50 protein-coding genes and 5 pseudogenes (1 of these 55 only partly in view) are annotated in these 57,339 nt (G+C 57.6%); 26 read left to right on the plus strand and 29 right to left on the minus strand.

Going from position 1 to position 57,339, the window contains the following annotated elements; translation table 11 throughout:
* From FHT29_RS31785 to FHT29_RS31795, 3 genes are all read right to left on the minus strand, one after another.
* On the minus strand, window positions 1–179 hold a 179-nt coding region (locus FHT29_RS31785), incomplete at its 3' end, for an ATP-binding cassette domain-containing protein (protein ID WP_168600967.1).
* 246 nt (window positions 180–425) lie between these two features.
* Window positions 426–1,952 carry a SulP family inorganic anion transporter gene (locus FHT29_RS31790; protein ID WP_047562122.1) on the minus strand — a complete coding sequence of 509 codons (1,527 nt, stop codon included), beginning with the start codon at window positions 1,950–1,952 and terminating at the stop codon, window positions 426–428.
* Between the two features lie 4 nt (window positions 1,953–1,956).
* Window positions 1,957–2,646, minus strand: a complete 690-nt coding sequence (locus FHT29_RS31795; RefSeq protein ID WP_037201150.1) for a carbonic anhydrase — start codon at window positions 2,644–2,646, stop codon at window positions 1,957–1,959.
* 431 nt (window positions 2,647–3,077) lie between these two features.
* On the opposite strand from FHT29_RS31795, the gene FHT29_RS31800 reads away from it, so the two are divergent.
* Entirely contained in the window at window positions 3,078–3,686 is a 609-nt protein-coding gene (locus FHT29_RS31800; protein ID WP_047562124.1) for a J domain-containing protein, read from the plus strand.
* A 70-nt stretch (window positions 3,687–3,756) separates the two neighbouring features.
* On the opposite strand, the gene FHT29_RS31805 is transcribed toward FHT29_RS31800, so the two are convergent.
* Window positions 3,757–4,104 carry a TraR/DksA C4-type zinc finger protein gene (locus tag FHT29_RS31805; protein ID WP_080760674.1) on the minus strand — a complete coding sequence of 116 codons (348 nt, stop codon included), beginning with the start codon at window positions 4,102–4,104 and terminating at the stop codon, window positions 3,757–3,759.
* A 360-nt stretch (window positions 4,105–4,464) separates the two neighbouring features.
* Between FHT29_RS31805 and FHT29_RS31810 the strand changes: the two genes are divergently transcribed.
* From FHT29_RS31810 to FHT29_RS31825, 4 genes are all read left to right on the plus strand, one after another.
* On the plus strand, window positions 4,465–4,638 hold the full coding sequence (locus FHT29_RS31810) for a hypothetical protein (protein WP_168600968.1): 174 nt from the start codon (window positions 4,465–4,467) through the stop codon (window positions 4,636–4,638).
* A gap of 141 nt (window positions 4,639–4,779) precedes the next feature.
* On the plus strand, window positions 4,780–5,298 hold the full coding sequence (locus FHT29_RS31815; RefSeq protein WP_037201117.1) for a DUF4142 domain-containing protein: 519 nt from the start codon (window positions 4,780–4,782) through the stop codon (window positions 5,296–5,298).
* Between the two features lie 7 nt (window positions 5,299–5,305).
* Complete coding sequence (locus FHT29_RS31820; RefSeq protein ID WP_047562128.1) at window positions 5,306–5,629, plus strand: amicyanin; 324 nt, start codon at window positions 5,306–5,308, stop codon at window positions 5,627–5,629.
* A gap of 38 nt (window positions 5,630–5,667) precedes the next feature.
* Window positions 5,668–6,378 carry an RNA polymerase sigma factor gene (locus tag FHT29_RS31825; RefSeq protein ID WP_047562129.1) on the plus strand — a complete coding sequence of 237 codons (711 nt, stop codon included), beginning with the start codon at window positions 5,668–5,670 and terminating at the stop codon, window positions 6,376–6,378.
* A 275-nt stretch (window positions 6,379–6,653) separates the two neighbouring features.
* Here the strand turns inward: FHT29_RS31825 and FHT29_RS31830 are convergent, their stop codons facing one another.
* Window positions 6,654–6,929: a metal-sensing transcriptional repressor gene (locus FHT29_RS31830; protein ID WP_037201112.1), complete on the minus strand. Its 276-nt coding sequence runs from the start codon at window positions 6,927–6,929 to the stop codon at window positions 6,654–6,656.
* Between the two features lie 99 nt (window positions 6,930–7,028).
* On the minus strand, window positions 7,029–8,384 hold the full coding sequence (locus tag FHT29_RS31835; RefSeq protein ID WP_168600969.1) for a cation diffusion facilitator family transporter: 1,356 nt from the start codon (window positions 8,382–8,384) through the stop codon (window positions 7,029–7,031).
* A gap of 314 nt (window positions 8,385–8,698) precedes the next feature.
* On the opposite strand from FHT29_RS31835, the pseudogene FHT29_RS31840 reads away from it, so the two are divergent.
* From FHT29_RS31840 to FHT29_RS31850, 3 genes and pseudogenes are all read left to right on the plus strand, one after another.
* Window positions 8,699–9,004, plus strand: a pseudogene (locus FHT29_RS31840) (phosphatase PAP2 family protein); the annotation flags it as partial.
* Between the two features lie 2 nt (window positions 9,005–9,006).
* A pseudogene (locus tag FHT29_RS31845) lies at window positions 9,007–9,231 on the plus strand (DDE-type integrase/transposase/recombinase); the annotation flags it as partial.
* A 246-nt stretch (window positions 9,232–9,477) separates the two neighbouring features.
* Window positions 9,478–9,780 carry an alkylphosphonate utilization protein gene (locus tag FHT29_RS31850; protein WP_037201108.1) on the plus strand — a complete coding sequence of 101 codons (303 nt, stop codon included), beginning with the start codon at window positions 9,478–9,480 and terminating at the stop codon, window positions 9,778–9,780.
* Window positions 9,781–9,874: 94 nt separating this feature from the next.
* On the opposite strand, the gene FHT29_RS31855 is transcribed toward FHT29_RS31850, so the two are convergent.
* The 6 genes from FHT29_RS31855 to FHT29_RS31880 form a co-directional block, all read right to left on the minus strand.
* On the minus strand, window positions 9,875–10,804 hold the full coding sequence (locus tag FHT29_RS31855; protein ID WP_047562131.1) for a ribokinase: 930 nt from the start codon (window positions 10,802–10,804) through the stop codon (window positions 9,875–9,877).
* Entirely contained in the window at window positions 10,801–11,262 is a 462-nt protein-coding gene (locus FHT29_RS31860; RefSeq protein ID WP_037201106.1) for an RbsD/FucU domain-containing protein, read from the minus strand. The genes FHT29_RS31855 and FHT29_RS31860 overlap by 4 nt, the downstream gene beginning before the upstream one ends.
* Before the next feature lie 7 nt (window positions 11,263–11,269).
* Window positions 11,270–12,310: a LacI family DNA-binding transcriptional regulator gene (locus tag FHT29_RS31865; protein ID WP_051964308.1), complete on the minus strand. Its 1,041-nt coding sequence runs from the start codon at window positions 12,308–12,310 to the stop codon at window positions 11,270–11,272.
* An 18-nt stretch (window positions 12,311–12,328) separates the two neighbouring features.
* Window positions 12,329–13,240, minus strand: a complete 912-nt coding sequence (locus FHT29_RS31870) for a carbohydrate ABC transporter permease (protein ID WP_047562132.1) — start codon at window positions 13,238–13,240, stop codon at window positions 12,329–12,331.
* Window positions 13,240–14,358, minus strand: a complete 1,119-nt coding sequence (locus tag FHT29_RS31875; protein WP_047562133.1) for a sugar ABC transporter permease — start codon at window positions 14,356–14,358, stop codon at window positions 13,240–13,242. Before FHT29_RS31875 ends, FHT29_RS31870 begins: the two co-directional genes overlap by 1 nt.
* 71 nt (window positions 14,359–14,429) lie before the next feature.
* The gene (locus FHT29_RS31880; protein ID WP_168600970.1) at window positions 14,430–16,100 is read right to left on the minus strand and encodes an extracellular solute-binding protein; all 1,671 of its coding nucleotides are present in this window, start codon (window positions 16,098–16,100) and stop codon (window positions 14,430–14,432) included.
* Between the two features lie 348 nt (window positions 16,101–16,448).
* Between FHT29_RS31880 and ugpC the strand changes: the two genes are divergently transcribed.
* Complete coding sequence (gene ugpC, locus FHT29_RS31885) at window positions 16,449–17,513, plus strand: sn-glycerol-3-phosphate ABC transporter ATP-binding protein UgpC (protein WP_047562137.1); 1,065 nt, start codon at window positions 16,449–16,451, stop codon at window positions 17,511–17,513.
* A 78-nt stretch (window positions 17,514–17,591) separates the two neighbouring features.
* Here the strand turns inward: ugpC and FHT29_RS31890 are convergent, their stop codons facing one another.
* A complete protein-coding gene (locus FHT29_RS31890) occupies window positions 17,592–17,786 on the minus strand; it encodes a hypothetical protein (RefSeq protein ID WP_047562139.1) in 195 nt (64 codons plus the stop codon).
* Between the two features lie 186 nt (window positions 17,787–17,972).
* Between FHT29_RS31890 and FHT29_RS31895 the strand changes: the two genes are divergently transcribed.
* On the plus strand, window positions 17,973–19,925 hold the full coding sequence (locus FHT29_RS31895; protein WP_047562140.1) for an EAL domain-containing protein: 1,953 nt from the start codon (window positions 17,973–17,975) through the stop codon (window positions 19,923–19,925).
* A gap of 141 nt (window positions 19,926–20,066) precedes the next feature.
* A pseudogene (locus FHT29_RS31900) lies at window positions 20,067–20,339 on the plus strand (type II toxin-antitoxin system HipA family toxin); the annotation flags it as partial.
* A 579-nt stretch (window positions 20,340–20,918) separates the two neighbouring features.
* On the opposite strand, the gene FHT29_RS31905 reads toward FHT29_RS31900, so the two are convergent.
* Entirely contained in the window at window positions 20,919–23,258 is a 2,340-nt protein-coding gene (locus FHT29_RS31905) for a methyl-accepting chemotaxis protein (protein WP_047562144.1), read from the minus strand.
* 1,326 nt (window positions 23,259–24,584) lie between these two features.
* Here FHT29_RS31905 and FHT29_RS31910 point away from each other — a divergent pair.
* Window positions 24,585–25,145, plus strand: a complete 561-nt coding sequence (locus FHT29_RS31910; protein ID WP_246703193.1) for a response regulator transcription factor — start codon at window positions 24,585–24,587, stop codon at window positions 25,143–25,145.
* A 754-nt stretch (window positions 25,146–25,899) separates the two neighbouring features.
* Here FHT29_RS31910 and FHT29_RS31915 read toward each other — a convergent pair.
* Window positions 25,900–26,913: an ABC transporter substrate-binding protein gene (locus FHT29_RS31915; RefSeq protein WP_037200160.1), complete on the minus strand. Its 1,014-nt coding sequence runs from the start codon at window positions 26,911–26,913 to the stop codon at window positions 25,900–25,902.
* A 413-nt stretch (window positions 26,914–27,326) separates the two neighbouring features.
* Here FHT29_RS31915 and FHT29_RS31920 point away from each other — a divergent pair, with 413 nt between their 5' ends.
* From FHT29_RS31920 to FHT29_RS31950, 7 genes are all read left to right on the plus strand, one after another.
* Window positions 27,327–28,154: a phosphogluconate dehydrogenase C-terminal domain-containing protein gene (locus FHT29_RS31920; RefSeq protein ID WP_168599921.1), complete on the plus strand. Its 828-nt coding sequence runs from the start codon at window positions 27,327–27,329 to the stop codon at window positions 28,152–28,154.
* A 79-nt stretch (window positions 28,155–28,233) separates the two neighbouring features.
* Window positions 28,234–29,175, plus strand: coding sequence for a D-ribose ABC transporter substrate-binding protein (locus FHT29_RS31925; protein ID WP_047562261.1), 942 nt, complete (start codon window positions 28,234–28,236; stop codon window positions 29,173–29,175).
* 78 nt (window positions 29,176–29,253) lie between these two features.
* On the plus strand, window positions 29,254–29,898 hold the full coding sequence (locus FHT29_RS31930; RefSeq protein ID WP_168600972.1) for a DUF2291 domain-containing protein: 645 nt from the start codon (window positions 29,254–29,256) through the stop codon (window positions 29,896–29,898).
* Window positions 29,895–31,445 (plus strand): sugar ABC transporter ATP-binding protein, encoded by a 1,551-nt coding sequence (locus FHT29_RS31935; protein WP_168600973.1) that lies wholly within the window; start codon window positions 29,895–29,897, stop codon window positions 31,443–31,445. The genes FHT29_RS31930 and FHT29_RS31935 overlap by 4 nt, the downstream gene beginning before the upstream one ends.
* Entirely contained in the window at window positions 31,442–32,506 is a 1,065-nt protein-coding gene (locus FHT29_RS31940; protein WP_168600974.1) for an ABC transporter permease, read from the plus strand. Before FHT29_RS31935 ends, FHT29_RS31940 begins: the two co-directional genes overlap by 4 nt.
* Before the next feature lie 761 nt (window positions 32,507–33,267).
* A complete protein-coding gene (locus tag FHT29_RS31945; RefSeq protein ID WP_246703194.1) occupies window positions 33,268–33,828 on the plus strand; it encodes a response regulator transcription factor in 561 nt (186 codons plus the stop codon).
* 83 nt (window positions 33,829–33,911) lie between these two features.
* Window positions 33,912–34,133 (plus strand): hypothetical protein, encoded by a 222-nt coding sequence (locus FHT29_RS31950; RefSeq protein WP_037200152.1) that lies wholly within the window; start codon window positions 33,912–33,914, stop codon window positions 34,131–34,133.
* 393 nt (window positions 34,134–34,526) lie between these two features.
* Here the strand turns inward: FHT29_RS31950 and repC are convergent, their stop codons facing one another.
* The 3 genes from repC to repA all read right to left on the minus strand — a co-directional run bounded on the left by repC (window position 34,527) and on the right by repA (window position 38,187).
* Window positions 34,527–35,780, minus strand: a complete 1,254-nt coding sequence (gene repC / locus FHT29_RS31955) for a plasmid replication protein RepC (protein ID WP_168600990.1) — start codon at window positions 35,778–35,780, stop codon at window positions 34,527–34,529.
* Between the two features lie 194 nt (window positions 35,781–35,974).
* A complete protein-coding gene (repB, locus tag FHT29_RS31960) occupies window positions 35,975–36,976 on the minus strand; it encodes a plasmid partitioning protein RepB (protein ID WP_168600976.1) in 1,002 nt (333 codons plus the stop codon).
* Window positions 36,973–38,187 carry a plasmid partitioning protein RepA gene (gene repA / locus FHT29_RS31965; RefSeq protein ID WP_037200148.1) on the minus strand — a complete coding sequence of 405 codons (1,215 nt, stop codon included), beginning with the start codon at window positions 38,185–38,187 and terminating at the stop codon, window positions 36,973–36,975. The genes repB and repA overlap by 4 nt, the downstream gene beginning before the upstream one ends.
* A 249-nt stretch (window positions 38,188–38,436) precedes the next feature.
* Here repA and FHT29_RS31970 point away from each other — a divergent pair, with 249 nt between their 5' ends.
* Window positions 38,437–38,586, plus strand: coding sequence for a TniB family NTP-binding protein (locus FHT29_RS31970; protein WP_281408412.1), 150 nt, complete (start codon window positions 38,437–38,439; stop codon window positions 38,584–38,586).
* Between the two features lie 1,164 nt (window positions 38,587–39,750).
* A pseudogene (locus FHT29_RS34810) lies at window positions 39,751–40,232 on the plus strand (cation transporter); the annotation flags it as partial.
* Between the two features lie 109 nt (window positions 40,233–40,341).
* On the opposite strand, the gene FHT29_RS31975 reads toward FHT29_RS34810, so the two are convergent.
* Window positions 40,342–41,259 carry a recombinase family protein gene (locus tag FHT29_RS31975; protein WP_047562994.1) on the minus strand — a complete coding sequence of 306 codons (918 nt, stop codon included), beginning with the start codon at window positions 41,257–41,259 and terminating at the stop codon, window positions 40,342–40,344.
* Between the two features lie 790 nt (window positions 41,260–42,049).
* Here FHT29_RS31975 and FHT29_RS31980 point away from each other — a divergent pair.
* Window positions 42,050–42,517: a hypothetical protein gene (locus tag FHT29_RS31980; RefSeq protein WP_037200146.1), complete on the plus strand. Its 468-nt coding sequence runs from the start codon at window positions 42,050–42,052 to the stop codon at window positions 42,515–42,517.
* Between the two features lie 848 nt (window positions 42,518–43,365).
* Here FHT29_RS31980 and FHT29_RS31985 read toward each other — a convergent pair.
* The gene (locus FHT29_RS31985) at window positions 43,366–43,668 is read right to left on the minus strand and encodes a hypothetical protein (protein ID WP_131512317.1); all 303 of its coding nucleotides are present in this window, start codon (window positions 43,666–43,668) and stop codon (window positions 43,366–43,368) included.
* A 156-nt stretch (window positions 43,669–43,824) separates the two neighbouring features.
* Between FHT29_RS31985 and FHT29_RS31990 the strand changes: the two genes are divergently transcribed.
* The 3 genes from FHT29_RS31990 (at window position 43,825) to FHT29_RS32000 (ending at window position 46,855) form a co-directional block, all read left to right on the plus strand.
* Window positions 43,825–44,046 (plus strand): LuxR C-terminal-related transcriptional regulator, encoded by a 222-nt coding sequence (locus tag FHT29_RS31990; protein ID WP_047562998.1) that lies wholly within the window; start codon window positions 43,825–43,827, stop codon window positions 44,044–44,046.
* A gap of 401 nt (window positions 44,047–44,447) precedes the next feature.
* Complete coding sequence (locus FHT29_RS31995; RefSeq protein WP_168600977.1) at window positions 44,448–46,379, plus strand: methyl-accepting chemotaxis protein; 1,932 nt, start codon at window positions 44,448–44,450, stop codon at window positions 46,377–46,379.
* On the plus strand, window positions 46,379–46,855 hold the full coding sequence (locus FHT29_RS32000; RefSeq protein WP_047641425.1) for a chemotaxis protein CheW: 477 nt from the start codon (window positions 46,379–46,381) through the stop codon (window positions 46,853–46,855). Before FHT29_RS31995 ends, FHT29_RS32000 begins: the two co-directional genes overlap by 1 nt.
* Window positions 46,856–46,953: 98 nt before the next feature.
* On the opposite strand, the gene FHT29_RS32005 is transcribed toward FHT29_RS32000, so the two are convergent.
* The 5 genes from FHT29_RS32005 to FHT29_RS32025 form a co-directional block, all read right to left on the minus strand.
* Window positions 46,954–47,397, minus strand: coding sequence for a hypothetical protein (locus FHT29_RS32005; RefSeq protein WP_168600978.1), 444 nt, complete (start codon window positions 47,395–47,397; stop codon window positions 46,954–46,956).
* Between the two features lie 202 nt (window positions 47,398–47,599).
* Window positions 47,600–48,376 (minus strand): ABC transporter ATP-binding protein, encoded by a 777-nt coding sequence (locus FHT29_RS32010; protein WP_168600979.1) that lies wholly within the window; start codon window positions 48,374–48,376, stop codon window positions 47,600–47,602.
* Window positions 48,373–49,455 (minus strand): iron ABC transporter permease, encoded by a 1,083-nt coding sequence (locus FHT29_RS32015; RefSeq protein WP_168600980.1) that lies wholly within the window; start codon window positions 49,453–49,455, stop codon window positions 48,373–48,375. The genes FHT29_RS32010 and FHT29_RS32015 overlap by 4 nt, the downstream gene beginning before the upstream one ends.
* A 5-nt stretch (window positions 49,456–49,460) precedes the next feature.
* Window positions 49,461–50,414: an extracellular solute-binding protein gene (locus tag FHT29_RS32020; protein WP_348644914.1), complete on the minus strand. Its 954-nt coding sequence runs from the start codon at window positions 50,412–50,414 to the stop codon at window positions 49,461–49,463.
* 18 nt (window positions 50,415–50,432) lie between these two features.
* Window positions 50,433–51,539 (minus strand): ABC transporter substrate-binding protein, encoded by a 1,107-nt coding sequence (locus tag FHT29_RS32025; protein ID WP_168600982.1) that lies wholly within the window; start codon window positions 51,537–51,539, stop codon window positions 50,433–50,435.
* A 173-nt stretch (window positions 51,540–51,712) separates the two neighbouring features.
* On the opposite strand from FHT29_RS32025, the gene FHT29_RS32030 reads away from it, so the two are divergent.
* Entirely contained in the window at window positions 51,713–53,851 is a 2,139-nt protein-coding gene (locus FHT29_RS32030; RefSeq protein WP_168600983.1) for a TonB-dependent siderophore receptor, read from the plus strand.
* Between the two features lie 421 nt (window positions 53,852–54,272).
* Here FHT29_RS32030 and FHT29_RS34815 read toward each other — a convergent pair.
* From FHT29_RS34815 to FHT29_RS32055, 4 genes and pseudogenes are all read right to left on the minus strand, one after another.
* Window positions 54,273–54,482, minus strand: a pseudogene (locus FHT29_RS34815) (ISL3 family transposase); the annotation flags it as partial.
* An 83-nt stretch (window positions 54,483–54,565) separates the two neighbouring features.
* The gene (locus FHT29_RS32040; RefSeq protein WP_047563009.1) at window positions 54,566–56,026 is read right to left on the minus strand and encodes a YncE family protein; all 1,461 of its coding nucleotides are present in this window, start codon (window positions 56,024–56,026) and stop codon (window positions 54,566–54,568) included.
* 16 nt (window positions 56,027–56,042) lie between these two features.
* The gene (locus FHT29_RS32045; RefSeq protein WP_047563013.1) at window positions 56,043–56,519 is read right to left on the minus strand and encodes a DUF305 domain-containing protein; all 477 of its coding nucleotides are present in this window, start codon (window positions 56,517–56,519) and stop codon (window positions 56,043–56,045) included.
* 476 nt (window positions 56,520–56,995) lie between these two features.
* On the minus strand, window positions 56,996–57,339 hold the 3' portion of the coding sequence (locus FHT29_RS32055; RefSeq protein ID WP_052212729.1) for a copper resistance protein CopC. It continues 22 nt past the right edge of the window; only the last 344 of its 366 coding nucleotides appear in the window; its start codon lies off the right edge, out of view — the gene reads right to left on this strand; its stop codon occupies window positions 56,996–56,998.

Consider the following 57,339-nt stretch of genomic DNA (forward strand, 5'->3'; position numbering starts at 1 on the left):
AGCGTGCCGGCGGTCGGGGTCTCGAAGCCGGCAATCATGCGCAGCACGGTCGTCTTGCCGCAGCCTGATGGTCCGAGGAAGGAGATGAATTCTCCTTTCTCGATTTGGACTGTGAATTCCTCGACAACGGGCAGGCTTCCAAATGACTTGCTAACGTTGATCAGATCAAGAAATGCCATTTGCCAAATGCGCCAGATGTTTTGCTGCTATGCCCAGCAATTGCTTGTCATAAAACTGTCATGAATTGAACTCTTCCGTCAAGCCGAGTGCCTCCCCGGGCAGGTGTCCGCGCTTGTAACGTCGCATCTCGTATGGCCGCGGCCATGGAAATGACGGAATGTTTCGCGGTTCGCTTATGTGCGTGCCTCGCCCCGGCAAGCGGGGCAAGAACGTTGTCGCTAGGTAGCTGGTGCGCTCTCCGCCGATCAGGCAACTTCCTCTGACAGCCGTTCAAAGATCGGTTTCAGCCGCCGATGGCGTCCGACCGGCGGATGCTCAATTTCGACGACGCGCCCTGATTTCTTCTGTCGTTTCAGCCATTCACGCAGGGTCTCTGCGCTCGTATGGTCAAGATAATGCAGGCGGGCGCCCGCGATCCTGATCTTGCGACCCTCGGGAAGCGTTTCCAGCGTGTTGAGCAGGGCAGGAACGTCCTTGCATGTCGCCACGCCCACGAGGTCGAGATGGATGCCTTCCTCATCCTCCAACCGGTCGATGGCAAGTTTGCGACGCAGGTGCGGAAGGATTTCCAATATGGACAGTGCAAGGCCGAGCGCCACGCCGACGAGCAGGTCCTGAAGTACCACCATCGCCACCGTCGCGGTCCAGATCCCAACGGGAACCCAGCCGTGATGATCGAACAGGTGCCGGACGTGGTGGAGACTGATCAGCCGCCATCCTGTCACCAGCAGCACCGCGGCAAGTGCAGTCAGCGGCACCATCGCGAGCAACTGCGGCAGAAATGCCACCAGTCCAAGGATCCAAACACCATGCAGCACGGCCGATGCCCGGCTGCGTGCGCCTGCTTGAATATTGGCGGACGATCTGACGATGACACCCGTGATCGGCAGCGCACCAAGCAGACCGCAAAGCGCATTGCCGATGCCCTGCGCGAACAACTCCTTGTTGAAGCGGGTTCGCACGCCATCATGCATGCGATCGACGGCCGCGGACGACAGTAGCGTTTCCGCACTGGCGATCACCGCGATAACCAGCGTCGTCATAATGATACCGGGCTCGACCATCCTGGCAAAACCATCGAGTGTCGGCAGCGAAATGCTGTCGATGAGAGAGGACGGCACCTCCACTCTGGTGATCGGCAGCTGCATCCCGACCGTCAATATCGTGCCAGCCGCGACCCCCACCAGAGCCCCGGGCACCAGCATGAGTGGCTTCGGCCTGAACTTCTCCCATGCGATCATGGCCAGCAGGGAGATCAAGCCCACGAGTAGGGCAACCGATTCCCGGGTCAGTCCGGAGCCCCACACGCGACCGAGGGTCTGCTCCATGGCGGTGACGTTCTCGATGCCTCCGGCAGCAGGTCTTGCCCCCATCAGCACATGGACTTGGCCAAGAATGATGAGGATGCCGATCCCGGCGAGCATGCCGTGGACCACCGCAGGCGAAATTGCGCGAAACCACGATCCAATCTTCAGGAATCCGGCAAGGACCTGCAGCAATCCCGCCACGATGAGCACCGGCCCGAGCATGGCGGCGCCGTATTGCTCGACGAAGCCGAAGACGATCACGGCTAATCCCGCCGCCGGCCCCGACACCTGAAGTGGGGATCCGGCCAAAAGGCCGACGACAATGCCGCCGACAATGCCTGAAATGAGACCCATGGCCACCGGAACGCCTGAAGCCACAGCAATCCCGAGGCAAAGCGGTATAGCAACGAGAAACACGACAAGCGACGATGCGAAGTCTCGCGAAAGAACAGAGCTTGACATCATCGGCCTACTCCGCAGCTTGTGGCATCACATGTGGACGACCACGACCGGTGACTGCGACGGGCAAAGGCCTGTCCTCAATGATATCCGTGAACCGCGCGGCCGCACCGTCATAGACCAGCACTTCCCCGGTCTCGATATCAAAAAACCAGCCATGCAGGGTAATGTCATTGGTCGCCAGCTTGGCCGCGACCGAAGGATGCGTGCGCAGATGGTCAAGCTGGACAACGACGTTTTCCATGGCGATGGCGCGAACCCTTTGGCGCTCGGGCAGATCGGCAGGATAGGCTTCGCAAACGATCGAATGGGCCGCATGGCTGTGTTTCAGCCACGCAGCGACATTCGGCATCGGCTTCAGGAGATCGGGGTGGCAAAGCCCTTTCATGGCGCCGCAATCGGAATGCCCGCACACGATGATATCACGAACGCCAAGTGCGACGACGGCATATTCTATCGCCGATGATACGCCACCATTGGCCGTCGAAAACGGGGGAACGATATTTCCGGCATTCCGGCAGACGAAGAGTTCGCCGGGGCCGGACTGCGTGATCGTTTCGGGCATCACCCGGCTGTCGGCGCAGGAAATCATCAGCGCTTGCGGCTGCTGTCCCTCCTCCGCCAGCTTGCGATAAAGTGCCTGATGGTCTGGAAAGACGGCACCGCGAAAGCTGGAGATCCCTTTGAGCAAATCACCCATTGTCGAGTCCTTGTAATGGGCCGGACGGCAGGCAGGGGGCGTACCCATGCCCGGCGGGTTGGAATGCGCGATCATTTCGCAAGTGCGAGATAGGTGAAGTCGCCGGGAAGAAAATAGCCGACCCGGAATTAGTGTAATCTAATTTATAAAAATCTTGTGAGTGGATTGTGAAATGATTTTAGTCGACGCCCGTTTGTCGTGATGGACGTTGAAATCTCAAATTCGTTTCGGTGAAAGTGTCTCTGTGTGAGATCAAGAGAAGCAGGCAATTGTCCGCTCCCGATGAGAATCGAACCATCAACCCGTGAGAGCTTTATTCACAATTCAGGTGGTTGGTGAATTGGCTGGGCCATCCACAGATTGACTGGAATCCGCCAACAGCCAGTTCGCTATTCCTTGCCGAGATGAAGCGTTGCCGCCATATAAGTGCCATGACGCTTGATTCGAAAATATTTGTTGGCCTTAAATCGACTCGTAAGAGGTCCGTCCCGCAGAGTGAACCCAGCGGTCCCAGATGCCAATGGGACGGCTGCGAAAAGAATGGTACGCACCGCGCCCCGGTGGGTCGGGATGCAGAAGGCCTGTATCTGTTCTTCTGTCTTGAGCACGTGAAGGAGTACAACAAGGGCTACAATTTCGCGACCGGTCTATCTGACAAGGACATTGCCCGCTATCAGAAGGAAGCGGCCACTGGCGGCCGTCCGACCTGGGGGACCAGCGTCAGTCAGGCGTCCGAAACTCCGCTCCCGGGCAACGTCCGTTCCGGTTCTGCAAAGGCATTGAATGCCCGCAAAACTGCCGCGCAGCGCAAGGCGCAAAAGGCGGATCTCCTGATACGCAAACTCAAGGTGCTGGAAGCAAAGGCATTTGAGACTCTCGGTCTGTCGCCAGCTGCAACGCCGGAGGAAATCAAAAGCCGCTATAAGGAAAGGCTCAAAATGCACCATCCGGATGCCAACCAAGGCGACCGCACTTCCGAGGACGAGCTTCGAGCATCGATCGAAGCGCATAAGATCCTTAAACTGAACGGATTTTGCTGAAAGATCTTCCATCCGCTCTTCTCTATTCGGCGTGTTGAGGTCAGGCGCTTTTGAGCGTGCAAGCGAGGCGTTAAATCGAATGAGCGCAAGATTGGCAGAAAGGCGTGTGTGGGACAGCCTCTAGCCTCTGCTCACCGATTGGTGTGCCGCACTTCACACAGGTGCCAAAAGTGCCAGCCTCAATCCGGTCCAAAGCCGCTTGGATAGCTACGAGCTCCTTCTGTCCGGCCTCGCCGAGTTCTTCCAGGACTTCGTCATTATTTCGCTCTATCGCACGATCGTCATCAGAATTGCGAGGCTCCTCGAAATCATGCTCAATCGCTCGCAGCCGGGTTTGTAGCTCGCGCCGGCGTTGATCGAGGACCGCCCTGTACTTTTCGATATATTGCCTCGACGATGAGGGGAACTGCTTTTGCATGGTCATTCTCCAGTCGGCCTCATATTCGTTACCGACCCTTGTTGTTTCCCGGCTCTAGCCGCTGATCCTGAGCAAGCCAACGATCCGACAGTGAAATACCTATCTTCGCTTTCTTTGTTTATTTGGCCACGAGCTGCAACGCAGGTGCCGTAAACCACCAGCTTGGAAAAAACTAGCGTATCGCGGGTCCATTGCATTGATCGGAATCAAGGTTACCTGCGGTCAGCTTGGGGCCAAGCACCGTTGGTGCGAGCCAACTTGCGCGGTACTATTTATTTAGGCTTGGTGCGCGATGCGCCGGAGTTGGAGCGGATCCAAGCTGAGTTGGGTTCCCGTCAGTCCTTTCGAGAGGGTGCTCGTGTGCTTGATACCTTTGTGCCGGCCGAAAGTGCAGCCAAGAGCCTTGTCAATGCCCGAATGAACAAGAAGCGTCAGATGCGCTGGTCGCCGATTGGCGCTCATCTGGTTCTACAGGTCCGAGCCGCCGGCGCCGATGGTCGTCTCAAGCAGGCAAAGCTCAGTCTTGCAGAGTAACCCCCATCTTTTTCCACTCCGTACACCGCGCCAGGCCAGCGTAGAAAGAAATTCGGGAACCTTTTGCCGGAAGCAGCATCTAATGGCTGTTTCAGATGCCGGAGGCGTCTGGAGTTTTCCCACGGTGGATAGGAGACCAACATGTTCAAGCGACTTCTCACGGCAACTGCGATGGCTGCGGCACTTGCAACTGCGGCGCTTGCAGCCGACAAGCCGACGGATCCGCAGATCGCGCATATCGCCTACACGGCTGGCGAGATCGACATCGCCGCCGCCAAGCAAGCTCTCAAGATGAGCAAGAACGCCGAGGTCCGGCAATTCGCCGAGACAATGGAGCGCGACCATACGGCCGTGAACCAAGAGGCGCTTGCCCTTCTCAAGAAATTGAAAGTCAAGCCCGAAGACAACGACACCAGCAAGTCGCTGTCGTCTGCCGCCAAGACGGAACTGGAAAAGCTCTCCAAGCTTCATGGCGCAGCCTTCGACAAGGCCTATGTCGATAACGAGGTGGCCTATCACAAGCAGGTCAACGGCGCGCTTGAGACACTGCTGATCCCGTCGGCTCAGAATGGCGAACTGAAATCGCTGCTGGAGACGGGTCTGAAGCTCTTCAAGGAGCACCAGACGCACGCCGAGCATCTTTCATCGATGGTCAAGTAGGCTCGCCATGCGCCCCCTGCTTCACATCCTTACCGCGTTGGTATTCGCAGGGCTCGTGCTTGGAGGCCCCGCGAGCGCGGTGGCCGCCAATCACGACATCATCATCGCGCAGATGCAATTCGGCGCGGTACCGCCGTTGCATGTCGGCGACGTGATCACCTGGCGTAATGATGATATATTCCGCCATAGCGTGACCGCACGCGACAAGAGCTTCGACATTGATCTGCCGCCGAAGGCGCAAAAAAGCATGACGGTCAAACAAGCAGGAAAAGTTGATTTCTATTGCCGCTTTCACCCGATGATGACCGGCACGCTTGATGTCCTGCCATAGGTTTGGCGGTGGATGCATGGAATTATGCTGGAGTGATCATGGTTAGCATTCCCACTGCGGCACCGAGGTACGTGCCAGATATGGCAAGGCTACCCGATGCCGATCTCGTCGTTCATGCCAGGATGGGCGACGAGAAGGCCATACGTGTCCTTGTGCAGCGACACAACCGCCGCCTGTTTCGATCGGCACGTGCCATCGTCCGGGACGACACAGAAGCGGAGGACATTGTTCAGGCGACCTATGTGCACGCCTTCACCCATCTCAATGCATTTCGCGACGAGGCCCAGCTTTCCACCTGGCTTACCCGGATCGCGCTCAACGAGGCGCTCGGGCGCATACGACGCCGGCAGCGCAACGTCGGTTTGGAGGAGGTCGACATGACTGCAGAGTCAGGACGGGGCGCGCTGCTACAATTTCCGACCCCGTTCTCGGTCGATGACCCCGAGGCCGAGTTCTCCCGCGCAGAAGCGCGCCGTCTACTCGAACGGGCGGTCGACAGGTTACCCGATGAATTCCGCGTGATCTTCGTGCTGCGGGACGTAGAGGGAATGAGCACGGAGGAGGCAGCGTCGTATCTCGACATCAAGCCTGCAACGGCCAAGACGCGGTTACACCGCGCACGCAAGATGATGCGGATTGCTATCGAAAAGCAGTTAGTGGGGGCATTCTCTTCGCTGTTTCCGTTCGACGGAGCGCGATGCGTAGCGATGGCCGACCGTGTCGTCGAACGACTACGGATTACTCGATAGCTGATCGTCGCAAGATGACGGCAGAACGTTATCGCGCGCGGAAAACGGAGAGGCGCATGTCCTTGCCGCACCGACCGGGCGTGGCTCGCTGCCGACAATAATGGCCGGGCGGCCATAGTTCGCCCGATCATTTCCGCGATCGACAACAGGGGAGCGATTAGTTTTCCGTTAGAAGCAGCCCTGCAAGGATCGCCTCCGACTGCATGGGCGGGATCGTCGTCGCGTCCAATGCGGCCACAAGGGGCGCGAGATAGGCCAGCAGGCCAGCCGTGGCCCTAAAGAAACTTTGTGATCGACTTGAATTCGTCGATGGATTGCCGCTTGTCCCGCGGCAGTGCACCGACCGCTTCCTCAAGGCAGTGATCGAGGTGATCCTGAATGAGCGTCCGCTTGGCGTTAACGATTGCCTTCTCGACAGCGGAGAGCTGCTGGGCGATATCAATGCATGGCTTGCCACCCTCGATCATGGCGATGACGCTCTTCAGATGCCCTTCGGCCCGCTTCAGGCGCTTGATAATCTCTGGATGGGTAGCGTGGGTGTGCTCGGTCATATCGTCCTGTATCCCCCTAGTGGGGATGAGTGTCAATGTTGGCCCGGAAGCGCCCTTGACTGGGGGTCAAGGGGTCGCAACCCGCAATCTCGAACGATTTCAATGATGATGCTCTTCCGGCTCGTCCATCCGGAACGGAAGGACTTCGACTTTGTCACCTGCCTTCAGAACGAGTTCGGCATCGAACTCATGCGGTTCGGCGGGAGCTTCCGCGCTCTGCATTGCATGATGGTCGATCGCGGATGGCAACAGCGGCAACGTTTCGATGACACCGCCTGGCCGTTGGATGTTCACCACCGCCTGGAGATCGCGATCGTGGCTGGCGATCGACAGCCGCATCCGCTCGCCGTCGGGGATATCAACGATCTCGAGAAGCCCGGTCGCCAGCGAGGAGTTGACGGTGAACGGGTCGGGAGCATGGTGATGCCCCTGATCGCCGTGATTGGCGGCCACGGCTGAGGCACCCGCAGTATCGAACTGGATCGTCGCGCTGCCTAGCGGCGCAAGATGAGCATGCAATTCCTCGCGAAGGGCAAGTGCGATGCCATTCGCCTCGGCGAGCGTCTTACCGTTCTCGACCGCGATCGTGACGTCGGCGTGCAGCTTGTGGCCAAGCCATCGAGCTTTGACATCGGTGATCTTGGCGACGCCCGGTACGTGTACGGCCGCATGGTGGACTTCATCTGCAATGCCCAGCTCGACACCGTCAAGGCTCCGGGTAATGACGGCACGGGCCGACTGCCAGACGATGCCGAAGATTGCGATCGTAATCAGAAGCCCGACGATCGGGTCGGCAAGCGGGAAACCCAGGTAGACGCCGATCGCGCCCAGAACGACGGCCAGGCTCGTGAGGCCATCGGTTCTGGCGTGATAACCATCGGCGATCAGGGCGGCACTGTTCATCGCACGGCCGATCTTGATGCGGAAGATCGCAACGATTTCATTTCCAAGGAAACCGATGATGCCTGCAGCGGTGACCCAGCCAAGTTGTGTGATCGGCTGTGGGTGGATCAGACGATTGACTGCCTCATAGCCGGCCACGATAGCACTGAATAGGATGATGAGGACGATGAGCATCCCCGCCAGATCCTCGACGCGGCCAAGCCCGTAGTTGAACCGGGCTGTCGCCGGTCGCCGCACAAGCACGAAGGCAATCCAAAGCGGAATGGCGGTTGTCGCGTCGCCGACATTGTGGATGGTGTCGGCAAGCAAGGCCACCGAACCGGAAATGAAGACGACGATCAACTGTAGGATCGCGGTGATCGCGAGGATCACGAAAGACCACTTGATTGCCCAGATGCCGCGTTCGGATGTCGCGATGCTTGGGTCGACCACCCCGTGGGTATGGCCGTGCCCCCCACCCTCCCCATGCGAGTGGCCATGGGCGCCGTGTCCATGCCCTTGGAGCACATCAGCGCCTCCGAAAGCGAGCCATTCCTTGATAGTCGTGAACATGAAAGCCTCGTCGTCAGATCCAATCCATACGGGATAGCCCCGCAGCGTATTCGGCTTCTTCCTATCCCCCTGGATAGGATCAGGCAAGTGAACTGCATCCGCCTGCAGTTAACCGCCGTGCTGGGAATAAGATCGGGCCAAACAGCACCGTTGTCGTTGGTGCCGCTTTTGCATCCACGACCGGCGTGACTTTGCTTGCCTTCAGAGCGCGTCTCAAAAGAGCTTGAGCTGCCAGCGTTCGACCATGGCACCTCTCGACTTCAGGTAGGTGTCAGCCGACTGAGGCATCCCATCGCGAAACGACAGGAGCCCGAATGTACAAACTCGACGCCGCCACTACCGAATGGATTAACTGGTTGGCGGGGAACCGCCTTCTGGCTGTCGCTACCCAATGGTGGAGCAGCTCTGAGCGGATAAAAACGCGCCACGTCCTGATCGCTACCGGCCTGACCTTCCTTGTCGGGCTTGGAATCAATCAGATCATTTTGCTTTTCGATCAACGCGTCCGGCCCTATGACGCTGGGATTACACGACTTCTGATCGAACGTAGCAGCGATCCCTCGTTTCCATCCGATCATGCAACGGCAAGCTTTGCGATTGCCGCTGCTTTCCTGATCCATAATGGCATCTCGATGAGCGTGTGGTTTCCACCAATGGAGCGAAGCAATGGCTATGGCGCGCCGTGGATGAAAACGGCTTTGTTCTGGACGTACTCGCTCAATCGCGCCGCGATAAAAAGGCCGCAAAACGCTTGATGATCAAGCTTCTGAAGGCACAAGGTATCAAGCCGGGCGTCATGATCACGGACAAGCTTCGCTACTATGATGCGGCAAAGCGAGAGATCATACCTTCCAGACCTGGCATGAAATCGCTCGTCTCAATGTCGCGTAAAAAATGAGCGCCAACACCTATGCTCGGCTTGCCGGCGATAACTTTGCGATCCCGTCTACTGTGTTCAGTCACCAATGGTGCGATTTGCATTGCCACGCCATTCGCGATAGAGGCTCACATTCGCCCGAAGCCGCTTCAGCCATCGCCGCGTTGTGAAGCACGGGCACCAACATCGCGACGCGAACATCAGACAGGGGACCCCATGAGCGACCAGAACGACGATTATGTGTACGATGAGGCCACCGGTGAATGGCGGCCAGCCTCCGAGATTGCCGCAGAGGCTGCAAAGGCATCAATGGTTCGCGATGCCGCCGGCAATGTTCTTGTCGATGGAGACAGTGTTGTGCTGGTCAAGGACCTGAAGGTCAAGGGAGCCGGCCAGACGTTGAAGCAGGGCACTGTCATCAAGTCGATCCGCCTCACCGAAAATCCGGAGGAGATCGACTGCCGGCACGACGCCATCAAGGGCTTGGTCCTGCGCACGGAATTCGTACGAAAGCGCTGATGATCGCGCCCGCTTGTCGGCGGCATCTCGTTTAGCTACCGCGTGGGTGCAATGACAGAGTGGACATCCTCCCCCTGCCGTACGGTTCATTCCGTCATGCAGAACGGAGGAGTGCCTCGATTTCGGCTCGCGCGGGCATGGCGGGCGCTGTGCCGGGGCGCGTCACTGCAATGCCGGCCGTCACTGACGCAAAGCGCACGGCGTCAATCGGCGCGCGGCCTTCGGCAAGGGCTGCCGCAAAGCCGCCGAGAAAGGCGTCCCCCGCCCCGGTCGTGTCGATCACCTTGCCCGCGGCAACAGCCGGAATGAATTCGCTATGGCCTGCTGTTCGATAGAGCGAGCCTCGCGCGCCGAGCGTGATAATTGCCGTCTTCGCGCCGCGCTGGAGAAGCGTTTCGGCCGCCCTCACCGCCTGCTCCTCGGTGTCGACCGGATGGCCGACGATACCTGCGGCCTCGACCTCGTTCGGGACGATGAAGTCACATAACGGATAGATATTATCGGGGATCACCTGTGCCGGCGCAGGATTGAAGATCGTCGTAACGCCAGCCTTCTTCGCGATCGTGAGACCGTGGATGGCGGCTTCGATCGGCTGTTCGAGCTGGGTCATGAATATAGCGGCGGCTTCGATCTCCGCCCGGTTGGCGTCGACGTCTTCAATGCCGATCAGGCCGGCCGCGCCGGGTGCTACGATAATGGCGTTATCGCCATTGTCCTCGTTGACGAAGATGAAGGCGGCACCGGTCGACACGCCGTCCATGCGCATCACATTGGCCTTCACGCCCACCGCCGCGTAGGCCGCAAGTGCCATGTCGCCGAAGGGATCGTTGCCGACGCGCGAGATGAAGACGACCTCGCCGCCTGCTTTCGCCGCAGCAATTGCCTGGTTCGAGCCTTTGCCACCGGGGCCGAGAGAAAAGCCGGAACCGATCAGAGTTTCGGCGATATGCGGCAGGCGCTTGGCCTTATAGGCGGTATCGGCGGCGAAGATGCCTAAAATAACAATGGTCTTTCTGTCACTCATCGCGCCACCTCGTTAGCTGGAATGACACCCTTGGTGAGAATGAAGCAGCCGTAGAATCGCATCTCTCCAGTTGCGATAACGCAATAGGCCTTGCGGGCAATGTCGTAGAAAGCCATCCGCTCAATCGGATACATGGGCGCCGCCTTGTTCTCTACACGATCGACCACGGCCTGCACCTCCTGTTGCACGTCCGGAATTTCGTCCGGTTTGCCGATGACTTCCATGCGGCCAACCGATGGCTGCAGCGGCGTGTCGAGCGGGAAGACCGAGAGGATCGCCTCGATCGCCTTTGGTGCGGGCGTGTTCTCCATTGTCAGAAGGTGACCGAGTAGCGAGTGCCGTGCGACGGAATCCGAGGGGAAATTCGTGTCGGAAACGACGAGGTAATCACCATGGCCCATGTTGGACAGCGCCTGGAGAATATCGCCATTGAGTTCTGGCCTGATACCTTTGAGCATTGATTGTTTACTCCTGTTGGGGGCTCTTCGGGCCTTCTGTCGGTTGATCGCCGGCTTGGTCGGGCGGCGGAGGCGCTGTCGACCCGCGGATGACAAGCGAGGCGCTCAAGGCTTCATCGCCGGGTTCTAGTGCCTTTTCGAGCAACAATTCGACGGCGCGCCTTGCCAGCTGGTCCGTCGGCTGGCGCACGGTCGTCAGGCGTGGCACGACAAGATTGGCGAGATGGATATCATCGAAACCAGCAATGGAGAGGGCGCCCGGCACATCGAGGCCAAGGTCGCGCGCTGCACGAAGCACTCCGATCGCCTGCTGGTCGCTCGCGGCGGCGATAGCTGTTGGCCGCATGTTGGGCGGCTGGGCAAGAAGCCGGCGCGCGATGACCTCGCCAGATTCGTAGTCGAACCGACCGGAAAATATTTCCAGCTCGGCCTTGGCATCCAACGCGCGGATGCGGTCCACAAAACCCTCCCGGCGCGCGCGCCCGGCCTCTGTATCGGCCGGACCCGCAATATAGGCGATGCGGCGATGACCGAGTTCGTAAAAATGATCGGCAACGAGCGCGGCCGCCTCGGCGTGATTGATGGAGATCAGCGGAAAATCGGCAAAGCGGCGATCGAGCGACACGATCGGCACCTTGGTTTTCACATGCGCGGAGTGGCTAACATTCGCCGCGACAATAATGATGCCCCGCACAGAACGATCTAGAAAGGCCGAAATGTGGCTCTGCTCGGCCTCGCGGTCGTTGTGTGAACTCGCCAGCATCAGCGAATGGCGGTACTCAAAGGCCGCGCGTTCTGCACTGGCCGCCATTTGCGAGAAGAACGGGTTGGTAATATCGGGAACGATCAGCCCGATCACATCCGTCGTGCTGGTGCGCAGCGCCCGGGCCATGACATTCGGTCTATAGCTGAGCGCATCGATCGCATCTTGGACCCTGTCGCGCAGCGCTGTCTTGACGGAAAGCTCGCCGGCAAGCACCCGCGACACCGTACCCACCGAGACACCCGCCCGCATGGCGACATCCTTGACTGTGGGTATCTTGTCCATGTGCAAACACTACCGCCGCTATTTCACTGCGCCGGCTGTCATGCCCGCGATGATGTGCTTTTCGAGCAGGATGCCGACGAATACAAGTGGCAAGATCCCAGCCGTAGAAAGCGCCGCCATGGACCACCAGTTAATCCCCTGACTGCCTGTCTGGCTGGCGATCATGACCGGCAGCGTATTCGTGTTTGTCGACGTCAGTAGGGCCGCGAAGAAATATTCGTTCCAGCACAGGATCAGGGCGAGGATGAAGGCCGCGACCATACCCGGCGCCACCAGCGGCACGATGATGCGGCTGAACGCGCCCCAGATTGATAGGCCGTCGACGAGTGCCGCTTCCTCGAGTTCCACAGGAATAGTCGCGAACTGGTCACGCATGATCCAGATGACGATCGGCAGAACCATCAACGTGTAGACCGCAATCAGTCCGCCAAAGGTGTCAAGAAGCGCAAGCTGCTTGTAGAGGACCAGAAATGGCAAGGCCAGAACGACCGGCGGCATGATGAGCTGCGACAGGAAGAAAAAAGATATGTCGGAATTGCGCATATGCCCGAATTTGTAGGAGAAGCGGCTGAGCCCATAGGCGGCAAGCGATCCAAGGAAGACGGCAAGCGCCGAGGCGGCCCCCGAAATCAGGGCGCTGTTCCACAGCCGGTGCATGAACTCGTCGCGAACGGTCGAAGTCTGGCTGAGCGCGTCGGGCGAAAGCCCGAGAGAGCGCCAGCCGAGCCAGCTCGGCGTGAAGTCGTACCAGGGCACGATATTGCCCTTCATCACATCGGGCGCAGTCTTGAACGAGGTCGAAATCGTCCAGAAAAGCGGAAAAAGGCTAACGATCGCCCAGGTCACCAGAAGGCCATAAACCACAAAGCGCATTGCCCACCAGCGAGCGCGCTGGCGGCGGGCGAATTTGTCGAAGTCGATTGCAGCCATCAGATTCTCCCCGTCATGCGCTTGACGATGCGGTCGGAAATATTGATCAGCGTTGTCATGCCAATGACGATTATTACCAGGTAGACGAGCGCCAGAAGCGTTCCATAACCCACGTTCGAACGGTCGCGATACTCGCGATAGATGAAGCTGGTAACGGAATCCGTGGCGCCGCCCGGGCCGCCGGCCGTGACCGTGATGATGATGTCGGCGAGCTTGAGCTTGAATATGATGCGGATCATGACCGCCGTCACCGAAACCGGCAGCATCAGCGGGAAGATGACTTGCCAGAAGCGCTGCCATTTCGTTGCGCCATCGACTTCTGCAGCCTCCAGTACTTCGCGCGACAACGACTGCAGGCCGGCAAGAAGCATGATCATCATGAAAGGAATGAACGTCCAGGCATCCATGACCATGATCGAAAGCTTGGCGGTCAGCGGATCGCCGAAGAAGGACGGATTTTCCCAGCCGAGCCACCGGGCAAGCCGAGCAATTGGCCCGAAGCGTGTCTCCAGCATCGATTTTCCGACCATCCAGCCTACCGCAACGGGTGACAACATGAGCGGGAGGAGAAAGGTCACACGCCAGAATTTGCGAGCAACGATCTCCTGGCTCAGCAGCAGTGCCAAACCAAACGCGATCGCATATTCAACCACGATCGCAAGAGCATAATAGACCATGTTGATAAGCGCGTTGAGATAAAACGCATCCCCCAACATTTGACGCAGATTATCCAGCCCGTTGAATTGCCGTCCTGTCGGCGAAGCCAGGTTCCAGTCGGAAAATCCGACCCAAAGCGCAAAGAGAAGCGGGAAGACCACCATGGACACGACAAAAAGGGCGGCCGGCAGCACGAACAGCGCCTTCTTTCCCGCCTCGCCGTGAATGACGACACGCGTCGCGCAAAGGACCGCTGCCCAGATAAAGTAGGCGTAGAGCACAGGCCGCCAGTTTTCGAAGCCCAATTGCGTCCAGCCGAGGTCATGGGATGACTGAAGCATAAACGAGGCGGCAAACCAGGCCGCGCTCACCCACAGGGCTGCATAACCCCAAAAACGCCGGCTCGCCGAAATCGAGCCGGTTTCGACCGTATGCAACAGGTCGCCTTCCATTGTCGACATGATAGTCCCCGTCAAGCCATTCGAAGGCCGACGGAACGCGATGTCCCGCCGGCACAATCACTTCTACGAGATCAGAGCCCGAGGCTCGCGCGATACAGTTTCAGCTGCTTGTCGCGGCCGATCTGATCGGTGATCTTTTCCCAGGCGGCGGCAATGGCGTCCGCCGTTTCCTGGGCCGACTTGTACTTGCCGCCATAGCCTTTCGCCAATTCGTCTTCCGCAACGGAATAGTATTGGAAAATGCCCGGGATACGCGGCTCAACAGCACGGTTCGGGTGGTTATAGGAGCCGAATTGCGACTTTAGATAGTTCGAAATGTAGTCGCCCTTGTAGCCCGCGGCCACCCATTCCTCGATCTTGGACTGGCTGTTGCGGTGCACCTGGAAGCCGGACGGATACATGGCCGTCCAGATCGCCAGGTCCTTGCCGCCCAGATGGGCGGCGGCGCTCCAAGCAGCGCGGTGTTTCAGCTTGTCGCTTTCCACGCGGGCCATAACATAAATGCCCCATCCGAGATAAGCACAGTTCGGCGCGTAGTTCACGCCATCCTTTGCCTTCACCCATTTGCCCGCCTTACGGTCGTACACGTCCTCGGAGCCGGGCAGAATGTCGAAAGCAGCAACCTCGCCGACTACCGATGTGTCGGATGTGTTTGCCTGCTGGCCGATATCGCCCCACCAGGTGACCATGGAACCCGTGCCGGCGAGGAACTGCTGGAACCCGGTCGTGCCCGGATCGGCGTTGATCTGGTCGGTGGGTTCGTAAGATAGGAGGTCCATCGCTTCCTGAATAGCGCGGACCCAGCCAGGACTGTTGACGAGCGGCTTCATGTTTTCCGGGTCGAACAGCCAAGCCGGATCGCCCGGCATCTTCACATAGGCGGTTGCCCGGTCTTCCAGGAAGTAGAAACCAAACCCACCCCATCCTTTGTACGGGTCGAGGTAACCATATGCCGGGCCGGCCGACAGCGGATCCTTCTTGCCTTTCAGAAATTTGGAGACTTCTTGAACCTGGGCCCAAGTCTTCGGAACGCTCCACTCACCAGAATGGCCTTCGTCCTTCCAAGCCTTCGCAAGGGTCTCGTCTTTGAAATAGTCAGCGCGGTAGTTGAAGTTATGACAATCGCCGTCAATCGTCACGCGATAGGTCTTACCGTCCCAAGTTCCGACAGGAGGCTTCAGATAATCGACGTAGTCGTCAATATCGATCTGCTTCTTTACCCAATCGGGCATCTCGGACAGCAGGCCCTTGCCGGCCGTATCCCCCTCGAAGGGCGCCCCCATTTCAAGAATGTCGAAATCGACGGTGCCGGTGGCGATCGACTGCTGCAGGCGGGCATTATAGTCGGCTTGGGCGAGGTCGATCCAGTTGATCTTGGCGCCGGTATATGCCTCCCATGGCTTCAGGAAGCCGCGGAACAGGAAATTGTGGAGGTTCTGGTTGTTGAGCCCCATGAAGGTCAGCTCAACGCCGGCAAACTCGCCCTGCTTGACATTGGCCTTGGTTGGCCCAAGACAAAGCTCACCTACCTTCTGCCAGTCCGCATCCGTAGGTGCGCCCTTGCCTACGCCTGGAATCTTTAGAATTTGAGAGCGGACGTCATCGGCGGCAAACGCCGGAGCCGGCAATCCGCCCATGACGCTGGAAACACCCATCAGCGCGGCAGCGCTCGCCGTGCCGCGCAGGACATCACGACGGCTTGCCTGACGGCGCATTAATGCATCGTATACTTCGAGTTTCATGTGTTCTCCTCCATTTTATCCCCGGTGATCTGCCCGCCGGATGAGGCGGAACCAGTCGCGAAATTTACACTGGTCTCCTGCAGAACTATCTGTTAAGCAAAGAAATGAAACGTTTCATCGTTTGCGTGTGACACCGCTCCTCTCGGTCTCGATGGTAAGAATTAGACAGTGGCGGTAAAATGTCAATCGAAAATGAAACGTTTCATGGAGGGGAAATTCCGCGAGATTTCGGAAACGCGGTGCGGGCGGAGTCTGTCTGGCCGCGGATGAAAAAAGCGTCGAAAGAATGGGAGAATGCCTCGGTATCAGCCTTCGAGAACAGGCTTTGATGGGGCAGAAGGGAGCGAGATGGCTGAAGTTAAGGTATCTGGGGCGCAAAAAACCTATGGCGCCATGAAAGTCCTTCACGGGATCGACATCGAAATCGATGATGGCGAATTTGTCGTGCTCGTCGGCCCGTCTGGCTGCGGCAAGTCGACGTTGCTGCGGATGGTGGCGGGACTGGAAAGCATTACGGGCGGCACGATTTCAATCGGCGGCCGCGTCGTTAACAACATGCCCCCTAAGGATCGCGACATCGCGATGGTATTCCAGAGCTATGCGCTCTATCCGCACAAGACAGTGGCGGAAAACATGGTCTTTGCACTACGCCTGCAGAAGCAGCCGGCAGACCTCATCAAGCAGCGCCTCCAAGCCGCTGCCGAAACGCTCGATCTCGTGCCTTATCTCGACCGCTATCCGCGTCAGCTTTCCGGCGGCCAGCGCCAGCGTGTCGCCATGGGCCGGGCAATCGTCCGCTCGCCGCAAGTCTTCCTGTTCGACGAGCCGCTGTCCAACCTCGACGCTAAGCTGCGCGTACAAATGCGCAAGGAAATCAAGGAACTGCATCAGCGGCTCAATACGACGACCATCTATGTAACCCACGACCAGGTGGAAGCCATGACCATGGCTGACAAGATCGTGGTCATGCAGGGCGGCCATGTCGAGCAGATCGGCACGCCGCTCGACCTCTACGACTGGCCGAACAACACGTTCGTGGCGACCTTCATCGGCTCGCCGTCCATGAACCTCATGAAGGGCAAGTACAAGGCCGATGGGCACGTCTTTGTTTCCGAGACCGGTGACGAGATCGCTCTTGGTTTTGCTCCCGCTGCCACTGACGGTCAGGCAGTCCAGCTCGGCGTTCGTCCAGAACATCTGCAGCTCGGCGAAGCCGGCCTGAAAGCAACAGTGAATGTGACGGAGCCAACCGGCCACGAAACCATGGTCTTCCTGCGCTACGGCAATAGCGAACTGGTTGCGGTCTTTTCCGAACGGCACGATTTCCGTCCTGGAGACGAAGTCACCATTGTCCCGCGCGTCGGAAAGCTACATCTCTTCGATGCACAGTCAGGCCGAACATTACGGCAGTAGCGCTTCAATGTTTAGAGCGACGTAAAGGCCCAAGGTCACGCACCTGCCGGAGAATCTCCGAGCCAGCTCAGTTGGTGGTTAGCATACTGACCACCGTTGCAGTCGCGCGATGGCAAGGTCCGAGGCGTCGCTGAAGCCGAAGCCTTTCGCGCTTGAAGCGGCCAGAGCGGCGATGAATTCATCGACGCCACGGCCGAGTTTGGCGCCTGTGAAGCTGGTCCGGTGATCAATCGCGGTGAGATTGAAGGTCGATCCAGGTACAAAAATGTACATTTATTCTACCAACACTTGCTCAGGCGACATTCGCACAGCTTAAATAAGAAAAAGTCCTATTTCGATCAGCATAATAACGCGCGCACTCGGAGGTTGAATCAATTCTTTGGCGATTAACCATGTGTATTTCAAATAGCGTAACGACCAATATGCCATAAATAGCGCCGTTATGCTGTGAGTCGCGCGATGGAAATACTAAAAGCCAAACAAAAACTGCTGAACTTCATGTCCATTCGGTCGGATAACGCGGACCTGCTGAAAGCTCAGTACCGCGCCTTCACACGGCAGATGCCGATGATGTATTTCATCCTGATTTCGAGCACTTGGGCGCTTTCCATTACCCATATGCAGTCAGCGCCGATTTGGCTCACTGTTGGCATTCCCGCACTTTTCACGCTCGGCTGTACGCTTAGGATCGGATTCTGGTGGAGAACGCGGAATGCGGAGCCCGGGCCGGACGTGGCTTACGCCGCACTCGTACGCACCAACCGTCTGGCTGTCGGCATTCCCATCGCATTTACCGTCTGGTCGTTTTTGCTGGTGCCTTACGGCGATGCATACGCGCAGTCTCATGTTGCCTTCTATATGGCAATCACCGTAATCTCCTGCATTTTCTGTCTGATGTATGTTCGTTCGGCAGCATTCATAGTGACTGTGATCGTCAACGGAGCATTCATTGTATTTTTCATCACATCAAGGCAGCCGACCTTTATTGCGATAGCTGTCAATGTGGCGCTGGTCTGCGCTGGCATGATGTCGATTCTCCTCACCAATTACCGCAATTTCGAGCGTATGGTCATCGCGCAACAACGCACAGAAGCGCTTAGCAATGAAAACCTCTTGCTTGCGAATATCGACAGTCTGACGGACCTACCCAATCGGCGCGCGTTTTTTGCGCATCTGGAAACGGAGTTCCAAAGGGCCAAAGCCGAGAATACCAGACTGGCCCTGGGGGTCATTGATCTTGATGGCTTCAAGCCGGTCAACGACCTTTACGGACATTCAGCGGGAGATAAGCTGCTAATCGACGTCAGCAGGCGCCTGACGACCAGTTTGAAAGCTAGTCGAGCATTTCGATTGGGCGGTGACGAGTTTGCAATTGTCGCGCCGGTCGCACCTGACGATACTCAGCTCCTAGCAAACGCTAATGCCATTTCCGAATGGCTACGGGCACCCTATCATCTGCCCGAAGGAACGGTGCACATATCCGCGTCGATGGGAATAGCTGTCTTTCCAAACCTCGCTTCCACGCTGGAGCAGCTGTTCGACAGGGCGGATTACGCCCTTTACCATGCCAAAAGAACACGCCGCGGGGGCGCGGTCTTATTTGACGTTGAGCATGAAAAGCAAATCAACATCGAAGCACGCACTGAGCACCTACTCAAGCAAGCCAATCTGGAAGACGAACTTTCGGTCATGTTTCAGCCGATTGTGAATATAGACTACGGGCAAACGGTTGGCTTTGAAGCCTTGGCCCGCTGGCACAGCCCAGTTCTCGGATGTGTGTCACCGGCGCAATTCTTCTCCATTGCAGAACGGGCCGGCATCGTCGGTTCGCTGACGCGTCCTCTGCTTAAAAAGGCACTTGTTTTCGCGTCGGAGTGGGAAAAATCCTTGCGCCTGTCATTCAATCTGTCGGCCCACGATCTCAACACCTGCGAAGGAGTGCTGTCGTTAATCGGGATTATCGAAAGCAGCGGCTTTGACCCATGGCGTCTTGATCTTGAAATTACTGAAACGGCGTTTGCACATGATTTCGAGCAGATCAAATTGTCAGTGGAAATGCTACGACGCCTCGGTTGCGGCATTTCACTGGACGATTTTGGCACAGGCTACTCCAGCTTGACACGGTTACATGCTCTTCCTCTCACCAAGATCAAAATAGACCGCAGCTTCGTCACAGACTTACACAAAAGGCCTGCCAGCCTCAAAATAGTAAAGTCTCTGCTCACTCTCAGCCGAGACATGGGGCTTGAATGCGTGGTTGAAGGTGTTGAAACGCCAGAAGAGCTTGCGGCGCTTAGGGGATTGGGAGGTACGCTGGTGCAGGGCTACCTCTATTCACGGCCGCTAAGCGACAAAGGTGCTGCCGAATGGTGTTTCAGCGCCGCGCGGCAAGCCGGCTCGCCAGCTAGCTGAGCCCCGGGTCATCCCTTCGAACCCGCAATGACAATTTAACGGATATTGCTTTATAATCAATGCCTTATCGATAACGCCGACACGATTGGAGATTTTCATTGTGAAACTATCGCGTATTCGAAATACGCGATAGTTACATATATGCCTCTTCATCTCGTCGGCGAAAATATTGACAAAAAGCGCGGTCACCGCCAAGCGGAGGCCGGTAAGCTCGTGCACCTCATGCGCGGCATCTATGTCGATGCTAACGACGATATAGACCAGACAATACGGACCCATGCTGTACGCATCGCCAAATATCTCTATCCGAATGCTTATCTGTCGGCCGCCAGCGCCGTCCTGCTCGGCCCGATGCGCGATGGTCGCCTGTTCCTGACTGGCCGCCCTGTGCAGCGACAGCGCATCAGGACGCTCGGTCCCGGCCGCGGCGATATCCAGGACACGTTCGAACAGAACCTCGCAAGGATCTTTGCGACTGTAGGCTCCAGATTGCCCACGGTCGTTCGCAAGCACCACTGTCCCCGTGCGAATTAAGCGCCGATGGCTTCATCTGTGGCATGATTATCTGATCGCCTGCCTCGCGAGGACACACTGACTTGAAGTTTAAGGTGCTGCGGCCGGACGTCATCGCACTGTGAAACTGCCGGAGCGGATCGATGATCGCCCAATCGCCTCCGCACCACGCCGATACGTCATGGCGATTGAGAGTGGAACTGCTCGCCGAACCAATAGCTTTACGCAGTTAAATGAAATTGAACGGTCGTTCTGCTGTATGGCAACCGAAGCTCTTGAAAGGCTCCGAACTTACGTTCGGCAATCACATAAGCTACCATAACCAGATGATGGAATCTCGATGGCGATAAGCATCAAGATGAAGTCTGCGTTAGGGGTGGCTGAAACGGCAACGCAAAAATGCCCCGGACGATTTGTCCGGGGCGATCCTTTGGGCGTTAACCGCAACAAGACTTGAGTGCCTCTCTTGACCTCAGACCATCAGAACTCCGACCACTCCTGCTGGAGATGCTTCAGCGCGGCATTACCCTGCGTGACCGGAGCGGCGCGTGCAGCAAGTCGGCCCGTTGTCGGGGCTGGGGCAGGCCGTGCGACGGCCCTCGCCTGCGGCTCCCTACGCTCGGTTTCGCCTGTGCGGAATGCACTCAGAAGTTCGCCGAGACGGCTGCTTTCCTCGGCGAGGCCTGCGCCAGCCGCGTTCATCTCTTCCACCATTGCGGCGTTCTGCTGTGTCGCCTGGTCCATGTGATTGACGGCGCTGTTGATCTCCGACAGACCCATGGACTGTTCATGGGCGGCGGTGGCGATCGCATCCATGTGATGATTGATCTGCAGGACGAGGTCGGCGATAGCCGCGAGGCCCTCGCCGGTGTCGTTGACCAACTTCACTCCCTCGCTAACGGCAACTTCGGAGTTGCCGATCAGGGCTTTGATCTCCTTGGCGGCATTGGCAGAGCGCTGAGCAAGTTCGCGCACTTCCTGAGCAACGACGGCAAAGCCCTTACCGGCTTCGCCCGCACGCGCCGCCTCGACGCCGGCGTTAAGCGCAAGCAGGTTGGTCTGGAACGCAATTTCGTCGATGACGCTGATGATCTGGCTGATCTGTTTGGAGGAATGCTCGATCCTGCCCATGGCGCTGACGGCATTGCTGACGACTTGGCTGGAGTTTTCTGCCCGCGATCGGGCACCGCGTACCAAGTCGCGCGCATCGCCAGCTCGCTTGGAGGTCGACTGAACGTTGGCCGTCACCTCTTCAAGCGCTGCCGCCGTCTCTTCCAGCGATGCGGCCTGCTGCTCGGTGCGCTTGGAGAGGTTATCGGAAGCCTGCGAGATCTCGTAGCTGCCGCCGTTTACGAGCGACGCGGCCTGGCCGACGCGGGACATGGCGGCGCGAAGCTGGCTGACCGACGAGTTGAAGTCTTGGCGCAGCGCTTCAAACTGCTCAGCGAGCGGCGTTTCGATCTCGCAGACCAGGTTGCCGGATGCCAAATGACGCAGACCTGTCGCAAGCGAACCTGTTGCTTGCAGCAGCCTCTGCTCGGCCTCGGCTTCGGCGCGGCGTTGGACTTCGACGCGTTCACGCTCCGATGTCACGCGTGCCTCGGCAGCTTCGGCTTCCAGCGCTTTGTTGCGCAGGGCTGCCTGCTGGAACACCTGTACGGAACGCGCCATGGCGCCGATCTCATCGCGCCGCTCGACGCCGCCGATCGAGACCGAGAGGTCGCCTCGGGCGAGCGTCGTCATCGAATTGGTTAGCGCGCCGACGGGCTTGGTGACGCGGAAGAGGATGACGCAGATGCCCGTGATACTCAGAACCGCGGCGACAAGGAAGGTAAGCCCGTAGGCGATCAGGCTGATGAATGCATCATTCTGGCTCGCGGCTGCTTTGGCCACCATGCCATCCGCGGCGGCAGCGGCGGTGTTTGTGATCGTGAGAAGGGCGGCGTTGCCGAGAGGCCGCCAGTCGTCGAGAGGCATCGCCTTCTTCTCACCGGCTGCGAACTTCGCAAGCAATGCACTGTGTTTCGCCGCAAAGTCGCCGCCGAAATAGGTCGCATTACTGACCTTGTAGGCGTCCTTGACAACCTGGGGCGTTGACTGATGGTTGACCAGGGTGCCGATCTGCCCCCAGATGAAGTTCGCAGCATAATCGAACTGTTGGATCTTGCTGACGTCCTCCGGCTTCATCGCCTCGCCCGAGGCGAGCGTGTTGACGAACAGGAGGTTCGCCGCTCCAGCTGTCGCGCGGGTATACCATGTCAATGCGCGGATCTGGATCATAGCCGCCATCGAGGGGTCACGCGCGCGGATCTGGCTCTCGACGGCGGCCGAACCTGTTTCTAGCGCGGTTAGGAGCTGCTGGCCGAGGTCCAGCGTGGTTGCCTGCAGCGTTGGATCGCGATCGGCGAGCTTCTTGGCGACTTCGCCGTCGAGCTTTGAGCGGAATGCGACGACCCGATCGTAGGCGCTCATGACGTCGGCAATCGGCGCTTTGAGGGTCTCGTCGTCAATGTTCGCAGAGACCGACTTTGCCTCAGCCATATATTTGTCGACGATGGGCCGATCTGTTTTCAACAAGGCAAGCGTTGCGTCCTGAGTGCCAAGCTCGAGCTTGGCGAGCGACGAGCCGTCACCTCGCTCGTTGCGGAAGTTAGCCAGCGCCTGGAAGAACGCGCGGTCGAGCATGGTGAACTTCGAGACGTCGGCATAGGTGCTCTCGCTGCGATAGGCAGTGAGCATGGACGATCCTGTTAGCACGCACAGAGCAAGGCTGAGAAAAAGGAAAATTCCAACGAGTATATTGCGAAGAGAGAAAATCATAATTCCTAACCTACGTTCGGGGCTCCGGGACGCTAGCCCGCTTCGCCGAAACCCGAATTTTTGGAGTACTTGCGGCGGTTTTTTGCAAAAACAGTCCGCGAGCTGCTGAGGGGACTCTCGAGCGCAGGCGCCTCATGGCCTGTCCAATCGGAGACAAAATAGTCCAGCTTCATTGAAACAGGATTAATGGTTTCCCCCGAAAATGCCTAGGAATGGTTACATTCGGGCACTTCTCGACGTCGTTGACGACTTTCAACACTATTTAAACACGGTCACCCAGAAATAGTGCCAACAACTAAAGTATAATATGCGATGCTATCAAATTAACCTAGGTGAAGGTGCCTTCTGAGAACATACATTCTTGCTCCAACCTGCTTTCGGCCACACACATCCGAATGTTCGGCCTGCAATCGGATCGGACCCGGACATCGCCGTTGAAGGCGCCCACAAGTGTCCGTTTCGGTTTGGCCCTTCAAGTGGGAAACTGGCATATCGCTGCCAGGTTTAGCAGACGAGGCAGATGCATTTTTTTCGTTACCGACTTCAGTCGACCTGCTTGTGTCAAAGCTATTGCCAGATCGAACATCAAATGAGACCCGCCGAATCCTAAATGGGCATTGCGTCAGACATTCCGGCGTAAACAATCAGAGTCGAGCTCTTGAGGGATCGGAACCGTCGGCCCCAACGGTCGATTGGTCGACCGTCTCACACATGAACCATTGATTTCAAATAGATAGTGAAAACCAATCGGTTCTGATGGAGACATTATACTTTTAGCTACGTGAACTACATTTGCTAAGAGGTAGCCGAAACCGCTTGTTTTGCAATCATAGAAAGCCGCTGCCTAATTCGGTATCAAACTACTCTTACGGAGTACATCTATAGGCGTAGAACTGCGTGGCAACTCTCCCGAAACATTATTTATATATATTCATTTACTCAATAAATACATTGCGTCATGAGTAACAATCTGCAACAACATAAACGCGAATAAAGAGTGCAGCGTACAGCAAGAAGCAATGGTTCGATTTAGACAAACGTTTTTCTATCGCAAGAAAAGAAATATTCAGGCAGCCGCAAGAAGAACAAAGGCCAAACTAAAGGTTGGGGGTATCGACCATGAACGGACAGTCATTAACGAATGAGAAATTCGCTTCAGAAACAGCAGCGCGCATCATTTCAGTTCGAACACCGGATTCATTGAGGCCGTTTGTTGCCTCGGGCATCGCCGGCGCGGCAGAATCAGAGGACTATGTCCTTCTGATCGATTCCAGGGCTCTGGACCGCGAGTGCCTATCAAGAAGTCTCACAGACTATGACGACAGCATGAATATCGTCACCGTAGCGTCGTTCGAGGAATGGCAGATACGGGACATGCAGGTCGCACCGTCAGCCGTTCTCTTCATGATTGGCGGACGCAAGGTTTCCGACTCCGAAATCAGCACGAAAATTTGCGCCTTGGTGGAGAGATTCAAGGCCAGCCCCGTGATCGTCGGCGCCGACAGCGACGAGCTCGCACAGCTTTTGCAAGCACTGGAATGCGGTGCCCGCGGCTATATTCCGACCAGTGTCGACGTCAAGGTCGCAGCGGAAGCGGTGGCCCTTGCCCGTGCGGGAGGTGTATTCGTGCCTGCCAGCAGCATTCTGGCTGCCAAGGCGTCGATTACTCCCGCCGCGAGCAAGAATTGCTGCCTCGACGGTCTGTTTACACCGCGCGAGGTTGTTGTTGCCGAGGCGCTGAGGCGCGGCAAGGCAAACAAGATCATTGCCTATGAAATGGACCTCTGCGAGAGCACCGTGAAGGTTCATATCCACAACATCATGAAGAAGCTCAATGCGACGAACCGCACGGAAGTTGCCTACAAGATCCGGGAACTCGTGCAGTAACGACGAGCTTTGTGCTGATTCCTATCACGCGTGGCCGCGTGGCTCGCTGACTCTGGGACTAGGGTTTACACTCTGGAAGTGGGGTTTGAGCTTCGCGACCCCCATCATCGCCGTCTTGGGTGTTTGGTTGAATGCGCGCATCAGTCACCGTAGACCGCAATAGAAATATGATTGCCTTACATGCACAGAGGAGAAGACCCGCCTGGCCGGTGCGATAATGTCCCGCCAAGCCGCTCCGTGATCTGCGTCTCTTTGACGGCGGATTTTTCAAGCCGGCAGTTTGACAGAGATCCTGCCGAGCATCACGCAGCATATAGAAGAGGTGGTTTGTAGGCCGCATCAGGTCCTAGCCGTGGCGTCGGTCGGCATGACGCGGGCGGTTCCTGTACAGGCGCATTCCACCAGCGATGGGCTTCGGGGCAAGCAGCGCAGCTGAAGACCCTCACGGAGCTCAAGGATGAGTTCACCGCATTGCGCACGCCCTGCCCTTCTCGAATTCGTCGAGCAGAGCAGGGAGCCGTGTGTGGATCGGCGCGAACCCCACTTTCGTGCCGTAGCCGATTTCGAATGAAATCGCTTTGAGCAAAAGGCCCAAATGTTGGTAACGTTAGCGATCCAGTGCTGTTGTCGGCGCACGACAATGACGAGACCGAGGATCTGGCTACAGCGGATTGGCTGACGTGCGGCCGGGGATGACGAAAAATTTCCGGACGGAAACCGCTCCCGGTCAACACCGAGAGCGGAGCAGCATCACTTACTTGGCGTTCTTGACGAACGCCGTCGTATAGGTTTTCGACAGGTCGATCGTCTTGCCTTGAACATTCTTCGAAAACTCGGAGAGCACGGCAAGAACGGTCTTCGGACCATCTTCCGGCATCACGCCATCAGGTGTGAACATCGCCTTGCCGTTTTCGAGCGCCTTCACATAACCCTCCTTGTCGCCGACATAAAAGTCCTTCGGCATCTTGTCGGCGATCTCGGCAGCGGAATGGGTGTTGATGAAATGCAGCGTCTTGACGAAGGCGTTGGCGAGCTTCTGGACTTCGTCCTTATGGGCGTCGACCCACGCCGCATCCATATAAAGCGACGCGGCCGGATAGGTGCCGCCAAGGACCGCCTTCGTTCCGGCCATGGTACGCATATCGATGAGGACCTTGGCTTCGCCGGTCTTCAGCAGACGCGAGATCGTCGGCTCAGTCGTCATGCCGGCCTGGATGGCGTCCTGCTGCATGGCGGCGATGAAGGTCTGGCCGGCGCCGACCGGAACGGAGGTGAATTCCCCAAGCTTCAGACCGGCCTTGACGGCCAGATACTGCGTCAGGAAATTGGTGGAGGAACCGAGGCCGGTGACGCCAAGGTTCTTGCCCTTGAAATCGGCGGGCGACTTGATCTCCGGATGCTTGGCCGACACCAGCTCGACTTCACCCGGCGCCTGGCTGAACTGCACGACGGATTCGACGAATTTGCCCTTGCCCTGAAGGTCAATGCAATGATCGTAAAAGCCGACGACACCCTGAACCGCGCCGGCAAGCATTTCGTTTTCCGCATCGACACCGGCCGGCTCGTTGAGGAGCTCGACATTGAGGCCTTCATCCTTGAAATAGCCGAGCCCTTCGGCAAGCTTGGCCGGCAGATAGATCTGCTTCTCGTAGCCGCCCACCATGATGGAAATCTTGTCGGCGGCGTGCGCCGCTGTCGCGCCGAGGGAAACGGCGGTCATGATGAGAGAAAGGGCTGCGGTATGAATAAGCGCGCGCGATGAACGCATAGATGTCTCCTCCTGTTTGAATGCCGCGGCGACACCTGGTCACCGCCTTGGCATGAGCTTCCTCCACGAAGCCAGGTAGCTTCGCACGCGCAACCTTTCAGTCAGCTTTCAATTGACATCCCCACAGGCCAATAGTGCCGGCTGAACTTCTCCAGCGCGCCTAACGTCGGTCGCAGCGGCATGTCGTGCCCGGCGCGGCCTTCGCGGGGCATTGAAATCTTGGCCGCGTGAAAACTGAGCAGAACCATTTCCGCGTCGCAGCTTCGAGTTTGCGACAGAACGCGGAAGGGCGGGCCATCCCATAATCAACAAGTCCTTTCGGCGGCGCCTCGAAAGATATCATCTGACATGGTGATTGACTCATCACACCAGTATGTGCTCCATTCCACGAATGGGAGACAGGCGAGGAAGATATGACTGCAATTGCTCTTTTCGGCGCTGGCGGCAAAATGGGCTACCGGCTCGCCAAGAATCTGAAAGGCTCGCGTTTCGACGTGCGCCACGTCGAGGTCGGCGACGCCGGCAAAGCGCGGCTGAAGAATGACCTTGCTATCGATTGCGTACCGGCGGAGGTAGCACTCGACGGCGCCGATGTGGTCATTCTTGCAGTTCCGGATACGGCGATCGGCAAGGTCGCCGCCGGCATCGTCGACAAGCTCAAGCCCGGAACGATGGTCGTCGCTCTCGACGCCGCCGCCCCCTTTGCGGGCCATCTGCCGCAGCGCGAGGATCTCACTTATTTCGTCACCCATCCATGCCACCCGCCGATCTTCAACGACGAGACGGACATGCAGGCCAAGAAGGACCATTTCGGCGGCCTGTTTGCCAAGCAGCACATCGTCTCGGCCCTGATGCAGGGGCCGGAGACCGCCTATGCGCTCGGCGAGGAAATCGCCAAGGTCATCTGGGCACCCGTCATGCGCTCGCACCGCGTGACCGTCGAGCAGATGGCGATGCTGGAGCCGGGCCTTTCCGAGACGGTTTGCGCCTCGCTGCTCGTCGTCATGCGTCAGGCCATGGATGAATGTGTTTCCCGCGGCGTTCCGGCAGAAGCTGCCCGCGACTTCCTGCTCGGCCATATGAATGTTCTCGGTGCCGTGATCTTCAAGGAAGTCGACGGCGTCTTCTCCGACGCCTGCAACAAGGCAATCGAGTTCGGCATCCCCGCCCTGATGCGCGACGACTGGAAGAAGGTTTTCGAACCGCAGGAGATCGCCGAAAGCATCCGGCGTATTACCTGAGGAGATCCTGGGGAGGGCGTCAGTCCTCCCTTTTCTGCCTCGCTGGGAACGGGGCCTGTTTCATAACTGGGAGGAAACCATGAAACTGACACGCAGACTGACACTTGCTGCCTTTGCCAGCGTTCTTGCCCTGGGCACGGCCGCACCTGCCTTCTCGGCGGATCTGATTGCCATCATTACGCCAGCCTTCGACAATCCATTCTTCAAGGCCGAAGCCGTCGGTGCCGAAGCCAAGGCAAAGGAGCTTGGTTACGACACGCTCGTCATGTCGCATGACGACGACGCGAACAAGCAGTCCGAGGTCATCGATACGGCCATTGGGCGTGGCGCCAAGGCCATCATTCTCGACAATGCCGGCGCTGACGCGACGGTTGCCGCCATCAAGAAGGCCAAGGATGCCGGCATCCCCGCCTTCCTCATCGACCGCGAAATCAACGTCACTGGTATCGCCGTCGCCCAGATCGTTTCCAACAATTACCAAGGTGCACAGCTCGGCGCGCAGGAATTCGTCAAGCTGATGGGCGAGAAGGGCAATTATGCCGAACTTGTTGGCCGCGAAGCCGATACCAATGCCGGTATCCGCTCGCAGGGCTATCATGACGTCATCGATGACTATCCGGACCTGAAGCTGGTCGCCAAGCAATCGGCGAATTGGAGCCAAACCGAAGCCTATGCCAAGATGGAAACGATCCTGCAGGCGAACCCGAACATCAAGGGCGTCATCTCGGGCAACGACACTATGGCGATGGGCGCAATCGCAGCCCTTCAGGCCGCCGGCCGCAAAGATGTCATCGTCGTAGGCTTCGACGGTTCCAACGACGTGCGCGACTCGATCAAGGCGGGCGGCATCAAGGCGACTGTCATGCAGCCGGCCTATGCCCAGGCTCAGATCGCGGTCCAGCAGGCCGACGCCTACATCAAGAACAAGACAGTGCCGAAGGATGAGAAGCAATTGATGGATTGCGTCCTCATCAACGCGGACAATGCCGACAAGCTTGAGACCTTCGCGCTGAAGAACTAACGGCAGACCGAGCACCATGGAGAGCGTGGAAAACCCACGCTCTCCAGATATGTTTCCTGTGAGATAGAGGTGCATTGCATGTTGAGGATCAGAGGCGCCGTCGCGGCTCTCATGCTGGTCGCAGCGCTGCCTGGCTGCAAGATCATCAAAACGCCGACACCTGAGGAAAAGGCGGCGGAAGCAGCAAAGACCGCCTTCGATCCGACGACCAAGGTCGAGGCGATCTGGCAGTCACAAGTGCTTCCCGACCTTGAGAAGCGTGCGGGCGACTTCAAGACGGTGTTGCAGGCAGTCGCATCCAACCCGGATGAGGCCGGCGCAAGATATGGAAATCCGCGCAAGCAGGCCTCATCGCCCTGGACCTATGCGGTCAAGCTTAGCGGCAAGATCGTCGCCGCGGATACAACCTCTCGCGCAGGAACCCTCGACGTCGATGTGGATAACGACGGCAAGGCGGACGCGAAGGTGCAGATTGGCCCGGCAGTCCGCGGTACGGCGCTGCGCGACGCGCTGGATTTCCTCGACTTCAATGAATTCAGAAACCAGATTGAATGGGCGCAATTCGGCAAGGCATTCAACGAGAAGGCAAACACGTCCTTCCTCGCGGCCCTGCCACGCGATGGCCTCGTGGGCAAGACCGTCACGGTGACCGGCGCGTATCCGCTGCCAGCCTCCGGTCAACTTCCGCTGATCACCCCTTCGGCGCTGGCGTTGGGTCAATGACCATGGGCGGCACGACAGAGGACGACATCATCCTTCGCCTGGAAGACGTATCGAAGGTCTATTCGGGAATTGTTGCGGTCAAGCGCGCCAATCTCGAGCTCCGGCGCGGCGCGGTTAATGTCCTGGTTGGAGAAAACGGCGCCGGCAAATCAACGCTGATGAAGATTATCGCCGGCGTTGAGCGGCCCACCCTCGGCCGCATCATCCTTGAAGGTGAAGCCGTTCATTTCGATAGCCCGGCTGACGCGCAAGCGCGCGGCATCGGCATGATTTTCCAGGAGCTCAACCTCTTCGCCAACATGTCGGTCGCCGAAAACATTTTTGCGACGCGCGAAATCACGCGCGGCATCTTCGGCATCGACCACAAGGCGCAAATTACCAAAGCCAATGAATTCCTAAAGAGACTGGACGCGGGCATCAATGCCGAGACCATGATCGAGGATTTGCCGATCGGGCAGCAGCAGCTTGTCGAAATCGCCAAGGCCATCTCGCTTGATGCCCGCATCCTGATCATGGACGAGCCGACATCGGCGCTGTCTGCTGCGGAAGTCGACATTCTCTTCAAGGTGATCGCCGAGCTTAAGGCGCAGGGTGTGGCAATCGTCTATATCTCGCACCGGCTGGAAGAACTGATGCGGATCGGTGATTACATCACCGTGCTGCGCGACGGGCAGATTACCGGCCAGGCTATGGTTCGCGATATCGATACGAAATGGATCGTCCGGTCGATGATCGGATCGGAAGCCAAGGATTTTGCCAAGGGCGACAGCCACACGATCGGTAAGGAAGCCTTCCGTGCCGAGGAGATCAGCCTGCCGCGCCCAACCGGCGGCCTTGCCGTCGATCACGTCTCGCTCTCCGTTCGCGCCGGCGAGATTCTCGGCATTTATGGCTTGATGGGCGCGGGCCGCAGCGAGTTCTTCGAATGCGTCATGGGTCGGCACGTGCATTCGACCGGCAAGATCTTTATCGACGGCGTCGAGGTTCGCGAACGCGATACCACCCGCCGCATCCGGCGCGGCCTGGCGCTGATACCGGAAGACCGGCAGCGCGAGGGGCTGGTGCAGGTGCTGTCCATTGCCAGCAACCTGACGCTCGCAAGCCTCGGACGCTTCGCCCGCTTCTTTCACATCGATGCCGGCGCCGAAAGGCGGGCCATGCGCGACATGATCCGTGACCTGTCGATCAAGGCACCCAATCCGGATTTCGAGGTGACATCGATGTCCGGCGGCAATCAGCAAAAGGTCGTCATTGGTAAGGCGCTGATGACAGACCCCAGGGTGCTTCTGATGGACGAGCCCAGCCGGGGCATCGACGTCGGCGCCAAGGCCGATGTCTTTCGTACAATGCGCAGGCTCGCCGGCAAGGGCCTGGCAATCCTGTTTTCGACATCAGACCTGGAAGAGGTCATGGCACTTTCCGACCGTGTCGCCGTCTTGAGCAATGGCAAGCTGGTCGCGGTCTTCGAAAGAAGCGATGCCACGGAAGAAGCCATCATCGCCGCTTCGGCCAAGGGACACGGACATACAAAGGAACTCGCGTCATGACGGCAGATACCTCTACTTCTTTTGCGGCCAAGCGGTCGAATGGTTCGGCACTCCTGACGCTGATGAAACTCAGAACCTTCATCGCGCTCTTTGCCGTCATTATCTTCTTCGCCATCTTCGCCCCGAACTTCACCTCGACCGCGAATATGATTCTAATGTCGAAGCACGTTGCGCTTAATGCCTTCCTGGCGATGGGCATGACCTTTGTCATCATCACCGGCGGCATCGACCTCTCGGTCGGCTCGATCGTCGGCCTGTGCGGCATGGTGGCGGGCGCCCTCATCCTCAATGGCGTCGCATTGCCGATCGGATACACCGTCTATTTCAACATATACGAGATCATCCTGATCACGCTTGCCGTCGGACTGTTGATCGGGCTCATCAACGGGCTACTCATCACCAAGCTTAACGTTGCCCCCTTCATCGCAACGCTCGGGACGCTCTACGTTGCTCGCGGCCTCGCGCTGCTATCCTCGGACGGCCAGACCTTTCCGAACCTGGTCGGCAGGCCGGAGTTCGACACGACCGGTTTCGACGTCTTCGGTGCCGGCAGGCTGCTCGGCCTTCCCGTTTCCATCTGGATACTCATCTTTCTCGCGCTGATCGCCGCCTATGTGTCCCGCTCGACGCCGATCGGCCGGCACATCTTCGCCGTCGGCGGCAATGAGCGCGCGGCACGCATGTCGGGCATCCGCGTCGATGGGGTGAAGATCTTCGTCTATATGTTCTCAGGGCTGTGTGCTGCGATCGTCGGCATCATCATTTCGTCGGAGCTGATGGCCGCTCATCCGGCGACCGGCGAGAGCTTCGAACTCAACGCCATCGCGGCTGCTGTTCTCGGCGGCACCTCGATGTCGGGTGGACGCGGTACGATCGGAGGCACGATCATCGGCGCCTTCGTCATCGGCATCCTGTCCGACGGGCTGGTGATGATGGGCGTATCATCCTTCTGGCAGATGGTCATCAAGGGGCTGGTCATCATCATCGCCGTGGTTGTCGACCAGGCGCAGCGGCGTCTTGAGCAACGCGTTACCCTGATGCAAATGGCAAGGGCCGGATGAAATTGCGGAAATCCGGCGTATCTTGAACAGTCTTAGCAACACCCGAGTTCTTGAAAACACGATATTGCTGACCTGCATATCTGATGGCTGCAATGACGCTTGCGATCGCTCGATTTTGTCACCGAGGTGCTGTCGCAGCCTGTCAGCAATATAGGGCCACTCGCCAGTGAAACACGGACTACAGGTTTCTTGTTGTCGACATTTCTGGCAGCAGATTCCCGCCACGAGCAAAGCTGCGTCGGAAAACCGTATCACGCCCGGATCATGTTACCGATGGCCCAATTCTACATCTCATCACCTCCATGACCACCCCTCATAAGCGGCGTCAATACGTGACAACATCCTTGATTATTATCAACGCATGTTGATGCACTTAAAAAAGATTAAGTATATTAGCTAATGGTCGAAAATACGATAAACCTAGACTGAGGAGAACAATATGAAGCAAGAAGCAATGCCGAAATTTAGACAAGGGCTTTGCTATCCAAAGAATAGAAGTATTCGGGCGATCACAAGAAAAATAAAGGTCACACTAAAGGTTGGGGGTATCGACCATGAACGGACAGTCATTAGCGAATGAGAAATTCGCTTCAGAAACAGCAGCGCGCATCATTTCAGTTCGAACACCGGATTCATTGAGGCCGTTTGTTGCCTCGGGCATCGCCGGCGCGGCAGAATCAGAGGACTATGTCCTTCTGATCGATTCCAGGGCTCTGGGTCGCGAGTATTTTTCAAGAAGTCTCACAGACTATGACGACAGCATGAATATCGTCACCGTAGCGTCGTTCGAGGAATGGCAGATACGGGACATGCAGGTCGCACCGTCAGCCGTTCTCTTCATGATTGGCGGACGCAAAGTTTCCGACTCCGAAATCAGCACGAAAATTTGCGCCTTGGTGGAGAGATTCAAGGCCAGCCCCGTGATCGTCGGCGCCGACAGCGACGAGCTCGCACAGCTTTTGCAAGCACTGGAATGCGGTGCCCGCGGCTATATTCCGACCAGTGTCGACGTCAAGGTCGCAGCGGAAGCGGTGGCCCTTGCCCGTGCGGGAGGTGTATTCGTGCCTGCCAGCAGCATTCTGGCTGCCAAGGGGTCGATTACTCCCGCCGCGAGCAAGAATTGCTACCTCGATAGTCTGTTTACACCGCGCGAGGTTGTCGTTGCCGAGGCGCTGAGGCGCGGCAAGGCAAACAAGATCATTGCCTATGAAATGAACCTCTGCGAGAGCACCGTGAAGGTTCATATCCGCAACATCATGAAGAAGCTCAATGCGACGAACCGCACGGAAGTTGCCTACAAGATCCGGGAACTCGTGCAGTAACGCTTTTCATCGCGCCGGCGAGCTTTGGTTGCTGCCCACCATGTGGCATCGCCAAAGATAGCGATCGTCGGCGTGAACTTGATATGGCGACGGACGAAGCGGCCTCAGCCAAGGCATGCGTCATCGCCAACACCGGATCTTGCGCGCCTTGTGAGGAGTCGAATGGCGGAGTCGAACGCTCCAAGCGGTTGGAGGCGTGGTTAGACTTCATCGTGGAATCCTTCCCCGATCGCATTTTGTATGTTGACCCGGTGGTTGACGGCTCGCTGGAGCGCTTGAGGATGCCAGCGCTGCAAGTAGCCTGATAGACCGTTGCTGCGACCAGCTCTTCGGCCACGAATGGAAGAGCATTCACTCGGCCTTCGATCCTTCTGCCGGATAATCACATAATGATATACTGCTCCTGATTACCTCGTCCGGCCAGTGCCGGTGAACCTCAAGTCCAGACTTCGTGGTCGCTAGAACCTCCAATGTACTCTCCATGGAGAAACTCCCTTCGCTCATCCATGGAAAGCCGATCACAGATTACAGCGGCTAGGACAACGTGGTGCCGGAACGGCGGTTACGGAAAGACGCAATCGATCAGTTTTGCACATTGAAGCAGCAGACCTGCCACTTCCCTGGTCAGCGGTGAGTCGGCGCCGGTTACGTCGAGCTAGAAGACGATGTCGAGATTTTCTATCAATGGCGCGACCGTTTCACGATGCGCCTGCCCTAGCCCTTACTAGGGCTGAGACCATCGGTCTGATTGTGAATTGTCGCTCTGTAGCTCGTTTTGTGAGGTTGCGGAGGTAAGCGCCTGCAGAGTTGATATGACCTCCCCTTTCAAAAATGCACGCAATGGCGACGCCGGCATTTTCGGGTCCCATGACCTGGCAGGCTTCATGGAAAGCTGACGGGCTTATTTGAAGCATGGGTCGCAGAACAGCTGTTGCAGTCAGGAGGTCGTGCCATGTCCGGATCTCTCCACCCGGACCGTAGGGAGCGATTTCAAGGCATGCTCGAAGCACAGTATCTAATGGAACCGAGGGCTGAAGCGACTTTAGCGGCACGCCAGTAGTGTCGTCGGCGGATGGGCGGATTTTTTTCACGGCCTCAAGCGCGGCCGGTGAACCAAGAGGCTTGGTCGGTTGCGCGTCCTGGACGGTTTCAGATTCAGAAATGGATTGTGTTTGTGAATCCTGTATGTGGCGCTCATTTTGGGATTCTTTGGCGCACATATTTTGCGTTTTATCGTGATCGTCCAAGAGCTTGACGATCATTGTGCGAAGCTCAACTAAACGGCCGAGGAGAAATTGGAGCTCTTCGAGCGACGGGCGGCGTGGCAAAGATGCAAGGGACGCGCGGAACCGGTCGTGGATCAGGCCCCACTCGCCTTCTACGTGACCGTCTAGCGCCAGCTGGATAAGCTTGGTTATGTCGCGCCGGCATAGGCTGATCCGTTCTCTTGTTGCGTGAAAATACTCCCGATCGGCTGTGATTTTCGCGGCGATCCCCTCGATCTCCCTTGCGCGTACCAGCAGCGGAGCCAAATTGAAGCCGAAAGCTTCGTTGATCTCCCCTGCCCTGCTCCGCCGTGCAAATCGCTTGCCGTTAGCGCTGTCTTTGCGAAGGATAAGGCCAGCGTCGACGAGTGCGGCCAGATGACGTCTCAACGTAGCTGCAGTCATACCTCTTGCGCGTATCGAAAGCTGGGCATTCGACGGAAAGACGATGAGGTCGTTGTTCGCAGTGAGTTCATCGGACGGGTAGAACGACAATAGAGCATCGAGGACCGATAGAGATCGATCGGACACATTCAGTTCCTCGCGAGCCTCGCAAATGGCCCTGAAGAGCTTCCATTTATTTCGCTTGGTCTCAGGCTTTGCTTCGCTGATTTGTCGTTGCCGTGCCAACAAGGCAAACGACATCGACCGCCGCCCAAAGGGCGTCGTGACATGTCCACGTTCCATTTCTTCACCTTTCATAAGGCAAAAGAAATCCGCTCACCAAAAACGGTGCCAAGACTCTTGACTGTGATTCGTGGAAATGCGATTCTCGATCTTGCTTAAGGACTTGAGGAAGGCTTCCACGACGGGAACGTTTTGGTGGCCTTTTTCTTTGCGCTATTGCTCCTTTTGAACCAGATAGACTGCTTTACCAGACCTCATTTTACGCGGCCCAATTGATGATCGTACTCCCGTACGAGCTCAGGCATCCGCTCCGCCAACCAGCGAGCGAACGCATCTTGCTTTTTCGGGATAGTGACTGTGGTACCTGTGGACGAACTTTTCATACGCCCGAACAGCCGTTCTCCGAGCGTAAAGTTGATCACATTGGACGACTCGTCCGACTCTGTAGGAATGATGCCACTGGCCCTGTCCATTGCCATCCCGATACGGCCCGCTCCGTCTTTCGACAGAAAATCGGTGGTGTCCAGGATCTGGCGAACAGCGGCGATCTTGCTGTCGTCCTTCAGAAGCTCGGCGAAAGCAGTCCACTTCGGACGACCGACGGATTTGGCGCGACCGATGGCAAAGATGATGTCAGCCGGAATGACGGAGGTGACACGAAACAGGTGTGACACGGCCGCTTCAGACAGAGCCAATACCGGACAAATGGCACGATGAGACAAGCCGGCTTCCTTTAACTGAACCGCCCACATTGCTTGCTCTATCCAGGTCAGGTTTTCGCGCACACCATTTTCGACAGCCTGTTCTTCGATGAGCTGCCGATCCGTGAGATTGCGGACATGCGCCTTTATTTTGACGGTCTCTGGTCGTTCGGCGTCCGCCATCAAGGATTTTATGGCTGCCAGACGGCGGTGGCCATAAGCGAGCTGGTAGTAGTCAGGTTTGCTTGGATGCGGCCGAACGAGGACGGGTATTTTCTGTCCTTCGGCCGCGATCGAAACCTTCAAGGCCTCAAGTTCGGCTTCGGCCTCGTGATCGTTGTTGAATCGGTCCTGGTAGGGTGAGCGATCGATTCTAGACGGATCGATCGACAGGATGCTGTCCTCACCAAGGTGCGCAAGGGATTTTCCGACGTTGGCGATAACAGGCGATGAATGCCGTCGTGAAGGGACAGCCCTTTCAGTGGCGTCAGCCTCAACCGTCTCGGTGCGATTGACGGCCTCCTCGGCCATTCGTTGAAGGATGCTCTTCTTCATGGGCTGCGTCCCCAAATTTTGTGAGCGAGTGCCAGGATTTCGAAATTCACCCGATCGGCGCTTTCGAGCGCGCGCTTGAGGGCTTCCCTGCCGACCTCACCTGTTTCCAATTCATAAAGGGTTTTTTTGGCGACGGCGGCCCCGGCGATTGCCGTGGATTCGAGGGCTTCGGCCACAAGGACGTCGTCACCAAACAGTCGCCGCATCACGCCGCCCATGTATTTTTGTGGGCCGTCGTTCGGGTTCACGCGCGTGAGCAGGAAACGAAAGAAGTCATGCTCGAATTTAGCTCCGAACTGTGCGAGCACTTCGGAAAGATCCGAGATCATGATCAGGAATTGATTGCACGAGGCAACATCGAGCATGGCTGGATGCACAGTGATTATGAGGGACGTTGCGGCATACAGGGCAGCAAGCGTCGAGTAGCCCAGTGAAGGTGGTGTATCCAGAATGACGAAATCGTACTGATCATCGACGCTCGCTATCGCGGTATTGATCCGCTCAAAGAAAAGACCAAGCTCGTCGCGCGTTTTCGATGTCAGATAGGTTGGTGTATCAAACTCGAAGTCCATCAGTTCGAGATTGCCGGGAACGAGATCGACGCCTGGGAAATAGGTCGGTTGGATTATATCCCGGAATGGACGTCGCTCGTTGTCGTATCGTATCGCAGCATAGGTGGTCTCGTTATCGTTGAGATCGAATTCCGGTTGGATGCCGAACAGTGCGGTCATCGAAGCCTGGGGATCAAGATCAACACAAAGGACCCTATAACCTTGCAAACCGAGAAAATGTGCAAGATGGATGGATGTTGTGGTCTTTGAACTTCCACCCTTGAAGTTCGCGGTCGCAAGGATCTGGAGCTTTTCGCCCTTTCGGCGATGAGGCACGAGGTGTCCGGCGTCGTCGGGTCGCAGCGAAGCGAGAAACGAGCGTAGTTCTCGAACTTGTTCGATCGTGTAGGTACGGCGGTTGTTCTCCGCTCGATCAGGAAGCGGCCCTTTTCCTTCGATAGTGAGTTGGCGTAGGGTGCTCTCGGGCACGCCGAGGAGACGAACCAGATCGACGGTCGAGAAAGTCTTTGAAAATGTCTTTCGCGCTTCAGGCGGATAGACCGCCTCGCGCATGTCGCGGAGCTCCGCAGAAAGCTTCGACGTGTATACGCCGATTTTCGATGCGGTATCTGTGACGCTTTTGGATACCATCTGATGCATCCGGTCCTCTTGACGGTTTTATTCATTTTGCGGGGGCATTTCCGTCATGATTGGCAGAGGTCGTCCGATTCGACAAGCCATTTTTAGTTAATGAAAAATAAACGCTCCGCTGGCTTCAACTTACTCAGCTCTGTGGCAGTCGCCTTGAGTCGCTGCAAAGACTTTACAGTTGTAAAGTTGCGCCGTCCCCTCCCCTCGCAGTAGCCGGGACTTTACAGCTGTAAAGTTTGAGTTGGCCCGATGCGCAGGATGGGCGTGCGAATGCTTGCTATCGACGCTAGCCACCCAATGCTGACCGGCGCGTTTCGCCAGCTGCGGATTTTCCTCAATGTGATCCGCTTCCTCGCCGCCGACCTGAAGGTGCCGTTGATCTATACGGGCATCGATCGTGCCCGGTGAGCGCTTGTCACGGACCCGCAGCTCGCTGGACATTCGATCCGTTACGCCTGGAGCGCCGGTGGAATAATCAGCGCCTGACGTAGCTTCATTCCAGTCTGGCGTCCATTTCTCCCCCATGCCGGCATCGGCAGTGACATCTCCGGCGGTTCGTCTGCGGGTTCTCGAGCTTGCGGATGGCATGACTGGGCGCATATTCCGGTTGATGGAAACCGTTGCTAACGACGCCATCCGCAACGGTAGTGGATGTATCGCCGCGGATGGCTTCAGCCGCCAGGACCTTGTGTTGCCGCTTGTGGCTATGGTTCGACGGTCGGAGCATTTGCTACAGTGGCGATCGGTGCGGTGATGCAAATCCTCCTCTTGGCGATCGCGGAGGTCCTACGCTGACGAGCTAACCTTGTCCTGGCAGGCCGGAGTGGCTTGTCGCTCTGGATGCGCGTCGGGCGAAATCGAGCATTGGCTAGGGCATGAGGATTGGCCGCCGGCGTTCGGAAGTTTCGAGTTGCGGGATTTTCGCCCGGATCCTCTGGTCCTCAGATCGCGCGAGCGGCCAGATTAAGAATCGCCGAAATTGAGCAAATGATTCTGAGCTAATCGCTGATGTCGATAGACCGGTATATTGCAGATCGCCGTGAGCAGGGGGTGCCCTGATTGCCTTGATGAGCACGTGTCAGCTGGCCGGGATCACTATCTTCGTCGCGAATGGGCTCATGTCGAAACGGCGGTTTGGCGGAAACATCGCCGAAGGCTGCAAGACCTCTGCGAACGCTGCTTTGCGCGGACCCAATTTCGATTCCAATGTGTCGAGGAAAGGGTGCGGCTCATTTGCGGTCAATGTGCGAATGCGGTCTCGAGCGGAAAGGAAAGCCAAGAGGATCCGGCTCGGTTGGGTTTTCTACTCGCGCTGACGGCAACTATCGGGGCCGCCATCATGGAGAGAGCGGATGCCGTGGCGCGGAACGACACAAAGGATGCGGTCCAAGTCTTGTGGGCGCCGTCGCAGGCGAATGAGAAGCCGTTCATTGCGTGGGTTGACTTAAAGCTTCCCTTCGGACGCCACCCGTTTTCACCGTCCAGCAACCCTCCCGGCGACTTGTCGTCGGCGTGGCGCACGGTCCATTGATAGCTCCAGCGCAACTGCTCGATCTAGTTCAAGCAAGAAGGTTCGCAGATAGTTTGGACTTCCTTGAGGATGCGTCGGTTAACACGTTGATTGTGATCGGACCGGGTTGGAGCGCTCGAAATCGCGCAAGGCTCGGTATGCTGCTGGCCACACTTTTGATGGCGCGAGGGCTTGCAACACTGTGGACCGCCTGGACCAAGCTTCAATCTCTGTTGCCGCCCGATCCGCTATCCCCGACCGCGACGGGCGCCGGCGCGCTGATAATCAACCTTTCTGTGCTTTCCTGTCAGCGCCGTGCCGAAGCTATCGAGGCGGTCTCACCAAGGCAGCCTGCCTGTCTGCTCGAAGCGATGCGATCGCCAATATCGCAATCATCGTAGCAGGGCTGATAACCGCATTCCTGCGGTCGCCGGCCTGGCCTGATCTCATCGTTGGGATTGGCATTGCCGCAATGAACGCTGATGCTCCACGTGAGGTGTTCAAAGCCGCCACGGGCGAGCACCGCTCCGGAGTTGAAGCATAGATTGATGAGCCCGCGGCGCTATCCGTCGTGTTGCCGCCCTCATTGGAAGCGAAAAATTGAGCCTAGCGTGCGGCTTCTGACCGATCTTATTCCGATCTCCGCTAGGGGCTCAATCGCGGATCAATCCGAAGCGGCGAGCTTCGTCGAGCAGCGCCCTGACGGAAGACGGCTGCCACTTCCGACCGCCACGTGCTGGTGGCTGGTGCATCCGGTCCAATTGGGCAGCGATATCGCGCAGCGACAGATCAGGATCGGCGATGGCGATCCCGGCGACCAGCCGCATCAGATGATCCTCGGGCCGGCGGCGAGGGGAGCGCTTGATCAAGTCCGACTCGACGAGTTTCTCGCGCACCATCCGCTGGACCGCCCGGCGCAATCGCTCAGCTGTCCAGTCGTGGCCTTTCCGATTGAGGATCCGAACGATGTCGTCCCAATTATGCTGCGGGCGTAGCTGGCGCACGGTCGGCAGCCATGTCTGGGCCGACGCAATCAACTCGTCCAGATAGGCGCGGCCGCGAGCGGCTGAGACCGCACGCACTGCCTCCGGCCGACGTTCGCGAAGCCCGGGATTGCCAGCCAGCCTGCCACGCGCCTTGGCGGCTTTCATGCCGGACTTGGTCCGCTCCGCGATGAGGGCACGCTCGAGCCGGGCGATGGCGCCGAGCACCTCGAGGGAAAACATCCCCTGCGGCGTCGACGTGTCGATCGGATCGCGCAGAGAGCGGAAATGCACGCCGCGCTTCTCGAGATCTTCGATCACTTGAAGCAGATGGCTGACCGATCGTGCCAAGCGATCGAGACGAACGACGACCAGCACGTCGCCGGCGCCAAGTTCTTTCAGCAGTTTAGCGAGCACCGGCCTTGCGCGTGAGGCTCCCGATCCGTGCTCTTGATGAATGCGGTGGCAACCGGCGGCGCGCAACTCGTCGACCTGAGCGTCATTGAGCTGGTCCTCTGTCGAAACGCGGGCATATCCGATCAGCCTTTGGGTCGGGGGAGGGGGCTCGGCCTTCGCTGCTTTCGCCATCGATTTATCGGTCCATCTTGATCGACGTTTGTACAGATAAGGAATGCATAAGAAAAGGTACCTTTGCAAGCGTATTTTATGACCATAATGGAAGGCCGCACAGCGCGTTTTCTGGTGTGAGGCAGGCGCTGATACGTCGCAACCGCAGAATATGCGTCAGTGAGCCTCTATGGAGGAAATCGCGCGAAGCCATCTACTTCGAAAGTGGTTAGTGGCGGCCTATCGCTACAATGGGTTGTCGGCTTCTTGCCGGATGGGCCATTATCGACTTCGTGAGATCTGGGCCTCGGAGCAAACCAAGTATGGTGTTGAATTGCCGACAAGCCGACCGCGCTCGCGGGCGATGCATAGGGAGTCAGGACACGCCTTCGAAAGGTCGTTGCATGGTCGCTGGCTTGTAAGGGTGCGTGGAGCAGAATGGGTGGCACTCTCGGTTTATGTCGGATCGTGCTGAGGATTTAGTTGTGTTGTGCGATCAATTTGGCGATGCAGCGGCAATCCATAGAGGCTCCTGCTCGCCGTTACCCAGAGAAGCGTTCGACCGTCAAGAACAGCAAATCAGCCCAGAAATGAACCGCGAAAATATCCGGTACTTTCTGTTTAAGTATTGGAGTGAACCAATTTTGCCGGGCTTATAAGTGGAAACGACAATCCGGGCGACAACCGCTGAGGGCTTTGGCGAGGCTTCCGTTTCGCTGAACGAAGATTCTCCGTCCAGTCCAAACCGGGGTCGCGGTTTTTTTGTAACCAAGCGCTTAATCGCTTTCCCCGCGCTCATGAAGGAAATGCAGTGAACAGACTTCACCTGACAACTATGACCCTCGCCACCATGCTTCTGACCACTGCGTCCGTCGATGCTGCCGATTTCTCCGTCACGCCGCTGAAAGAGGGCGACACCTTCACCGGTTGCCTCGCTCAGAACCCCGCCACAGGCGTCGGTCTTCTCGCGGTTGGCGACAAGGTCGTCCTGTTTGCCAATTCTTCGAAGTTCACTTTCGCCAAGGGCGATCAGGTGACCGGCTCCTGGTCGATCGATGGTGGCACGGCCACAAATTTCTCGTCGACTGCTGACACGGCAGCAACGGCAACGATCGACGTCCCGAACACGACCGAGGCCGTCATGGCACTGACCAGCGGCAAGTCGCTGAGCCTGACGGCCAACAGCACTACTGCCGATTTCAGCCTTGCGGGCGGCGAGAAGGCCTTCATGGGCCTGTCCGAATGCATGACCACCCAGGCGGCGCCGGCCGCTAACTAAGGCGCACCCATTTGCGAATGACATGGCGGGTACCATGGTGCCCGCCACATTTATGGTCAGCCCAAGCTGTTGAATTGCGTGCAAGATTCACCCAGTTTGCCATCTCGCCATGATTCAGCGACTGCTATGAAAATCAATGTTTTTCATTGCCTTGTCTGAAGCTTGGCCTGCTCAGGATCAAGCAGAAAACCGGGTTAATTCATGTCTCGAGTCAACAACCAAGCTTCGCAGTGCCTCCAGCGAAAGCGTATCGGCATGCTCAGGGGAGGCGAGCCGTTTCCTTGCCATCCCGGGACTGAATCATGATTTGCCCCGGTCAAGGAATCCCCAGGCCCGCAACCAACTCGCAGAGCGAGCGCTTGTGCACAGGTCTTCAAGAAGACGGCTGCAGATGAGCGCGACCCTGAGCAGGCGAAATAGGCTCCCCCGGGGATCGATGACCGTCTAGGTCGATCCTTGACACGAGCCGGCACAAACATCCTTTGCATTCGATGGTGATCGCTATGCGCACCAAGGCGAGTACTGTTTGTGATGTCCGGCGACCGTGGCTTTCACGGCCCCTTATTTTGTCCTATTTACCTTATAAGGTAGCTCTCGTGCTGTTTTGGAGCAGGTTTTTACTGGTTGATATAAAAGAGAAAAATCTCTATACGGAAGTGTATTGAATACTTCTTTCTGCAGGCCATGCGCGACAATGGACTTGCTCTGCTTGGGTATCATCCGTCTCGCTGGACGCCCGTTTCGAAGCGTGGATCATCTTAAACCCTGCGAAGCACTTGTCAGCGGAATTCGTCGCGGGAACGCCACAGGGGCGGCTGTTCCCCAGGGGATACTGACCGCGCCGTAATCTAAGCCCCGCATTGAGAGCGAGAAAGGTGCCGGCAATCTTGGCGCGGAGCGATCGCGCCGGCGAGGGCGGGAAATGTATTGAGAGCTTTTGCAATGGAAAAGGGATTACGGACGAAATCAAGCAACTTTGCTGCAAACAGACAGATGATTTCGGCCTTAATGTCATGGCTGCCGGCCTTGAGCTTAGCGAGCAGCCTCAGTTCTGCGTGGAAACCAACAGCCAAGACATTGGCCGAAGCCGTGCCGATCCAGACATCAGGTTTGAGAAGCAACGGTGGTGACCGTATTCCATCTACTGCCATTTTGCTGCAATTGTCAGGCGTGTAAACTTCTTCCTATTACTTCAGGCCATGGCTTCGCAAACTGCTCCACATATCCCATATGTCCTCGTTCCCGGAGATGAGCGCCCAGACGATGCGGGCATTCTTGTTTGCAAGAGCGACGGCTGCGCCACTGGGATGGCGTCGCAGACGAACTCGGCTAAACTCAAGCTTTCCAAACGTGAGATCGCCAGCCTGTCGCCGGCAAGCCTTGGCCTGACGAGCGAAAAGATCGCGAAGGCAACCGGCTACCGCGTCAATACCGTCAATAACTACCTGATTTCGGCAGCCAAGAAGTTGAAGGCGGGCAACCGGACCAAGGCGATTGCCGACGCCATCAGACGCCGGCTCGTCGCCTGATCGGCATTCAAGGCAATATTTCGACGAAATACAAAAGATCTAGCGAAGTAACTTTTGCACCTTTGTTTATTACTCTGCGTTAGCGAAAAATAAACCAATACACCCGAATAATCGGGTTACAGAGTCATTTGCCATGAGGGTATTTGTTCCTCTGTCCTGTCCAGACGTTTCCAGTGTGAAGCATTCCGAGCCGCGCTCCTTGCGAGCGGAGGTCGAACGAACTTGCCCGATGGCCGATCACCAGCGGATAGAACATTCCGGCACGCGAACCTGACTAACTGAAACCTGACCGCGCGCTCCCCTTGGGATCCCCGGGATCAACCCGCTCCCATTCGCTGTCCCTTGGGGCGAAAGGCAAACTGCTTCGCTTTCGCCACCGTTCGATCATCAAAGGTTCGACAATGTCCGCATTCACCAATCTGAAGATACTCACCAAGATTTCCTTAGCCTTTGCAGTCGTCATCCTCCTGAGTATCATCGTCTGCGTCATCAATCTGAGCGGTCTTGCCCGCCAGAATCAGGCGGTGGCGATTACGGAACACACCTACCTGGTTCTTTCCAACCTCGATAAGATCGTGGCGTCGATGGTCGACCAGGAGACCGGGTTGCGCGGTTACCTTATCGCCGGCGACGAAGCGTTTCTGGCTCCGCAGAAGGCGGGACAGGCGACTTACAGGCAGGCTCTCGGCGACGTCAAAAATCTGACGGCAGACAATCCTGTCCAGCAGAAACGTCTGGTCGATCTCGACGGTTACGTCTCCGACTGGACCGACAAGGTGCTCGAAAAGGAAAAAACGCTGATGCAGGCCTCCGCCACCCGGGAGCAGGCTCGGGCGATGGAGAGCGCCGGTGCCGGCAAGCAGTTCATGGACGCCATTCGCGCCAAGGTTCGCGAGATGCAGGACGAAGAGCGTGACCTGCTCGGCAAGCGGAACGTGGAATCGAAACAAGCAGCCGACCAGACCGCATTCAGCAACTATTTGACCAGCGGGTTGACCGTGACACTCTCGGTGGCGGCTCTGTGGCTCGTCTTTCTTCTGGTCGTCAAGCCTATCCGCAACATCAACGAAGCCATGCGCAAGCTTGCGGGCGGTGATAATTCCAGCGCCATCCCTTATATCGAGCGCAAGGATGAAGTCGGAGAGATGGCGGCAGCCGTCCAGGTGTTCCGCGAGAATGCCATTGAGCGAATCCGGCTTGAGCAGGAAACGGAAGCCAATCGCTCGATGAGCGAGAAGGAACGCATCGAGCGTGAAAAGCAGAGGGCGAAGGAAGCTGCCGACATCCAGTTCGCGGTCGACAGTCTCGCAGCCGGCCTCTCGAAGCTGTCGGATGGCGATGTCTCCTACCGCATCGCCCAGCCGTTCACCCAGTCGCTGGATGGCGTTCGCGGCGACTTCAATCAGTCAGCCGAAAAACTGCAGGAAGCCTTGAAGCGGGTTTCCGAGAACGCCCGCGGCATCGATGGTGGCGCGAACGAGATCCGTTCGGCTGCTGACGATCTCGCCAAGCGCACCGAACAGCAGGCGGCCGCCGTCGAGGAAACGGCCGCAGCATTGGAAGAGATCACCACGACCGTCAAGAACGCCACCCAGCGGGCCCAGGACGCCGGTCAACTCGTAGCCCGCGCCAAAGCTGGTGCGGAACAATCCGGCGAGATCGTGCGCCGGGCAGTGATTGCAATGGAGGAGATCGAGAAGTCGTCAGGCGAGATCTCCAACATCATCGGTGTTATCGACGAAATCGCCTTCCAGACGAACCTGCTTGCGCTGAATGCCGGCGTCGAGGCGGCGCGGGCGGGCGAAGCCGGCAAGGGCTTTGCTGTCGTTGCCCAGGAGGTACGCGAGCTCGCCCAGCGTTCGGCGACCGCCGCCAAGGAGATCAAGGCGCTGATTACTACCTCCAACGACCAGGTGCATCAGGGCGTGCAACTCGTCGGCGATACCGGAAAGGCTCTTCAGACGATCGTCTCCGAAGTGCAGGAGATCAACCGTCATGTGCTGTCGATTGTGGAATCGGCCCACGAACAGTCCTCCGGGCTCCAGCAGATCAATACCGCCGTCAATCAGATGGACCAGGACACGCAGAAAAACGCCGCGATGGTGGAAGAATCGACGGCCGCAAGCCATAGCCTTGCCAGGGAAGTTCAGTCGTTGAACCAGCTTCTTTCTCAGTTCAAATTGGGCAGCGGTTCGGCAGGTAGCATCCGCCCTGCGTCCGGACGCGAGGTCCCTGCCGCTTCTCCGGCCAGAGCGCTCGGCCGGAAGATCGCGTCGGCCTTCTCCGGCAACGCAGCCATCGACGCCGGCAAGGACGGCTGGGAGGATTTCTGATGAACCAGATGCTCAGCCACGACGCCGATACGCTGGAGATCATCGCCTTCATGCTGCATGAACAGCAGTTTTGCGTGCGCACCACCTCCATTCGCGAAATCCGCGGATGGGCGCCAGTCACCCCTCTACCGCATACGCCGGCAGAGGTTATGGGGGTGATGAACCTTCGAGGCACGGTGATCCCGATCGTCGATCTCGCGGTCAAGCTCGGGATGGCGTCAGCGGAAACCAGCGAGCGTAGCGCGATCGTTGTCACTGTCGTCAAGGACAAGACCATCGGCCTTATGGTCGATCGTGTCTCGGACATACTGACAATCCGGGGTGACGAGCTTCAACAAGTCCCTGCCGCGGCCGGCATATCTGCCAACGGTTATGCCGAGGGGATCTTCGCCCGCGACAAGGACATGATATGCTTCCTCAATCTCGACGTCATATTCGCTACCGGCGAACCGGATGAATGGGAACAGGCTGCCTGATTTGACATCGGACGCATCGGTGCATGCGATGCGTCCGATAATGCTGAGATTTGCAAAAGCCGCCGGGAGCTTCCATTGCGAAGACGTATTCATCTCTATCAGCTGAAGCTCGGCATGTTTGTCGAGGAGCTGGTCCGGCCGCAGCGGCGATGAACCTGTAGGCAAAAATCGCCTGGACATGACACACAAAAGAGGCCCGCTTCATGGTCGCGCCTTTTTGTCGTTAAGTTTACGATGCCGTGGCAGGTTGTTCTGTTGCATTGCGCATGATCCTTGTTGCGCGGTGTCAGGCGTGACGCCGACGCGGACGACGCGTGAGAGAAGGCAGGAAAGCCCCTGCCATGGCGGCTGCGACGTGGAAGGCGAAGCGTGACATCCGTCACCATGCCGGCGGCCGCAGTTGCGGTATCGCCGACCACGCTGGCAAACAGTGCACTCATCAGTAATGAGCCGGTGATCAGGCCGAGATTGCGGGCGAGCGCCAATGACCGCGCGGGGGCGTGATCTTGTTCTTCTCCACCGGTCATCAGCAGTTTTGCCAAAAATGTCGCCGGTAACCGCCTTTAGATGTAGCTGTGACGATCTGCGATTTGCTGGATGCCGGAAACGTGGTAGCTTCTACTTTCGCAGTGAAGCGGCTCATGTGGTAAAAGGGCCGGGATCAAGCCGAGTTCAAACTTCCGCGAATCGACTGGCAAACTCCATCTCGAAGTGAAAAGCACAAATCTCGTCGTATGATCGAGATCAAGCCAACGTTCCGTCGACCAGGACAAATGGGATGCCTCTTGAGCAGGTCTCAACGCGTGATGAGACCCCGTATGCCCGCGCGATAACCTCCGGCGTAATCACGTTTGCTGCCAGACCGCTGGCGATAATCTCCCCGCGATCGAGGACTGCAAGCTGATCGCATGTCCGGATCGCCAAATTGATGTCGTGGATCGCGATGACTCCCACGGCGCGGCTTTTCTCCAGCATGCGTCTGACAGCTGAAATAACGGAAAGTTGCCAGCGCAGGTCAAGGGCACTCGTCGGTTCGTCGAGCAGAAGCAGTTGCGGCCTGCGGACCAGAACCTGTGCCAGACCGACCATCTGGCGCTGCCCACCGGACAAATGGCTCATACGCTCGAGAGCGAGATGCCGTATTCCCAGATCGTCAAACGTGCTTTCGATCGCATCCTCGACCGTGGCCTCCCGGAAATTGGGCTGAACAGCTCTGCATGCTGCCATGACGGCCTCGTAAGCAACAAGGGAGGTCGTTCCCGGCAAGGATTGCGGCATATAGCCGACGAGGGTCGCGCGTTTCGCGTGAGACAGGAAGTTTAGATCCTCATCGTTCAATTCGATCTGGCCCGAGCTCCGTCCCTGTCCAGCGATTGCCCCTAACAGAGTTGATTTCCCTGAAGCATTTGGACCGAGCAGCCCCAGTAACGTGCCCGCCGGGACAGCGGGAAGAGACAGATCGCGGATGACTTGCCGCTTGGAATATCCCGCCGAGAGATGGCGGACGATCAGACCACTCATATGCGCCGGTCCCTGGTCAACAGCAGCGAGAGAAACAGCGGGACGCCGACGATCGACGTTACAATACCAACAGGGATGATCAAGCCAGGTATGATCGTCTTTGAGGCGACTGACGCCAAGGAAAGAATGAGAGCGCCCGCCAACGCTGCGCCCGGAAGGAAAAAGCGATGATCCTCGCCGAGAAGCAGCCGGGCGATGTGCGGCCCGACCAATCCGACGAAGCCGATTGTGCCGACAAACGAGACCGCAACAGCCGCGAGAAGGCTGGCGCGCAACATGACGTTTCGTCTCAGCCGGTTGGTATCGATACCCAGGCTTTCAGCCTGTGCATCACCGGCCCGAAGCGCAGTCAGCTTCCACACATTGCGCAGCGAAATCGGAAAGGCGATGACGAGTACAGCCGCAACGATTGCAATCTTTGGCCAGGTCGAGCGGGAGAAGCTGCCCATGCCCCAGAAAACGATCTGCTGCAGCGTGTCCGCATCCGCCACGAACTGCAACAGGGCGACGACGGAATTGATGGCAAACACCAACGCTATTCCGAACAGGACCACGCCATCGGCCCCGTTGGTACGGGTCTGAGCCAGAAAATGAATGAGCATCGCTGCCATTGCCGCCAAGGCAAATGCACTTGCCGGCATGATGACTTCTTGTGGAAGACCGATCGATGCAAGTCCAAAAACCAAGACAAGCGATGCGCCAAGCGTGGCGGCGGCGGAAACACCCAAAGTGAAAGGGCTGGCAAGCGAGTTATTCAGCACGGTTTGCATTTCTGCGCCGGCCAGTCCCAGGGAGGCTCCGACCAGCACAGCCATGATGGCATAGGGCAAACGAACGTTGAACAGAATATAGCGGACTGGACCCGGCAGGTTTTCCGGGTGCAACAAACCATTGATAACGGAAATTGGGGATAAGGCCGCAGGGCCGGTAAAAACGTCGAGCGTGAAAGCAACAACAAGAAATAGCGCCAGCAGGCCCAGGATCGCTAGACGCACACGTACGAAAGCCGCGTAACGGCGCGCCAAAGGACCAGCAGGTCGAACTGCCGCCTGGGAATATCTCGCACTGTGGTTTTCCATGTCGTCTAGTTCCACGGGATCGTCGCAGCGAGTTCAACCGCGCGATCGCTGTGGCGAGAGACGATACTGAGCGGTGTGGTATCGGGATCAAGCTCACCGGCCTCCCGGATCAGGTCGTTTGGCGGAACGTCTGGCGATGCGGGATATTCATAACTTTTGTCGGCATAAATCCGCTGCGCTTTTTCGCCGGCCAGAAATTCAAGGAATGCAACGGCCAACTCTGGATGGCGAGCGTGACGAGCGACGGCGGATCCGGTGATATTGACGGGGGTGCGGCCATTGGCAAATGTCGGGATGAAAGCTCTGAGACTTTCCATCCACGCTTGCTGCTCTGAACCGCTGACCCCGGAGCGCATTTCTCCATAATAATATGAATTCGCGAGCCCGATCTCGGCATTCTCATCTGCGATCGCGCGCGCAACGTTCCGGTCGCCGCCCATTCTAAGGGGGCGATTGGCGGCGATTCCCTTCATCCAGGCCTCGGTAGCACCATCGCCGTGTTCTGCGAGGTAGGCTGCGATCAGCGCCGTGTTGAACATGTGACCGGCCGACCGGATGATCATGCGGTTCTTCCATTCGGTTGCTGCAAGATCGTCGTAAGTAAAGCTGGTCTGGTCCAAGGCTTTCGCTGCGAAGATCAGTCGAGCGCGCATCGACTGGGCGAACCACAGCCCCTGCGGATCGCGCAGATGCTCCGGCACCAGCTGATCAAGAACGTTCGATCTGACAGGCTGCGCCAAGCCGAGCTCCGCCAACGTTATCAGCCGACGAAAATCCAGGGTGACAATGACATCGGCAAGGCAGTCCGAGCCTTCCGCCAGCATGCGTGGATGCGCATCCGACTTGATGTCTGTGATATCCACCGCGACTCCGGTTTCCTCTGTGAAGCCATCCGCAAGAAGCTGCGTAAACTCGCGGTGCCGGGTGGAATAAATGTGCAGTCTAGAAGCTGATGTCACGACAATGCTTTCACAAAATTACGTCTCGGGGGTAAGCGCGACGCTGTATACGCCATCCTGCGGCAACAACGGATACCGCTTGCGGAAGTCGCTCAGCGTTCGCTCTGCATCGAATTCACCCTTCAGGCCGGGATTGAGCCAGCCCGCCAAAGCTTCCAGCGCGACAAGGTGCAATGGCGTCTCGTTGAGGCCATGCCAGAGTGCGTACACGCGTTTGTTGCGGGCCGCTGACATCTGGGAAAGACCTTCGTCCGACACGATCCGTGCCAAACTCTCTCGGGCGCGGCTTTCATCGACATTCGCGCCTATAACGATGCCGCCGGCACCCTCGCCACGAAGCCCGCCCGTCGCTACATAGACGTCGGGCTGACGGGTCAGAATATATTCGAGGCTGAGCGGCCCGACCGCTTTTTTCAACACGTCCCCGGCGATGCTGTGACCGCCGACCATCTCCGCCAGATCCGCGAAACTGCCTTTCCCAATGCTAGCGCAGCACGGCATCACGCCGGCGTGGCTGTGGAAGAGAACGTTCACCGGGTTCACCGGTTTGCCAACAAAAGGTGACACGATGCGCTTCAAGGTGTCCTGATAGAATGAGATCGTCTCATCCCCCCTCGACTGCTGGCCAAGGAGTTGGCTCAAGATCCGCAGGCTGGGCACGGTGTCGTTCAGCGGGTCCTGCGCGAAATCAATCACGGCCACAGTCAGCCCCGAACCTGTCAAGGTATCGATAAAGGCGGTACTCCCATCCTTGTTGACCGGCCCGGCTGCAAACCGGCTGATCAGCACCAGATCAGGCTGAAGCATCAGAAGGTTTTCGATTGCATAATCGCTGCCTACGCGGGCACCGATGACGGGGAGAGACTTCAAAGCCGGGAAACGATCAATCCACGCTTTGGCCTCGTTTGGAAAGGTGCTGTTCAGATCATCAGCCCAGCCCACCAGCAACCCCAGCGGATCCGGATGCACCATGCTGATCATGCTCAGAAAGCGTCCTTGACCAAGCACGACCCTGCGTGCCGGCTGCGCCAAGCGAACCTCACGGCCGAGCAGGTCACGAACGACGACTGGCGTCTGCGCCCTTGCAAAACGAGGCGTAGCGAGTGCCAGACCGATGCCGATCAAGCTTCCGCCCAAGAAACTGCGCCGCGATATTGCCATAATGTCACTCTTGCCCGCTCTTTCACAATCCGTCCGTTCAGAACTTGACTCAAAACGTCCGCTTTTCCTATGGCTCGTATAGCAAGCTTGGCGGTTAGGTCAACTTGCTCCGATAAAGCAGGCATGGGGTTCGCAAATTGATCAATCGGCTTCTTTTGTCATCCGGCTCGCGGATCGTTCTTGTCACGGCCATCGGTCTACTGCCAACGGCCTATCCAGGGTACGCGCAAGAGGGCGGCACGGTGCTGGCGCCGATCATCCTGAGCAGTGAGCGCTCCGACGCCGAGACGTTCCTTGCCAAAACAGCGCGCTCTGCCACCAAGACGTCCACCCCTCTGCAAGAAACCCCTCAAGCAATCTCTGTGGTCACACAGAAGGAAATGGAGGCGCGGCGCGTCCAGTCGGTCGGCGAGGCAATCCAATATACGTCCGGCGTCCGCGGTGACTATTGGGGTGGCGTTGACCTGCGATACGACAAAACCCTGATTCGTGGCTTTGACGCTGCCCAATATCTGAACGGTCTCAAACTGACTGAAGGCACCTTCGCTGGACTGGGCCGCCCTGAACCTTATGGTTTGGAACGGATCGAAGTCCTGAAAGGACCTTCGTCCGTGCTCTACGGGCAGAACGCGCCCGGTGGCCTGGTCAATCTGGTCAGCAAAAAGCCGACAAGGGATCCCGTTCATGAGGTGGACGTCTCTTATGGCTCCCATGATCGCAAGCAAACCTCGTTCGATTTCGGCGGCCCTATCGATCAGGACGGCGAATTGCAATATCGTTTGGTCGGGCTGGCACGAGACAGCGGCACGCAGATCAACTACGGCAAGGACAACCGGCAATATATTGCGCCTTCGTTGACTTGGGAGCCTGATGCCGATACGCGGTTCACGATCCTTGGCAGCTATCTTCGGGAAGATCTTGGCAACCAGGTTAATGTCCTGCCGCCGATCGGCACGCTGACGCGGGCACCCTACGGATTCATCCCCACGAGTTTCTATGCAGGTGAACCGGGATTCGACAGGTTCATCCGGACCTCGAAGTCGATCGGATACGAGTTCGAGCATCGGTTCAGTGACATCTGGACCATAAGGCAGAACCTGCGCTACGACCGCCAGGACGCTGATTACCGCTATGTGAGTTATTCAGGTGCTCCGGTGGTCGGTAGTAGGATGGCGCGGCGCCGGTCTTTTGTCGATCAGCAACTGGGCTCGTTTTCGGTCGATAATCAGGCGGAAGCAGAGTTTTCGACAGGTCCGGTCGATCATACTGTCCTGATCGGCGTCGATTATCGCAACGTGCAATCCGATTTCCTTTTCGGGACAGCAGCAGCGACTAGCTTGAATATCCTGAACCCTGTCTACGGCGCTACGACGTTGATGCCCCCGGTTACCCGCAGCGAAGAGTCATCTTTGAATCAGACGGGCTTTTATCTTCAGGACCAGATGCGCGTTGACAACTGGGCGTTCACGCTCGGTGGCCGTTACGACCTTGCCGAATCGTCGACGAGAGACCGGCTTGCCAACAAATCCGTGCCGCAGGACGATGGCAAATTCACATGGCGTGCGGGCGTCGTGTACCTCGCCGACAACGGGCTCGCCCCTTATGTCAGCTACTCGACGTCATTCGAGCCGACTCCTGGCAGCGATTTCGTCGGGACGCCGTTCGAACCGACGACGGGTCAGCAATACGAAGTGGGGATCAAGTATCAGCCGATCGGCTACGATAGTTACGTCACGCTTTCCGCCTATGATCTCACCCAGCAAAATGTCGCGACGACCGATCCGCTGCATCCCACGTTCAGCGTTCAGACCGGAGAGGTCCGGGTGAGGGGCTTTGAGGCCGAGGCGGTCGCCGCCCTGACTGATGGTCTGAGCTTGCGCGCCAGCTACACCAACATGGATGGTGAGGTTACCAGGAGTAACGACTATAAGGGAAACAAGCCTGCTCAGATCCCACGCAATATCGCCAACCTCTGGCTCGATTATACCGTTCAGGACGGTCCCTTGAGTGGACTGGGCCTTGGGGCTGGGGTTCGCTACATCGACGCGCATTTCGGCGACGCCGCCAACAGAATGTTGCTGCCAGCCACCACGCTTGTCGATGCTGCAATCCGGTACGATTTCGGTGTCGCAAATCCGGATCTGAAGGGTGTGAATTTAAGTGTCAACGCATCCAACCTCTTTGACAAGACGTATGTTGGACAATGCGCAAGCACATTGTTTTGCCAGTACGGCGCTCGCCGCAGTGTCCTGGCGCAGCTAAGCTATAAATGGTGAAATCTAGTTGAGGATTAGACCAGGGGCCTATCGCAATCCCATGATGCTGACGTGTGTCTTGCGCATAGGGTTCTTTGAGCGGGCGCCGGTGCTTGGAATATTCATCCTTTGCTGGCAGCCCTCGACTGGAATGAATAGCGTGCATGGGCCCACCCCAAAGTGGACATGGCACCATCGCGCCGACGGTTCCAATCTGTTCAAGAGCATAGAACGTCTGTAAACCCGGGCTAGGTCGCTAAAAGCTCAGGATGAGGCCTGGAGTGGTAAAGCATTCATGGTTGTCGTACGCGAGTGCCGGCAGGCCAGCGGCTGAACAGGTCGTCGATGTCGTCGTATAGCTGGCCATTTCAGCCATGCTTTCCATGTCCTTCACGCAGCCAATCTCGATTTTGACGACTGCCTTGACGGGACTGGCACCGCTGGCGAAACGCATGATTGCCGTTAGCTCGGTGTCGATGGCATCGTCGATCCATTCCTCCAGTGCCTGCGAGCTCGTGCTGCGCAAGATGCCGTTGAAGCGCATGGCCAAGCCACGCATAATGGCGAACGCTCGAGAGCCCTGCTTCAAAGCATTGACCTTTCTGGCCTGACGATCTGTCAGCACTCCGCGCGGTTTTACGCGCAAAGCTGCGGTCTTCCAAAACATCGAAGCAAGTCATCCATATCCTGAACTCCAGTCAGACGGCCCGCGGCTTGGCGGGCCGTCTGTTCGCTTTACTCCGCAACTTGTACCTGCAGGACGTTGCCGGGCTTGCCGTCTTCATCCGAGGCAACAACGAGGTAGCGACGCTCGTCCTTGTGCTTGGATTCGACGATCTGACGGATGGGGCCAACGGCATTGACGATTGCCGAGCCGGCCGGGTTCGTCATGAAGTTCGACAGACCCTGGAGCGGCCCGCTGCCATCCGCCTTATCGGAAAGTGCCAAAACATACATCTTCTTCGGCTCCAGGCCCGTGACGGATGCCTGAAGAACCTGGGTCAGACCCTGATCGAACAGAGATACACTGGTCGGGGCCTTCTTTTCCTTGTCACCCTTCGTTTCGAGCTTCAGGTGAGCCGCGACGCCCGCGGTCCCAAGTGGTTGCAGGTTCTGCAGGCCATCGCCCTCCGGTACCGCATTCGGCACGTAATTGACCGCCTGCGCTGCCTGGCCGATCGGTATCGTGGCGATCACCTTGTTGGTCAGCGTGTCGATTGCAGCCATAGCGTCGGCGTTTTCAAGGCCGACATAGACACGGGTGCCATCGCCTGACGGCCAGACGCCATGTGGCAGATTGCCGACCGGGATCGTCGCAACCTGCTCGAAATTGTCGGTGCGGAAAACCTTTACCTCGTTAAGACCGCCAACGGTAATATAGGCGAAGCTGCCATTCTTGTTGGTGACGAGGTTGACGTGATTGGTAATCGGGCCGGTATCGATCGTCTTGATCAGATCGAAAGGCGGCTGGGCGTTGAAGACCTGAGTCTTGCCGACATCCTTCAGGGTGAACCAGACCTGCTTGCCATCCGGCGATGCGGCGATATTCGGGCAGAACGGACTTGCCTGCTTCACGTGGCCAACGATCTGATGATCGGCGACGGTAACGACGACGGTCTCGGGGTTAAAGGACGAGCAGATATAGCCGTATTTGCCGTCCGGCGAGAAGATCTGCATGCCGGGGCCGGCGGGAACCTTGATCTGCGCCGTTTCCTCAAAGGTGTTGGCATCGATGACGGATATATAATCCTCACCGCGAACCGTTACCCAGATCTGCTTTCCGTCGGGCGTATAAAAAGCCTCGTGCGGCGAGCGGCCGACATAGGTCGTGTGCTTGACGGTATTGGTCGCCGTGTCGATGAAGGTGACGGAGTTCGAACCGATCGAGACGACGGCGATCGTCTTCTTGTCCGGCGAAAATCCCATGCCGTGGACGAGGACCTGGCCCTTGTAGAGCGGCGAAAGGTTGCCGGGCTGGGGATCGCCGAGCTTGATGACGCCGAGAAGCTTGTTGGTCGCGGGATCGGTGACCGAGACCGTATTCGAAAACTGCTCGGCAGCGTAAACCCGGTCCTTGCTGCTGACCGGAATATCCGGATTGGAAGCTGCGAAGGGCGCCTGGCCAGCGAAGGTAGAAAAAGGCAATAGCACGCTGCCCGCCAGCAAGCTGGCGGCAAAAGATGTCCGAATGTTCATGGGAAAGACCTTTAGGTTACATCTTAATATTGGGATCCATGCTTTGCATGGAACGGGCGGGGGTATCCTCCGGTGCGACCTGGGTTGGGGCAGCTTCGGATGGGGGAAGCGGATCGCCGATCGCAAGCTTCATGGCCGCGATCTCCTGCTGTTGATCCACGATAATTTCCTGCGCGATGCGCTTGAGTTGCTCGTTCTTGCCGTATTTCAGGACAGCGAGCGCCATGTCGATGGCGCCCTGATGGTGGGGCGTCATCATCGCCACGAAGTCACGGTCGACGTCGCCTGTCGGCTTGACCTCCATGTCCGCCATCATCTTGTCCATCGCGGCATTGTTTTCCGTGAGGTAAGCGGTCTCCGGGCCGTCAACGGCGGTCTGCGAGGTTGAGTGTTCATGCCGCGCCGGATCGTGGGCAAAGGCGGCGCACGCCCCAACGGTTGCCAGCATGGCGGCCGCAACGACCGTCGACTTTCGGTAGGACAAGATATTCATCGACTTCTTCCTTCTTATTAGTGAGGTAGACACGCGGGCGCGGCGTCTATTCCCGAAGAGAACAAAAATTATGTCGTCGGATCATCAAGACCGAACGAGGCGACAATCCCGAATGCGAGCAGTCCCAGGCAAATCTCGAGCATCGCGCCGGCGACAAGCAAATGCGTGGATGCGTCAGGATAATTTTGGCAGAGCGGTACGATCAAATAGCGATTGGCCAAAGCAAGACACGTCATCGCCGTAACCGTAGTGATTTTTAAGAGAAGACCAGCCTGGTAGGGTGAGCTGGATCGGGACAGCGGCAATGGCGGCAGTGGCCGCGATCGCACTCGAGACGAGCACCGGCCCACGCATCCATCGCTGAAGCTGGGCTCGCGCAGGGCTGGAAGCAAGCTGTGTGAAACCCAAGCCACCCCAGACGACAGAGAGCGCCGAACTGAGCATGAAACGGTCCAGGATTAAGGCGTCGTGAGGTGTCATGGCGTCACCGTGAAACTCCTCGTGCCACTGGTCTTGTGACCGTCCTTGGAGAGAACGACCCATTTGATCGTGTAGCTGCCGGGCTTAAGTGGGGACGAGGGACTAGCGGAAAGCTCGCTATCTCCTGTTCCGCCGACGTGCTCGCCATTCAGAGCGACCGGCTCGCCCGACGAAGCCGATACGGTCATGTGAGAGAAGACCGGCTCGAGCCCCTCGGAGAAGCCCAGCGCGAATTCAGTCGGCGAGGCGTTCAGAAATTCTCCGTCGGGCGGCACCGACCGTGTCAGACTTGCATGTGCGAAAGCAGCATTTGCGATGCTGCAGACCGAGATGGACAGGA

The sequence above is a fragment of the Rhizobium sp. SG741 genome, assembly GCF_012275435.1.
Lineage (GTDB): Bacteria > Pseudomonadota > Alphaproteobacteria > Rhizobiales > Rhizobiaceae > Rhizobium > Rhizobium lusitanum.

Bases quoted from the DNA above. Each gene is read 5' to 3' on its own strand.
- FHT29_RS31790 (WP_047562122.1), bottom strand. From the start codon at position 1,952: ATGATGTCAAGCTCTGTTCTTTCGCGAGACTTCGCATCGTCGCTTGTC.
- FHT29_RS31795 (WP_037201150.1), bottom strand. From the start codon at position 2,646: ATGGGTGATTTGCTCAAAGGGATCTCCAGCTTTCGCGGTGCCGTCTTT.
- FHT29_RS31800 (WP_047562124.1), top strand. From the start codon at position 3,078: ATGACGCTTGATTCGAAAATATTTGTTGGCCTTAAATCGACTCGTAAG.
- FHT29_RS31805 (WP_080760674.1), bottom strand. From the start codon at position 4,104: ATGCAAAAGCAGTTCCCCTCATCGTCGAGGCAATATATCGAAAAGTAC.
- FHT29_RS31815 (WP_037201117.1), top strand. From the start codon at position 4,780: ATGTTCAAGCGACTTCTCACGGCAACTGCGATGGCTGCGGCACTTGCA.
- FHT29_RS31820 (WP_047562128.1), top strand. From the start codon at position 5,306: ATGCGCCCCCTGCTTCACATCCTTACCGCGTTGGTATTCGCAGGGCTC.
- FHT29_RS31825 (WP_047562129.1), top strand. From the start codon at position 5,668: ATGGTTAGCATTCCCACTGCGGCACCGAGGTACGTGCCAGATATGGCA.
- FHT29_RS31830 (WP_037201112.1), bottom strand. From the start codon at position 6,929: ATGACCGAGCACACCCACGCTACCCATCCAGAGATTATCAAGCGCCTG.
- FHT29_RS31835 (WP_168600969.1), bottom strand. From the start codon at position 8,384: ATGTTCACGACTATCAAGGAATGGCTCGCTTTCGGAGGCGCTGATGTG.
- FHT29_RS31850 (WP_037201108.1), top strand. From the start codon at position 9,478: ATGAGCGACCAGAACGACGATTATGTGTACGATGAGGCCACCGGTGAA.
- FHT29_RS31855 (WP_047562131.1), bottom strand. From the start codon at position 10,804: ATGAGTGACAGAAAGACCATTGTTATTTTAGGCATCTTCGCCGCCGAT.
- FHT29_RS31860 (WP_037201106.1), bottom strand. From the start codon at position 11,262: ATGCTCAAAGGTATCAGGCCAGAACTCAATGGCGATATTCTCCAGGCG.
- FHT29_RS31865 (WP_051964308.1), bottom strand. From the start codon at position 12,310: ATGGACAAGATACCCACAGTCAAGGATGTCGCCATGCGGGCGGGTGTC.
- FHT29_RS31870 (WP_047562132.1), bottom strand. From the start codon at position 13,240: ATGGCTGCAATCGACTTCGACAAATTCGCCCGCCGCCAGCGCGCTCGC.
- FHT29_RS31875 (WP_047562133.1), bottom strand. From the start codon at position 14,358: ATGTCGACAATGGAAGGCGACCTGTTGCATACGGTCGAAACCGGCTCG.
- FHT29_RS31880 (WP_168600970.1), bottom strand. From the start codon at position 16,100: ATGAAACTCGAAGTATACGATGCATTAATGCGCCGTCAGGCAAGCCGT.
- ugpC (WP_047562137.1), top strand. From the start codon at position 16,449: ATGGCTGAAGTTAAGGTATCTGGGGCGCAAAAAACCTATGGCGCCATG.
- FHT29_RS31890 (WP_047562139.1), bottom strand. From the start codon at position 17,786: ATGTACATTTTTGTACCTGGATCGACCTTCAATCTCACCGCGATTGAT.
- FHT29_RS31895 (WP_047562140.1), top strand. From the start codon at position 17,973: ATGGAAATACTAAAAGCCAAACAAAAACTGCTGAACTTCATGTCCATT.
- FHT29_RS31905 (WP_047562144.1), bottom strand. From the start codon at position 23,258: ATGATTTTCTCTCTTCGCAATATACTCGTTGGAATTTTCCTTTTTCTC.
- FHT29_RS31910 (WP_246703193.1), top strand. From the start codon at position 24,585: ATGAATATCGTCACCGTAGCGTCGTTCGAGGAATGGCAGATACGGGAC.
- FHT29_RS31915 (WP_037200160.1), bottom strand. From the start codon at position 26,913: ATGCGTTCATCGCGCGCGCTTATTCATACCGCAGCCCTTTCTCTCATC.
- FHT29_RS31920 (WP_168599921.1), top strand. From the start codon at position 27,327: ATGACTGCAATTGCTCTTTTCGGCGCTGGCGGCAAAATGGGCTACCGG.
- FHT29_RS31925 (WP_047562261.1), top strand. From the start codon at position 28,234: ATGAAACTGACACGCAGACTGACACTTGCTGCCTTTGCCAGCGTTCTT.
- FHT29_RS31930 (WP_168600972.1), top strand. From the start codon at position 29,254: ATGTTGAGGATCAGAGGCGCCGTCGCGGCTCTCATGCTGGTCGCAGCG.
- FHT29_RS31935 (WP_168600973.1), top strand. From the start codon at position 29,895: ATGACCATGGGCGGCACGACAGAGGACGACATCATCCTTCGCCTGGAA.
- FHT29_RS31940 (WP_168600974.1), top strand. From the start codon at position 31,442: ATGACGGCAGATACCTCTACTTCTTTTGCGGCCAAGCGGTCGAATGGT.
- FHT29_RS31945 (WP_246703194.1), top strand. From the start codon at position 33,268: ATGAATATCGTCACCGTAGCGTCGTTCGAGGAATGGCAGATACGGGAC.
- FHT29_RS31950 (WP_037200152.1), top strand. From the start codon at position 33,912: ATGGCGACGGACGAAGCGGCCTCAGCCAAGGCATGCGTCATCGCCAAC.
- repC (WP_168600990.1), bottom strand. From the start codon at position 35,780: ATGGAACGTGGACATGTCACGACGCCCTTTGGGCGGCGGTCGATGTCG.
- repB (WP_168600976.1), bottom strand. From the start codon at position 36,976: ATGAAGAAGAGCATCCTTCAACGAATGGCCGAGGAGGCCGTCAATCGC.
- repA (WP_037200148.1), bottom strand. From the start codon at position 38,187: ATGCATCAGATGGTATCCAAAAGCGTCACAGATACCGCATCGAAAATC.
- FHT29_RS31970 (WP_281408412.1), top strand. From the start codon at position 38,437: ATGGGCGTGCGAATGCTTGCTATCGACGCTAGCCACCCAATGCTGACC.
- FHT29_RS31975 (WP_047562994.1), bottom strand. From the start codon at position 41,259: ATGGCGAAAGCAGCGAAGGCCGAGCCCCCTCCCCCGACCCAAAGGCTG.
- FHT29_RS31985 (WP_131512317.1), bottom strand. From the start codon at position 43,668: ATGGCAGTAGATGGAATACGGTCACCACCGTTGCTTCTCAAACCTGAT.
- FHT29_RS31990 (WP_047562998.1), top strand. From the start codon at position 43,825: ATGGCGTCGCAGACGAACTCGGCTAAACTCAAGCTTTCCAAACGTGAG.
- FHT29_RS31995 (WP_168600977.1), top strand. From the start codon at position 44,448: ATGTCCGCATTCACCAATCTGAAGATACTCACCAAGATTTCCTTAGCC.
- FHT29_RS32000 (WP_047641425.1), top strand. From the start codon at position 46,379: ATGAACCAGATGCTCAGCCACGACGCCGATACGCTGGAGATCATCGCC.
- FHT29_RS32010 (WP_168600979.1), bottom strand. From the start codon at position 48,376: ATGAGTGGTCTGATCGTCCGCCATCTCTCGGCGGGATATTCCAAGCGG.
- FHT29_RS32015 (WP_168600980.1), bottom strand. From the start codon at position 49,455: ATGGAAAACCACAGTGCGAGATATTCCCAGGCGGCAGTTCGACCTGCT.
- FHT29_RS32040 (WP_047563009.1), bottom strand. From the start codon at position 56,026: ATGAACATTCGGACATCTTTTGCCGCCAGCTTGCTGGCGGGCAGCGTG.
- FHT29_RS32045 (WP_047563013.1), bottom strand. From the start codon at position 56,519: ATGAATATCTTGTCCTACCGAAAGTCGACGGTCGTTGCGGCCGCCATG.